General features: G+C 58.2%; 36 protein-coding genes and 1 riboswitch. Of the genes, 17 read left to right on the top strand and 19 right to left on the bottom strand.

Annotated features, from left to right (window positions below):
- The 3 genes from NG895_RS21700 to NG895_RS21710 all read left to right on the top strand — a co-directional run.
- A partial coding sequence (locus NG895_RS21700; protein WP_252854636.1) for a phage major capsid protein occupies positions 1–1,023 on the top strand: 1,023 nt, incomplete at its 5' end.
- Between the two features lie 127 nt (positions 1,024–1,150).
- Entirely contained in the window at positions 1,151–1,336 is a 186-nt protein-coding gene (locus tag NG895_RS21705; protein ID WP_252854637.1) for a hypothetical protein, read from the top strand.
- Between the two features lie 74 nt (positions 1,337–1,410).
- Complete coding sequence (locus NG895_RS21710) at positions 1,411–2,229, top strand: HNH endonuclease signature motif containing protein (RefSeq protein ID WP_252854638.1); 819 nt, start codon at positions 1,411–1,413, stop codon at positions 2,227–2,229.
- A gap of 231 nt (positions 2,230–2,460) precedes the next feature.
- On the opposite strand, the gene NG895_RS21715 is transcribed toward NG895_RS21710, so the two are convergent.
- Positions 2,461–3,612 carry an SIR2 family protein gene (locus NG895_RS21715; RefSeq protein WP_252854639.1) on the bottom strand — a complete coding sequence of 384 codons (1,152 nt, stop codon included), beginning with the start codon at positions 3,610–3,612 and terminating at the stop codon, positions 2,461–2,463.
- A gap of 292 nt (positions 3,613–3,904) precedes the next feature.
- Between NG895_RS21715 and NG895_RS21720 the strand changes: the two genes are divergently transcribed.
- Positions 3,905–5,263 carry an MFS transporter gene (locus NG895_RS21720; RefSeq protein ID WP_252854640.1) on the top strand — a complete coding sequence of 453 codons (1,359 nt, stop codon included), beginning with the start codon at positions 3,905–3,907 and terminating at the stop codon, positions 5,261–5,263.
- 55 nt (positions 5,264–5,318) lie between these two features.
- On the opposite strand, the gene NG895_RS21725 is transcribed toward NG895_RS21720, so the two are convergent.
- Both NG895_RS21725 and NG895_RS21730 read right to left on the bottom strand, forming a co-directional pair.
- Entirely contained in the window at positions 5,319–6,353 is a 1,035-nt protein-coding gene (locus NG895_RS21725; protein WP_252854641.1) for a DUF362 domain-containing protein, read from the bottom strand.
- Between the two features lie 15 nt (positions 6,354–6,368).
- A complete protein-coding gene (locus NG895_RS21730; protein ID WP_252854642.1) occupies positions 6,369–7,229 on the bottom strand; it encodes a prenyltransferase/squalene oxidase repeat-containing protein in 861 nt (286 codons plus the stop codon).
- Positions 7,230–7,582: 353 nt separating this feature from the next.
- Positions 7,583–7,670: riboswitch (cyclic di-GMP riboswitch) on the top strand.
- A gap of 222 nt (positions 7,671–7,892) precedes the next feature.
- Between NG895_RS21730 and NG895_RS21735 the strand changes: the two genes are divergently transcribed.
- The 5 genes from NG895_RS21735 (at position 7,893) to NG895_RS21755 (ending at position 13,556) form a co-directional block, all read left to right on the top strand.
- Complete coding sequence (locus NG895_RS21735; protein WP_252854643.1) at positions 7,893–8,075, top strand: Flp family type IVb pilin; 183 nt, start codon at positions 7,893–7,895, stop codon at positions 8,073–8,075.
- A gap of 285 nt (positions 8,076–8,360) precedes the next feature.
- Complete coding sequence (locus NG895_RS21740; protein WP_252854644.1) at positions 8,361–8,936, top strand: A24 family peptidase; 576 nt, start codon at positions 8,361–8,363, stop codon at positions 8,934–8,936.
- A 177-nt stretch (positions 8,937–9,113) separates the two neighbouring features.
- Positions 9,114–10,178: a Flp pilus assembly protein CpaB gene (gene cpaB, locus NG895_RS21745; protein ID WP_252854645.1), complete on the top strand. Its 1,065-nt coding sequence runs from the start codon at positions 9,114–9,116 to the stop codon at positions 10,176–10,178.
- Positions 10,179–10,339: 161 nt separating this feature from the next.
- Positions 10,340–12,136, top strand: a complete 1,797-nt coding sequence (locus NG895_RS21750; protein WP_252854646.1) for a type II and III secretion system protein family protein — start codon at positions 10,340–10,342, stop codon at positions 12,134–12,136.
- A gap of 178 nt (positions 12,137–12,314) precedes the next feature.
- Positions 12,315–13,556 carry a response regulator gene (locus NG895_RS21755; protein WP_252854647.1) on the top strand — a complete coding sequence of 414 codons (1,242 nt, stop codon included), beginning with the start codon at positions 12,315–12,317 and terminating at the stop codon, positions 13,554–13,556.
- Positions 13,557–13,673: 117 nt separating this feature from the next.
- On the opposite strand, the gene NG895_RS21760 is transcribed toward NG895_RS21755, so the two are convergent.
- Positions 13,674–14,372 (bottom strand): PEP-CTERM sorting domain-containing protein, encoded by a 699-nt coding sequence (locus NG895_RS21760; RefSeq protein ID WP_252854648.1) that lies wholly within the window; start codon positions 14,370–14,372, stop codon positions 13,674–13,676.
- A 459-nt stretch (positions 14,373–14,831) separates the two neighbouring features.
- Here NG895_RS21760 and NG895_RS21765 point away from each other — a divergent pair, with 459 nt between their 5' ends.
- From NG895_RS21765 to NG895_RS21780, 4 genes are all read left to right on the top strand, one after another.
- Positions 14,832–16,157, top strand: coding sequence for a TadA family conjugal transfer-associated ATPase (locus NG895_RS21765; protein ID WP_252854649.1), 1,326 nt, complete (start codon positions 14,832–14,834; stop codon positions 16,155–16,157).
- A gap of 43 nt (positions 16,158–16,200) precedes the next feature.
- The gene (locus tag NG895_RS21770; RefSeq protein ID WP_252854650.1) at positions 16,201–17,169 is read left to right on the top strand and encodes a type II secretion system F family protein; all 969 of its coding nucleotides are present in this window, start codon (positions 16,201–16,203) and stop codon (positions 17,167–17,169) included.
- A 78-nt stretch (positions 17,170–17,247) separates the two neighbouring features.
- Complete coding sequence (locus tag NG895_RS21775) at positions 17,248–18,216, top strand: type II secretion system F family protein (RefSeq protein WP_252854651.1); 969 nt, start codon at positions 17,248–17,250, stop codon at positions 18,214–18,216.
- Between the two features lie 206 nt (positions 18,217–18,422).
- Positions 18,423–19,850 carry an alanine/glycine:cation symporter family protein gene (locus NG895_RS21780; protein WP_252854652.1) on the top strand — a complete coding sequence of 476 codons (1,428 nt, stop codon included), beginning with the start codon at positions 18,423–18,425 and terminating at the stop codon, positions 19,848–19,850.
- On the opposite strand, the gene NG895_RS21785 is transcribed toward NG895_RS21780, so the two are convergent.
- The 5 genes from NG895_RS21785 to NG895_RS21810 all read right to left on the bottom strand — a co-directional run bounded on the left by NG895_RS21785 (position 19,844) and on the right by NG895_RS21810 (position 30,226).
- On the bottom strand, positions 19,844–22,981 hold the full coding sequence (locus NG895_RS21785; protein WP_252854653.1) for a BNR-4 repeat-containing protein: 3,138 nt from the start codon (positions 22,979–22,981) through the stop codon (positions 19,844–19,846). The two genes, NG895_RS21780 and NG895_RS21785, sit on opposite strands and share 7 nt — an antisense overlap.
- Before the next feature lie 116 nt (positions 22,982–23,097).
- The gene (locus tag NG895_RS21790) at positions 23,098–23,988 is read right to left on the bottom strand and encodes a PEP-CTERM sorting domain-containing protein (protein ID WP_252854654.1); all 891 of its coding nucleotides are present in this window, start codon (positions 23,986–23,988) and stop codon (positions 23,098–23,100) included.
- Between the two features lie 412 nt (positions 23,989–24,400).
- Positions 24,401–24,880 carry a hypothetical protein gene (locus NG895_RS21795; RefSeq protein WP_252854655.1) on the bottom strand — a complete coding sequence of 160 codons (480 nt, stop codon included), beginning with the start codon at positions 24,878–24,880 and terminating at the stop codon, positions 24,401–24,403.
- Positions 24,881–24,894: 14 nt separating this feature from the next.
- Complete coding sequence (locus NG895_RS21800) at positions 24,895–25,884, bottom strand: DUF1559 domain-containing protein (protein WP_261361697.1); 990 nt, start codon at positions 25,882–25,884, stop codon at positions 24,895–24,897.
- 199 nt (positions 25,885–26,083) lie between these two features.
- Positions 26,084–30,226 (bottom strand): beta strand repeat-containing protein, encoded by a 4,143-nt coding sequence (locus tag NG895_RS21810; protein WP_252854656.1) that lies wholly within the window; start codon positions 30,224–30,226, stop codon positions 26,084–26,086.
- 658 nt (positions 30,227–30,884) lie between these two features.
- On the opposite strand from NG895_RS21810, the gene NG895_RS21815 reads away from it, so the two are divergent.
- On the top strand, positions 30,885–32,684 hold the full coding sequence (locus tag NG895_RS21815) for an NPCBM/NEW2 domain-containing protein (RefSeq protein WP_252854657.1): 1,800 nt from the start codon (positions 30,885–30,887) through the stop codon (positions 32,682–32,684).
- Positions 32,685–32,810: 126 nt separating this feature from the next.
- Here the strand turns inward: NG895_RS21815 and NG895_RS21820 are convergent, their stop codons facing one another.
- The 5 genes from NG895_RS21820 to NG895_RS21840 are packed head-to-tail and all read right to left on the bottom strand — an operon-like array spanning position 32,811 to position 42,289.
- The gene (locus NG895_RS21820; protein ID WP_252854658.1) at positions 32,811–33,698 is read right to left on the bottom strand and encodes a transglutaminase family protein; all 888 of its coding nucleotides are present in this window, start codon (positions 33,696–33,698) and stop codon (positions 32,811–32,813) included.
- A 16-nt stretch (positions 33,699–33,714) separates the two neighbouring features.
- Positions 33,715–36,309 (bottom strand): circularly permuted type 2 ATP-grasp protein, encoded by a 2,595-nt coding sequence (locus NG895_RS21825; RefSeq protein WP_252854659.1) that lies wholly within the window; start codon positions 36,307–36,309, stop codon positions 33,715–33,717.
- Positions 36,310–36,322: 13 nt separating this feature from the next.
- On the bottom strand, positions 36,323–39,787 hold the full coding sequence (locus NG895_RS21830) for a transglutaminase family protein (protein ID WP_252854660.1): 3,465 nt from the start codon (positions 39,785–39,787) through the stop codon (positions 36,323–36,325).
- 38 nt (positions 39,788–39,825) lie between these two features.
- Positions 39,826–40,815, bottom strand: coding sequence for an alpha-E domain-containing protein (locus NG895_RS21835; protein WP_252854661.1), 990 nt, complete (start codon positions 40,813–40,815; stop codon positions 39,826–39,828).
- Positions 40,808–42,289 carry a circularly permuted type 2 ATP-grasp protein gene (locus NG895_RS21840; protein WP_252854662.1) on the bottom strand — a complete coding sequence of 494 codons (1,482 nt, stop codon included), beginning with the start codon at positions 42,287–42,289 and terminating at the stop codon, positions 40,808–40,810. Before NG895_RS21840 ends, NG895_RS21835 begins: the two co-directional genes overlap by 8 nt.
- 437 nt (positions 42,290–42,726) lie before the next feature.
- Between NG895_RS21840 and NG895_RS21845 the strand changes: the two genes are divergently transcribed.
- Positions 42,727–45,696 (top strand): DUF4332 domain-containing protein, encoded by a 2,970-nt coding sequence (locus tag NG895_RS21845; protein WP_252854663.1) that lies wholly within the window; start codon positions 42,727–42,729, stop codon positions 45,694–45,696.
- Between the two features lie 19 nt (positions 45,697–45,715).
- Here the strand turns inward: NG895_RS21845 and NG895_RS21850 are convergent, their stop codons facing one another.
- Entirely contained in the window at positions 45,716–46,273 is a 558-nt protein-coding gene (locus NG895_RS21850; RefSeq protein WP_252854664.1) for a methylated-DNA--[protein]-cysteine S-methyltransferase, read from the bottom strand.
- Between the two features lie 164 nt (positions 46,274–46,437).
- Here NG895_RS21850 and NG895_RS21855 point away from each other — a divergent pair, with 164 nt between their 5' ends.
- Complete coding sequence (locus NG895_RS21855) at positions 46,438–47,181, top strand: hypothetical protein (protein WP_252854665.1); 744 nt, start codon at positions 46,438–46,440, stop codon at positions 47,179–47,181.
- A 41-nt stretch (positions 47,182–47,222) separates the two neighbouring features.
- Here NG895_RS21855 and NG895_RS21860 read toward each other — a convergent pair whose 3' ends face one another.
- From NG895_RS21860 to NG895_RS21875, 4 genes are all read right to left on the bottom strand, one after another.
- A complete protein-coding gene (locus NG895_RS21860; protein ID WP_252854666.1) occupies positions 47,223–47,615 on the bottom strand; it encodes a response regulator transcription factor in 393 nt (130 codons plus the stop codon).
- A gap of 164 nt (positions 47,616–47,779) precedes the next feature.
- Positions 47,780–49,246 carry a POT family MFS transporter gene (locus tag NG895_RS21865; RefSeq protein ID WP_252854667.1) on the bottom strand — a complete coding sequence of 489 codons (1,467 nt, stop codon included), beginning with the start codon at positions 49,244–49,246 and terminating at the stop codon, positions 47,780–47,782.
- Positions 49,247–49,358: 112 nt separating this feature from the next.
- Complete coding sequence (locus NG895_RS21870) at positions 49,359–50,642, bottom strand: serine/threonine-protein kinase (protein ID WP_252854668.1); 1,284 nt, start codon at positions 50,640–50,642, stop codon at positions 49,359–49,361.
- Between the two features lie 168 nt (positions 50,643–50,810).
- The gene (locus NG895_RS21875; RefSeq protein ID WP_252854669.1) at positions 50,811–55,556 is read right to left on the bottom strand and encodes a S8 family serine peptidase; all 4,746 of its coding nucleotides are present in this window, start codon (positions 55,554–55,556) and stop codon (positions 50,811–50,813) included.
- A 655-nt stretch (positions 55,557–56,211) separates the two neighbouring features.
- Here NG895_RS21875 and NG895_RS21880 point away from each other — a divergent pair.
- Positions 56,212–57,663, top strand: coding sequence for a hypothetical protein (locus NG895_RS21880; protein ID WP_252854670.1), 1,452 nt, complete (start codon positions 56,212–56,214; stop codon positions 57,661–57,663).
- The last annotated feature ends 8 nt before the right edge of the window (positions 57,664–57,671 follow it).

Genomic DNA, 57,671 nt, shown 5'->3' on the forward strand with positions numbered 1-57,671 from the left:
GTGGCACTCGGCGACGGCCGCGAAATCGAGTTCATGGGTGGCGGCAACCGAGACGAGGAAACGCCGTCTATCGGTGCTGTGATTCATCACGCCATTACCGGCTCGGATCGGTTCATTGATGGCAAGATGGCTGCGGCTTTGGTGCCCGGTGGCAGCGACTCCAAAGGCTTCCTACTGTCCGAGCGGCTCGGCAATCAGGTTTATGACCTAGCCCGAGCCAAGAGTGTTGTAAGCCGTGCTGGTGCTGTTACCGTGCCTATCACCGATGGCCGGACTCTGACGCTGGCGAGCGTGGCTAGCGACCCCACGAGCTATTGGCGGCATGAAAGCGTGCCCGTCACAGCATCCGAGGTTACATTCTCGGCCAAGAACATGCAGCTGCGAACGTTGGCGGTACTAATTCCGTTGACGGTGGAGCTAGTCGAAGATGCCCCCAACATTGTGGACATCATCGAAAGCACCATCGCGGCATCGCTGGCACTGAAGATGGACCAAGCTGCACTGACCGGTACCGCTTCCAGTGGCGAGCCCGGTGGCATTCTCAACGAAACCGGCGTCAATGAGGAATCGAGCGTTGGCACCCCGGCGAACTACGTCGAAGTGTCGGCCGCCATCGAAGATATTCTCACTGCCAACTATCCCGGCGAAGATGCAACCGGTTTGGCTTGGATTGCCAACCCTCGAGACTTCGCCACCTACGATGGTTTGACCGACACGACAAACCAACCGCTGATGCCAACGCCGTGGGCATCGCAGTTGCGACGGATGAGCACCACCAGCCTGGAAGCATCGGCAGGTGCAACCAGCATGATTGTGGGCGACTTCACGCAAGCCATCATGGGCGTGAAGCCTGGCGGTATGCGGTTTGAAATTCTTCGCCAAGGTTCGGCCGTTGATTCGGAAAGCACCGAATACAACGCCGTGTCTCAAATGCTGGTGTGGGTGCGGGCTTACATCCGCATGGACACCGCATTCATCAAGCCGCAATTCTTCACGAAACTCACTGGCGTGACGGCAAGCTAACTCTAGTCGGCGTTCCTAGCGTTCGCCTTGTGCAGCCCGCCGGCAGACTTCCTCCGGTTGCCGGCGGCTGCACTATTTGAAAGTCATTCCATGCGTGACGCCCGACAAACCGAGAACTGGTTGAGCTATGGCGGGAACACCGGACCCGACGCCCGAGGAAATACGGGCAGCGTGCGAACGGATTCAAGCCACGTGGAGCAAGCACGACTGGCGAAATCGAGCGGTAACGAACGCACGGAAGTGGAAGCTCCCCAGCTATTCAACCAGCAAGCATGCCGACGGCAGCGACGGTTTGGAAGTTGAGCGGGACTAGTAAGGGTGGGCAGACGGGCACCTCGCCGGGACGCTATGATGGGCGTGTACCGGAAACCGTATTGAGGTGTTCTCATGGCTAAGAATCGAGTAGAGATTGATGAGACACTAGCAGCCGAGGTTATGTTTGCCTCTGATCACACCTGTTGTATATGCCGACGTGAAAAAAGAGTGCAAATTCACCACATCGATGAGAACCCCTCCAATAATGACTTCGACAACCTGGCTGTGACTTGCCTGCTTTGCCACAGCGACGCACACTCGAAGGGGGGGTTCGTTCGTCGTTATTCGGCAGAAGAAATACGCCTCTACAACCGCTCGTGGCGAGAGATTGCGGAGTCTAGATTGGTCTTAATGAAGGATATGCCAGTCAAAGAGTCTAAGAAACTTGAAACACTTGAATTGGCAAGAGAGGCTTTGCTGAGCATTCAACTTTCATGCATTGTCTTTCGAGGATCACTGGTAGCGACTGGTAAGGTACACGCCGTAGATGACGAAGATGGTTGGACTCGAATTATTCGTCAGCTGCCGGTTTACACCAGAAGTAACTACGAAGACTGGCAGCCCGTATTCGTCGACTCAATTGAGACCGTACTAAGAGACATTGAACAAATAGAAACGCTGTACGGCGACGTTCTGCCACTTTCAACACGTCTTTTGATAGTACGCTCGAAACGACAATTGCTTGGCGAGGTGTCCGGCTATCAGTTGATACCGAAGATGCTGGATGGAGGGCATCTAGACAGTGATAGTGCAGCCAAATTCTTTGGTTTCCGTGTGCGTGGGTGCATGGAAACAATGAAGTCGCTTGAAGCGGACTTGGCGACTACTTCTAACGAGTTGACCAAGAGCCTAGTTGATGACAGTGGACCGGATGAATCCCACAAGGCGTAGCTCGTGATAAAGTGGCTCCGATACTTTCTGCACCGCCTGTTGGCTCTTGCGTTCCCGAATCGGGATGAGCGGTTCCAGTCTGCTTGTGAAAAGCGTGACACCGATGGTCGCCTCGAAGGTGACTGGTGCCCGAATTGTGACGGGCGTGGCTGGACTCAATCGGTCGAACAACGCCAGAATCGGGAAAAGTGGAAGTGTGGGGGAGTTGCCTTGGTGACCGAAATAGAGACTCTAAGATGCGTCCATCAATTGAGCATGTATCTCGGACCAGTCCGTGGAGACAAGCGCGGCAAGGCTAAAGAATTGTGCAGCCTTCATTGAGTAGTAGCGGATTCGACGCGAGTTGAACGTCTGGTTGAACATGGCAAGTTTTGGCCTCCAATCGGACTGTGAACTTATGTCAATAATTGATACGCGTTCCAGTTGGCTATTCTTGGATAGTCCCTCATGAAGCAAACGCAACATAAAAGGATCTGTGGCTGGAAAGCTGTAGCCGACAATCCATAGCTCCCGTGCTCGTGTAAACGCATCGACTGCAGCCTGCCATTGAAAAAGGACAGCCTTGTCAGGTGACATTTTACTGAGAGCAGGTGGTACTATGAGCGGCTCGTTGAATGGGCCATTTTCTATCAGACGGGATCGTGGAACACGATGCATTGCCAATTCGAGAGTTGGCTTTCTTGTTTCTGGGTCGACCGATTCTGTACACCATGCTACTGTGTTCTTGCCATCTCGTTCCCAGTTTACTGAACCATGTAGCTTGATGACTGGGACGTATTCCTTCCTTAGCTGCAGCTCGAGTGCGTTGTCTGAGCCAGTAAATGAAACGCGTTGATTGGGGCTTGGCCGGAAACCAGGATAGGCGAATCGCTCGACATTCCCATTGCCGCCAAGCAGCCCTTGCTCTATTCCAAGGTCATAGTTAGTAGTGATGAATATTGGCTTCAATTTAGAATTTCTTACGCGATTCAAAATGACGTTTGAATTATGCATTGTCTTAGAAAGCACTTTGCCGCGTGGCGCTCGGTAGACATCCCAAATTGCCCATGCAAGTTCTTTGCAGAGATTCTGCTTCTTGGTCATTCCTTTTTTTGTTGCGGTGGCTACAGCTTTCTGCAGATCTGCTTGCGTGTATAACTCCTCTAGGTTATTCCAGTCTCGCTCAAGAGCCCAAGTAGATGCCTGGCACTCTGCATGAAACGACAATAAGCTTCCAAGGCTGTCCCACTCAAGTTTTCGACTCGGTTCATCAGCGTATTCGTCGAAATACCGCCTCCTGGCTTCGTCTAGAAACTGGACCATCACCGGCAAGCCCAAGTGGACCGACGCCCCGGCGCCGAGAAGGAACACCGCACAGTCTGATTTCTGCAAATTCTCTGCCACGTGGTCGCCCCCTGCTGTCTGCTGAATTGGGGTAGATTACCCCATAACCCCTAATAACCCCTGCTAATTCTCGACAGTTCTTGCCAACCGTCTACCCTGCGGGTAAGATTAGCTACCGTTAGCAAGTTGTGTTGCTTGTTGGCAGTGCGAGGAGTTGTGGAACGGGCTGGCAGCCAAAAGGTCAGCGGTTCGAGCCCGCTATCCTCCACTTACTGTCCCGTCGCATGCCGTTGGCTGCGACGGGGATTCTTTGACGGGCAATTCAGCGTTTGTACGCGTAGTTCGACCGGCCGTGAGCGAACCAGTTTCCCCGCCGCCGGTTGTTGATCCACCTCTCAGCCCCGCTGCGGAATCTGCCACAGCCAGTGAGATCGATTTTTGGTTGTTGGTCCGACTTTCGTCGGTAATGTTCCTGCAATTCGTACCGCCCGGACTGTGGACGGTCACGCTCAGTAGCTATATCGGTGCGAATACGGGCACCGAGGGCTCTGGAATGTTCGATTCCTCCTTCGTCGGCATTGCCGGCATCTCAGGAGCAATCGGCGCGTTGGTGTCGCCCCTGCTGTTCGGCGCGCTGGCCGATAGTTGGTTTCGTACCGAGCGAATGATCGCTTTGATGAACCTCACCTGTGCGGGGCTTTTGGCGCTGCTCTGCTCGGCCAATAGCCAGGGCTGGTTTCTAGTGGTGATGATTGCGTACTACCAGTTTTCGGTTCCCGCGATCACGCTCAACTACAGCATTGCACTCCGTCACCTGGCGGGACAGCGACAATACTTTCCTGCAATTCGCGTGAGTGGCACTGTCGGTTGGATTGTCGCCATGTGGATAGTTGGGAGTATCATTCCCTGGTGGTGGCAGCAGAGTTCTGAAAGTGTCGAAACTTCTACGTGGCCGATGAAGTTTGCCATCGTGGCCCACCTGATTGTGGCTCTATACGCATTGACGCTCCCCAAAACGCCGCCACTGGGAACGGCCACTTCCTGGCGCCGATTATTAGACGGATGTTTGCAGTTGTTGAGTGGTCATCCGCGATTGGTGCGGTTCCTGCTCGTGTCGTTCTGCGCCACTGTGCCGGCACAGTTCTACAACTTGTTTGCCAATCTCTATCTGAACAAGCTCCAGATTCCGCATGCAGCCACCAAGCTATCGGGAGGTCAGGTCGTCGAGATCTTCTGCATGTTGGCTTTGCCCATGCTGCTCTACCGATGGGGGCCCAAACGCGTTTTCGTTATCGGCATTCTGGCGTGGATTGTGCGCTACGTCAGTCTGGCTTTTGGCGACGCCTCGGGGTGGCCTATGCTACTGGTGTGGATAGGCATCCTGTTGCATGGCGTGTGTTACGTTTTTGTGTACATAACGGGCTTCATTTACGTCGATCATGCGGCTACACCCCAAACGCAGAGTGCCGCGCAGGGGCTGTTGGCGTTGGTCACAACCGGTCTGGGGCACCTAGTGGGCGCACTTGTAACGGGTTGGCTGCAAGCCCGCTACCTGACACCTCCAGGAAGTGTCGTACCGCCGTACGACTGGCAGGCGTTCTTTCTGACTGGGGCCTTCGGTAGCTTGCTGTCGCTGGGGCTGTTCTGGCTGCTGATGGGCTTCAAGCGGGAAGTGTTGCCCGGCGAGATCGAGCCGGACGAAGCCGTGTAATCCGCAGCTGAGAGTTGTAGCACCAAAGCTTCATCTCGATTCGTCTGTCGGGGCCTCAAGTAACCTGGGGTCCGAGTTCTGCGATGCGTAATCGCTGCAGGTGCGGCTTGTCGAGTATCTCAAACGGCGTAGCAAGTTCCTGCCACGATTCGCCCCGTTGTTCAATCAGTTCGTCTTGTAGTGGGCCCATTCGCCTCACGGCCAAGCGGAGATATTCCACCTTCGTTGGATCGAGTCCAATGATGCGGGCGGCCGTGGCATCGACGGAAGCCAGACTGCTGCCGACCAAAACGATGCCCAATTGCTTGGACGTGCCAAGAATCGGTCCGTCACCTTCCATGCACTCGATGCCATCGACAATTGAGATGGTCTTAGGAAGTGTGGCGTTGATGTCTGCGACCGTCTGAGGAATGCCGGCGTGGTGCAGCACGTTCTTCGGCCAGCCATACTTGATGCCGGGTAATACACCGTAGAAGTTCTTCATGCTGCAAGTGATGCCCACCCAGTGGTGTGTTTTCAATTTGGGCATCGAAACCACCAGGTCCGCCTCGACCACGCTTTGCGGCAGCCAGAACCCACGCAGCGGGCTTCGCCGACCGCGGTTAGGTCGCCACGCCACGTCTTGATAGTTGAGGTCGGCAAACTCGAGTCCGCCATCGCCCAGCGCTTCGCCGACTCCTGACTCAATGAGTGCCATTTCCGTATCGCGAACATGTCCGGGAGCCTCGCCCACGATGACGGACGCTCCCCAGCCGCGGAATACTTCGGCCGCAGCCACGATCATGGCCGGGTTGGTGGTCATTTGAGGACGATCCCGGCACGGTTCCACCAGGTTCGGTTTAAGCAGCACCCTTCGTCCAGCAAGCCACTTCGGGTCGAGACCTGTGGCCAAGAGACCATCTCGAATGGTTGCTACCAGAGGGCCATCATATCTTTGATTGCGAGCGACAAACACGCTGGATTGGGGGTGCAACCAGCGGTAAATCGCCGGACCGCCCAGGCATGCAGCCGCACCAGCGAGACTCGCGCCCAAGAGCGTACGACGATCGACGTTATTCGCTGTATTCGGATTGTGGTCGGTTCGGGCCATCTCTGGAAACCTTGCTCAGGTACTAGCTGCCAGTTGGGGGGTGCCAGCAAAAGTCGGCTCTTCACGGGATGCCAATGCCAGCAGGGCCAGTTTGTAGGGACTCTGCCGTGTGGTGGTACGTTCCAGGGCTTCGGTTAGGAGGTGCTCGGCGTTTTCGGGCCGACGATTCCACGCGGTCAACGCGATCAGCGCGAATGCCAGCGAGCTGCAGCCCGTGGGACGCTGCAGCATGCGTTCCATGAGTCCCAGGGATTTTTCGATTCTCGGATCGGCTACAGTTTCAGGAGCGAGCGACCACAGGACCACGGCACTGGGTTGCAGATGGGGGAGCAGAACCTGCCCAAGTACCTCTGTGTTTCCGTAGTTGCAGCCCCCTTCGGGTAGTAATCGATCGACCAGCAGCTTGACGGCTTCACGCATTCGAGCATGCTCCTGATAGCCGGCCGTGCGGAGTGCCATGGTGGCGAATGCGGTGGGCTCGAGCCAAGAGTGGGTTCCAGGATTCCAACTCCATCCCAACAGCGTGGTGTCGTGACCCATATTCGGATCGCGTGGCATGGTGTGGCCCTCACTGGCCAATAACCACGTGGCGGCTTGCTCGATGTGTGATTGGTACTTCTTGGCATCCACCAGGTGCCAAGCGAGGATCGCCAGACTCGTCGTCCAGTAGGGACCGTCTTGTGTGTTGCAGGCAGGTACCGAACCGTCGTGTCGCTGTTGCTGGACGAGCCACTGGGCGGCCTGATCCGCAGCATCGATGCGACCGGCCTGAACGAGGACCAGCGCGGACCAGGCAACGGGTTCTGAAGCCGGCGGTCCGGCCATCGCGTAGCCACCGGGAGTCTGTTTCTGGATGTGGTCAATCAAAGAGTGCATTATTGTTTAATACTTCCAAGTTCCGCAAAGCCCAATCAAACGTAGGTTACCTGTAAGCTTAGCAAGCCGCTTTTTGCGTCACCTTCCGCCCCGATTGCTGAGAGAAATAACCAGCGCCGTTCGCTAGTTTCAGGGCTATTTCGTTGAAGTTCGAAAAAAAAGCTCAAGCCGTTTGACTTCGAGTGAAGCTGACATAGGTTTCAAGTGTTCGACGAGCGTGCAACACACAACGCACCGCGAAGCCGAATGCGGAACTTATCGTGAAGGACTCATCAGAAACGTATTTTTACGCACAATTCGATTCACCTCGGTGGATTGTTTTTTGGCCGACTTAGAGCCTGTTGCGTCATCATTCTCGACAAAGGCAAACCAGTCGTGAGGCTGGGACGCAAAGCCACGGACCAACTTGTCTAATCGACAGTTGGCAGCCAGGCTGCCGAAGGACGATGGCGGGCCGCCGAAAGGCGACCGCTAGCATGAAGCGATTGACGACAAATGGTACGCAAACGCTAATTGTTTTTTGGCCCGTTGGTAGTACACCCAGGCTCGCCCTATTGTCCAAAGCAATAGGGGTACTACCTCGAGGTCGTCAACCGGGAGCTACACCGCTCCTGACAACTTTAGGGTGCTGGCCCGACGGTCAGCATCAACCCGGAGGATGCTATGAAGAAGTTCGCCCAGAAAGTACAACAGTTCCTCAAGTCGGAAGATGGCCCCACCGCTGTTGAGTACGCGGTGATGCTGGCTCTGATCGTGATCGTCTGCTTGACAGCGATTCGTTCGATCGGAACCAATGCCAACAGCACCTTCCAATCGGTGGCCACCGAACTAGGTTCCGCCAGCTAGTGATTGGCCCCCGGGCTTGCACCCTAAGGTGACCCATGTATCGCGCATCCCCCTCATCGGTATTCCGGTGAGGGGGATTTTTTATTGGGCGGCTCACCGCAACGTTGGGACAACCCAGAATATTTCCACTCATTTGGCCGACAACCGAAGGTAGACACCAAATTCGTGAGCTATGTTTTCGCGTGTGGCCCCCAGGCGGAGCCACGCCAAGTGCGTTATCGGTACTGAAAACGGCACTTGGCACAGCACTAGAAGCAATGACCACGAATTTCGCGAGACTCTCCCATGTTCGATTTGGCTGTATGGCAAGACGCTTTGGCAACCCACTGGCACGTCTGGTTGGTCACGGTCACGATCATCGTGATGGCCGTGATTGATGGCATTCAATTGCGAGTTCCCAACGCGCTGACCTATCCCATGATTGTGCTCGGTTGGGTTTACAGCTTTACCCTCAGTGCCTATCCGGGCTGGGAAGGTTTGGGCTACAGCTTGATGGGTACCGTGGTTGGGTTGGCAACCCTGCTGCCGGCTTACGCCATTGGCGGTATGGGAGCTGGTGATGTGAAGATGATGGCCGGGATCGGTGCATGGATGTGGGTAGAAGTAACTCTCTACTCCTTCGCCGTGGCGGCCGTGGTTGGCGGCATCCTGGCCGTGGTCATGGTGCTGATGAGTGGTGCCTGGAACAAACATTATGCTCAGTTCTGGAGTATCTGGAACGAGATCATGGTGGTGCGTGATCCCGAAAAGTTGGCGGAGATTGCAGCCGAGCGGAAGCCCCGCATGAAGCTGCTCCCCTATGGCATTCCGATCGCTATCGGCACCATCATGTACTTTGGCTGGGCCGGACTATTGGTTTAACCACAGCTAGCACCCCACATTAGACATTTTCCTGGACCGGATCGAATGATCCTGCCGAAGAAAGCGACAAGGTTCCCATGCCGCGACCGTGCGCGGATGGTGGTCGTGCCGCCACAATTGAACCTGGCTTGACGTCGCTCGCACGGCGTCTCGCCCCAAAAACCGTAAGGGGATCCGATGCGACCTAAGTCACTTCTATTACTTGCGCTTGCACTCGGCTGCGGCCTGGTTGCGTCGATTGGTATAAGCCAGGTGATGGACAAGAGCGGCGAGAAAGTGGTCTCCTATGAGACCGAGTCGATCTATGTCGCTACGGTAAATATTAACCTCAACGATCCCATTGATGAGTCGATGGTATCGTTGCAGGATTGGCCCAAAGACAAGGTTCCGCAGGGAGCCATCCAGTCGTTCGACGAGCTCGAGAATCGTCGTCCTCGTACGACGATTATCCAAGGAGAGCCCATTCTGGAAGGCAAGCTTTTGGCCGAAGGCGAGGTTTACGACCCGATTGGCCATATTCCGCCCGGAATGCGGTTGAAAACAATTTCTGTCGACGCCGAAAAAAGTGCTGCGGGCTTGTTGAGCCCCGGCGACCGAGTCGACCTGCAATTGTTTGTTGCCCGTAACCCTGCGCAAGGATTCCCTACTGCCCGAACTCGCGTGATCTTGCAGAACATTCGCATTTTCGCGGTCGACCAGACCGTTCAGCGGGCTGCTGACGGAGGCGAAGGACGAAGCATTGCGAAGACGGTTTCGTTGCTGCTGACCCCCGAGCAAGCCAACAAGGTTGCTTTGGCGGAGCAGGTTGGCGAACTGAATCTGATTCCGCGAAGTCCTGGCGACGAAACGGTGACGCAGGATATCGAGACTGACATCGGTGAACTGTTTGGCGAATCGAGTTCGCACAATTCTCGTAAACTCGAGCAGGGACCGCGGATTGGTGAGGACAATTCGGAAAGCGGGTTCTTTGGCGGCTTGTTCGCCCAAGTCAAGAAAGCAACCGAAGAGCGACCGCCATTCGTGATGACCATCCTCGAAGCCGATCAGGTCCGCGAGATGGAGTTCGATCCGTTTACCGGAAAGCCAGTTCGCGATGGCAAGGATAACCAGCCGTTGATGGGCGGGGCGCATGCGCCCACAAATCCGGCCAGCAATTCGGTTAGCAAGCCTAGGCAGGGGGAAGTTTCTCCTGCGGAGGAATTGCAGGAAGAGTTTGGGGCAGCGTTCCCCATAAATTTTTGAGTTAAGGCAAACTACCGGCGATCACTTCGATCGCCCATGTCGGTGGCAATCGCCAGGGATTCGGTGATTAGTAGCGGGCATGTGAACGGGGGTGAGTCGCCCAGTTGTAGCTGGGGGACTCGAGTCGCCTGCTGGCGGCCAGAAAATAAGGAAGTACAGGGATGTACGAACATATTCAGCCGTGTTTCGGTCGCATTGCTCTTTCATGGATTGCAGGCGTGATGGCCTGTGCGTGGGCCGTTACGGCCACGCATTTGGCGCAAGGCCAGGAGCATTCAGCGGCTTCCGCTGAATTCACCACGCCTAACATCATCCGGCATATCAGCCGCGAGAGCGAGCGGCTAGAGATGACTGCTAATGCCAGTCGCATTCTGACGCTGGACATGAAAATCCCTCGGGTTCAGGTCAATAATCCAGAGTTGGTGACGGTCACGCCGTTGTCAGCCACGCAGATTCAGGTGTCCGCCAAGAAGCCGGGCGTTACTCAGATCAATCTGTGGGATCAGAACAATTCCCTCCACTCGCTAGACGTGATCATCTATGGCGACGTAAAGGAACTGGAACACGCCCTAAGGGCGCAGTTCCCCAACTCCTCAGTGGGAGTTCGAAAATATAGCCAGAGCCTAATGCTCACTGGTTTTGTCGATAGTCCCGACCACGTAGGTCCGATCATGCGACTTGCTGAGGACTACGCTCCAAAGGTGATCAACGCCTTGGACGTTGGTGGCGTGCAGCAGGTATTGCTGAAGGTGAAGGTCTTCGAGGTCTCTCGGACGAAGTTGCGTCGACTCGGCGTTGACTGGGCTGCTTTCGGCAGTGGCGGCGACTTTGCGGTCAATAGCATTAGTGGCCTCGTGGGGACTTTCGATAGCGCAGAGCGGGCGGTTACTTCGACCGGTGAGACATTCGCCTTCGGTCTGGTTAACGGCGGGGATTCGTTCTTTGGGTTCCTCGATGCACTACAACAGAACAACCTGGCTACGATTCTTGCTGAGCCGAACATTGTCTCGGTGAGCGGTCGGCCAGCACAATTTCTCGAAGGTGGTGAAATCCCGATCCTGGTGCCGCAGAGTTTGGGCACGAGCAGTATCGAGTTCAAGCCGTTTGGTACGCAGGTCGACTTTCTGCCAATTGTACTGGGGAATGGTAACATTCGCCTGGAGGTTCGTCCTCGCGTGAGTGCCATTGACGACAGTATTGGCATCGTCCTGCAGAACCAAGCCATTCCTGGCTTCCGCGTCCGCCAGGCCGACACGGCCGTTGAGATGCGTGCTGGACAAACCTTTGCCCTCGCGGGATTGATCCAACGTAAGAAAGAAGCCGTACACCGCGGCCTGCCATTTGTGTCGGATATCCCCGTGCTTGGGGTTCCATTCCGCAAAGTGGAAGAGGAAGTCAACGAGATCGAATTGCTGATTCTCGTCACGCCAGAATTCGTCGACGCGATGGACCCGCACGAAGTGCCGCCATGTGGACCTGGTATGGGATCTATGTCGCCGGACAATTGCACCCTGTATTGGGGCGGCCACTTGGAAGTGCCCAATGCCTATGGACCTTGTGCACAGGGATGTCAGGGGGGATGCAACACTGGCGCGGATTGTAACGATGGAACTTTTGGCCAGCCAGGCAGCTACTCCGGTTCGATGTTGCCAGGCGAGCAGATCATGACTCCCGAGCCAATGCCTTACGGCGGGGAAAGCACTCCGACTCCAGCCGACGCTCCCATGCACGGCGAACTGCGGATGCCGGATACTGGCGCTCTAATCCCTGCAGGCGGCGATCGGCTCAGAAAGGCCGCTCTGCCTGGCGAGATTCCGGGCGGTTACAACACGCCTCGTACGGCGAACTACCGCCGTGCGGCAGGCCCGTCGACACCACCTGCCGTTCCATCCCCCACCTCTTCCGATTCTGCCGGAAGTGGCGGATTGATAGGTCCTGTGGGATATGACGTGGAGTAGTAGCGGGTTGCTGTCGGTCCCAATGGAGTGACATGATAAATGGTCTTGAATTTGCCATTGGGAAGTACATTACGGCGCATGTGAGCTACGCTTCTGACGACGGAACGAATCCGTCCGTGTTCACTACGCCATAGATTCGCCGCACATCGTCGGGCCAACAAACAATAGTCAGCTTCCCATGAGTAACGTCCTACGTATCGCGATCGTCGATCCTGACGACACCTCACGCGGTGCACTGAAATCGACGCTGCTTGGTTTGGACACCGTTTGGCTGGAGGCGGAGTGTTCCCGCTACGCCTTCTTCTCGGACGTTGCAACACAGACTAATCCGGACGTTGGGCTCGTGAATCTCGACGGCGATCCCGAAGCTGGCGTCCAGCTGGTTGAATCGCTGACGCAGACGCACCCTGAGATGGCCGTGCTGGTCTCTAGCAGTTCTACCGACGGAAGCCTGATTCTGCGAACCATGCGGGCAGGAGCGAAGGAGTTCCTTACTCACCCCGTGAGGCCAGAGGAACTGGCCGCAGCGTTACATCGCATCGCTCGCGGCAAATTTGGATCCAGCATTAGTGGTGGTAGCGGAGGATGCAAGGTTATCGCCGTTGCCGGCGCCACCGGTGGTGTCGGCTCCACGAGCCTGGCGGTAAACTTGGGATGTGCTCTGGCAAGCAATCCGGAGAACAGCGTCGTACTGGTGGATTTAGATCTGGCGGTTGGCGATGCTGATGTCTTTCTCGATACGATTCCGGAGTACACATTAAGCGACGTAGCACAGAATGTGTCGCGTCTCGACTTTACCCTGCTCAAACGATCGCTCACCAAGCATAGTTCGGGCCTGTACCTGCTTCCCCGCCCGGTCGCCCTGGAGGATGGACGCCATATTTCGACCGACGACATGCAGCGCATGTTCGGATTGTTGAAGGCCACCTTCACGCACCTGATCATCGACACTTCGAAGTCGTTTACCAGGCTCGATATGTTTGCCATGGAGATGGCGACCGATATCTTGATGGTGACTCAGCTCGATCTGCCGTGTCTGCGAAATGTGGTGCGGTTGATGATGGCCTTTGGCGAAACCGAAGGTCTCAAGGAAAAGCTGCGGGTGGTGGTAAATCGGGTTGGGCATGGAGCCGGTCAGATCAGCATTCGCAAGGCACAGGACACCTTGGGACATGAGGTCTACTGGCAGTTGCCGAACGACTATCGTGTGATGGTCGAGGTTCGCAACAATGGGGTGCCGCTCATTGAGCAGGCTCCCAAGGCGATGATCACTCAGTCTATAGCTCAGCTGGCTGCAGCTCTGAGCGGCGATGACGCCTTGGCTTCGGAGCAAGAGATGCCTTCCAAGAAGACGAGTTGGCTAGGGCTTTGGCCAGGCGGTAAGTCGAGTAAATCGGGAGATGTAGCCACCGCCGACTGACCCCAAACGGACTTCATCATACATATAAAAAGCGGGGGCAAACCGATTGGTTTGCCCCCGCTTTACGCTTGTATGAATGTGCTCAGCTGGTTGATCCGCAGCCTCGATCAAATTGATTTAGCTTCGCTTCAAACCACGAGTGATGGCCAAGCCAGCCACGCTGCACATTCCGATTAGCAGCAGCGAGGAAGGCTCGGGAACGCGCTCCGAGGAAATTACGCCGGTGCCGTTGCCAACATAGCTGGTAAGGTAAGTACCGTCATTGGTGGGCGTGGCAGTCTGTTGCACGTTGAACGTGAGCGACACAGGTTCGCCGATCTGCACACCAAACGGCAGGTCTTGTGAGGAAATGGCGCCTACAGTTCCGACAAACATGAAGCGGATGTCGAAGAAGCTGCTATTCACTCGAGAGTAAACGACATTCACGCTCTCCAGGTCCAAAGCCAGGGCAGACGATCCATCCACCAGCAACTCGAACGATCCGCCGGCGGGCGCGGTGACAGCCGTGGTGCCATTGGGACCAGGCAGTTCGATCGAAGGAATGTCTGTGACTTCGAGGTCGTAGGCCAAGCTCGGCGCGGGGTCAACCAAGACACCCAGCGTGTTGGAGTCTTCGACCACGGTTAAGCTGCTCAAAGCATCGGTGGGAGTACCTGAGTCCGTGAGACTTCCCGAGCCAGCGCCATCGGGAGTCGGATCAGAATAAGTAAGACTCGTGCCGGCCATGCTGATTTCAATCATGCCAGCGCGAACTGTCGCAGGTAGAACGATGACTGCGACGACCGCAACAAGGGCGGTCAGGTATTGACGGGTCATTAGACTCCCAGCCTTTCGAAAGCCGTTCCAAGGTGTGTTACTACGTTTTTGAGGCCCTGAAGGGGGACCTCGGCCAGAAGCCGCAGGTGCGCGACCCCGCCTCTTGAGTTCTAGTGTAGTGAGGCGTTGGGAGAGTCGCAACGATTTTTTGCGTTAAGATTCGGAGGTTTAATCGACGCGGGCCAAGTAGAGTGATCCCCTCTTAGGAGGGGTGTTTCTTTCAGCGGAGGATAAGTTGGGAATGCTCGGAAACCCGAGAAAATGGGCCTACTTCTTACGATCGGCACGAATAACCCACCCTCTCTACTAAGCACCAGGGGTCTGTTATCCCCAATCTCAACCGCTCCACCTGCACGGTGCTGCTTTTGAGCTACGCTTAGACAGAAAGCCTCCCAGTGGGTGCTGGGATCCCCATTTCAGCTCGTACTTTGCCAATCTACCTCTATTGACCAAATTCCTATGAGCGCTTCAGCAGGTGGCTCGTCCATGCTGTCCCAACAGGACCGTGAGGCCGAGTTTGAGAACATCAAGCGACGTATCCACACCAAGCTGGTCGACAAGCTCGACCTATCTCGGGTCGGCGAACTCGAGGGCGACGTGTTGCGTCGAGAAATTCGCTTGGTGGTCGAGCACCTCTGCGACACCGAAGACACCTTTCTGAATCGCAACGAACGCGACCGACTGGTCGAAGAGGTTCTGGACGAGACATTCGGTCTGGGGCCGATGGAGCTTTTGCTCAAAGACCCGACGATCAGCGAAATCATGGTCAATGGGCCGAAGAATGTCTATGTCGAAAAGAGCGGGAAGCTGGTCAAGACGTCGACTGTCTTCCGCGACAACAAACACTTGTTGCAAATTATTGACCGTATTGTCTCACGAGTTGGACGGCGTGTGGATGAAGTCTGCCCCATGGTCGACGCTCGTCTGCCGGACGGTTCGCGTGTGAACGCGATCATCCCGCCGCTTGCTTTGGACGGGGCAAGCGTGACAATTCGTCGATTTGGTTCCAACCCCCTGAAGCTCGAGGACTTGCTGAACTACAAAAGCCTGACGCCTGAAATGGTAATGTTGCTCGAAGGAGCGATGAAGGCAAAACTGAATATTCTGATTTCCGGTGGTACTGGTTCGGGTAAGACGACGCTACTGAACACGCTTTCGAGCTTCATTTCGAATGACGATCGAATTGTCACCATCGAGGATGCGGCGGAGCTTCAACTGCAGCAAGATCATGTCGTGCGGTTGGAAACGCGTCCTCCAAACATCGAAGGAAAGGGTCGAATCAGCGCGACCGACCTGGTGAAGAACTCGCTGCGTATGCGTCCCGACCGGATCATCATTGGTGAGTGCCGTGGTGGTGAGACGCTTGACATGCTGCAAGCGATGAACACGGGCCATGATGGTTCGCTGACTACGTGCCACGCCAATACGCCTCGCGATGCCATTGCCCGTCTGGAAACGATGATCATGATGGCGGGCTTTGAGATGCCGATGAAGGCCATGCGATCGCAGATCGCCAGCGCCGTGAATCTGATCGTGCAGAGCAACCGCTTGCAAGGTGGCCCTCGTAAGGTGACGCACATCACCGAAATTATCGGTATGGAACAAGATACAATCGTGATGCAGGACATCTTCAAATTCGTCAAGGACGGAGTTGACGAGAACGGCCGCTGCATCGGGCATTTTGTCTCGACTGGAATACGTCCGACGTTCATGGACCGTCTGGAGTCCGCCGGAGTGCGACTGCCTGCAAGCACCTTCCGCGAACGCGTGATGTTGCGAGACTGAGTCGAGCCATTCAATCCTAGAAACCCCCAACCCAGAAGCTCCCATGTCAGTCTGGATAGTATACATTTGCGTCTTTGCCGGTGTCGCGGCATTGGTGGCGGGTATTGCAGCAGTGTATCGCGGCGACCGCGAGGATGAGGTTGCCCAGCGACTCAGTGCACTGACCGTTGGCTCGAAGGATGACGACAGCAAGAAGGCTTCTATCACCAGCGAGATACTGAACGCCTCGCGCGAAGGCACACAGAGTGCCTTCGAGCAGATGATCAGCAACTACCTGAACCTCAATCTGCTATTTGAACAGGCAGATGTGAACATGACGGTTGGCAAATTTCTTGCCATCGTTGCCGGTGCCGGTGCGGTTGGTATCGCATTGCCCACGGCCGCCGGGATGCCCATGAAGTTTGCGCCAATCGTGGCGGTGGTACTTTGCTTCATGCCCTTCATGTGGCTGATCATGAAACGTAAACGGCGACTGAACAAGTTTGCTGCGCAGCTTCCCGAGGCACTGGAGCTAATCTCGCGTGCTCTCCGAGCCGGTCACAGTCTGGCGGCGGGGTTCAATCTGGTTGGCCAGGAAATGTCGGCTCCCATTGCGGTTGAGTTTAATCGAGCCTTTGAAGAGCAGAACCTGGGCATGCCGTTGGAAGAAGCACTCGGCAACCTGACAGAACGAATTCCCAACTTGGACCTGAAGTTCTTCGCCACCGCCGTGGTATTGCAGCGTCAAACGGGTGGTGATCTAGCCGAGATCCTGGACAAGATCGGTAGCCTGATTCGCGAACGGTTCAAGATTTGGGGGCAAGTCCAAGCTCTCACTGGCGAAGGGCGGTTGAGCGGTATCGTGCTTTTGGCACTTCCGCCCGCGCTATTCGTCGCAGTGTATCGCATGAATCCCGATTACCTGATGCTGTTGTTCACCGACGACCTGGGCAAGAAGATGCTTGTCGGCGGTTTGGTGATGCAGCTATTGGGTGCCATCGTGATTCGTAAGATTGTGAACATCCGTGTGTAAGGATCGAGATTCCAGGGGTGTGGGACGAGTGATCCCCGAAAGCCCCAGTCCTCCGTCCGCTAGCCCCTCGACTCAACTATGATCGCCTTCATCAGTAGCACACTTTTGACTCAGCTTGCCATTTTCGGGTGTGTGGCCGCCGGTGTGTGGGCTGCCATGGAATTCCTCGGAGCTGGTGGACGTTCACGGGCCGAAGAACGGTTGGACGAGTTCAAGGACTCCCGCGGAAACATCCGTCAAGGCAATGCTCAGAAGTCCGATCCAATTTCGAAGCTTATTGCCAAGGCTTCGCCGAAGTTGTCGGCGCCGTTGCAGCCGAAGACAAAGGAAGAGGCCGGCAAGCTCAAACAGAAATTGCAGCACGCGGGTTATCGCGGCGAAAATGCCGCTACCATCTTCCTGGGCGCTAAGTTCTTGTGCCTCCTGTTCGGTTTCTTCGTCAGCGGCGGCACGATGCTCTACCTGAAGGGAATCAGTGCCCAGTCGTTGATGTACACAGTGGGCGTGTCGGGAATCATGTTCTATCTCCCCGATGCAGTGACCTGGATCCGGAAAAAGGGCCGTCAGGACTGTATCTTTTTTGGTTTGCCTGATGCCTTGGACCTGATGGTCGTGTGCGTTGAGGCTGGTTTGGGTCTCGATCAGGCCATGCGTAAAGTGGCCGAGGAAATGCAGAAGAGCTACGCGGTGCTGAGCGAAGAGTTCCGCCTGTCGAATCTTCAACTGCAGATGGGTGCCGCTCGGAACGACGTGCTGCACGAATTGGGGCAACGCACCGGTGTCGACGATCTGAAGGCTCTGGCAGCCATTTTGATTCAGGCCGACAAGTTCGGCTCGAGCGTGGCGCAGGCTCTGCGTGTGCAAAGCGATTCCATGCGAACTCGCCGACGTCAGATGGCCGAGGAGAAGGCCGCCAAAACAGCGGTGAAGCTGATTTTCCCGCTGGTGATCTTCATTTTCCCGGCCATTTTCGTGGTCCTGGTTGGCCCTGCGGCCATCACGATGATCAACGAAATGTTCCCAGCGATGCAGGCGGGCAGTCAATAAATCGACTTTCGCAGTTGGTCCGGGTTTGCTAGGGCCATGTCACGCAACGGTTGATCCATCGGTCATCCGTCATGCGGCCTGCCAACGTGTCGCCTCTTCACGGCGGGGTATTCTACCCACTATATTCATCACTACCCGCGCAGGACTCTACCTGCGCGGAGTAGCAATCGCTGTGACCATCCCGGGCGAAGAGAGTTGGACTGCGAATGGAACGACTAGCAGAACTCCACACCAAGCTAGTAGAGATTACCGACACGATTGTTAGCCTCGCTTGGGGACCGCCGCTGGTCGTGCTGCTAGTGGGTGGAGGACTCTTCCTCACAATCTACTCCCGTGGGATTCCATTTCTCCGCATCCGTCACGCGGTCGATGTTCTCCGCGGCAAATTCGACGACCCGGACGACCCAGGCGAAATCACTCATTTGCAGGCGCTGGCCACAGCGCTGGCGTCGACTGTTGGGGTGGGCAACATTGGTGGCGTGGCCATCGCCATTTCCCAGGGAGGTGCGGGGGCGGTGTTTTGGATGTGGGTAGCGGCCTTTGTCGGCATGGCAACCAAGTTTTTCACCTGTACCCTGGCTTGTATGTATCGAAAGGTCGACGAGTCCAGCATTCCGCAGGGTGGCCCGATGTACTTCATCGAGGTCGGGCTCGGACCCAAGTTCAAGCCACTCGCTATTATGTTCTCCGTCTGTGGACTGGTCGGCTGCTTAGCAATGCTGCAGGCCAACCAATTGACGGTGGTCTTGGAGCCGATCTGGTCAGCTATCGGAGTTGGCGGGCCTGAGCAACCGCTCGACGGCAAGCAAGTTCCCGGCCAGCAAATTCCCATAGCAAGCTACTTCTCAGCGGTGCTCATTGCGGCGGTGGTTGCAGTTGTGGTGTTTGGCGGTCTTAGACGGTTAGTCAAGTTTAGCGAGAAGCTGGTTCCCACCATGTGTGGCATCTATGTGCTAGGAGCGTTGGCGGTGCTGGCGATGCGATTCGATAGACTGCCAGGCGTCTTACTTTCCATCGTGCAGGAGGCGCTCTCTCCGGAAGCTATTTGGGGCGGGGCTGCCGGCTCGGTGATCATCATCGGAGTCAAACGTGCAGCGTTTTCCAATGAGGCTGGCGTTGGCACGGCCGCCATGGCCCACGGAGCAGCCAAGACCGACGAGCCGGTTCGTGAAGGTTTGGTGGCGATGCTGGGGCCGTTGATCGACACCCTGATCGTCTGCTCTATGACCGCATTGGTCATCCTGGCCAGCGATTTGGATGTGGGGCAACGCAACAACTTGGAGGGCGTAGCTCTCACTTCGGCGGCGTTCGAGTCGGTACTCGGAGCAACAGGTGCGTGGTTGGTGACCATTGCTGTGATCTTGTTCTCCGTTACCACGATGTTTGGCTATTCCTACTATGGACGCAAATGCATGACTTACCTGGTCGGCCATCATCGAGGGCACCTGTACAACTACATCTACATTGCGTCCCTAGCCGTCGGAGCCATTGTTTCGGTGACCATCGTGGTGAACGTTATCGACGCGGCCTACGCCATGATGGCCATTCCCACCATGACCGGCGCACTGCTGCTCTCGCCGCGGGTCATGAAAGCCGCACGTGATTACTTTGCAAGATTCGACGCTGGTCAGTAGCGTTTCAGCAGCGCGAGGAGCGTCATTCCCAGCAGCTGAAGCGTCGCCGGTTCGGGGACCGGTGTTACCTTGTGGGAAGCACTCGCTCCTGGTGACATGGCTCCAAAATTGGTCTTCCAGAGCAGGTAGTCAGCTACGTCAACGATGTTGTCACCAGTTCCATTGCCCGATAGAGTAACGAGGTCTTCGGTCGCTCCCAGTCGGTTTCGCCAGACCGTGAAGTCGGTCAGATCGACGAAGCCATCTCCATTGAAATCGCCCTCCAGGCGTTGTCTTACAGCGAGCGATCCATCGACGCTCAGATTGGACACATCCCACCGAAGCCCCGCGCTCAATGGCGGCAACTCAAAGGCATCGAATGCGCCCTCGACCGAATTGAAAGCGAGTAGGTCGTAGACGTCCCCCGATTGCGGGGCGGGAGCGCCCGCCGACAGTTCGACTTGAAGGGTTCCCGCCAGGCTCGCGTTTCCGGTCACCAGCAAGCGGTCGTGCACTTCGGCGCCAGCCACATCCAGAGAGAGGATGGCGTTCGAGGTCTGAGTATAATTGCCATCAATCGTCATCGTGGCTTGGCCCGTGTACTCAGAACCACTGCTGATACTCAGCCCATCGTACCAGGTGCGGTCGTCGCCATCGTTGGTGCCGGTGTCGTCGACAAATACATGGATTTGTCCTTCGGCATCGGCCACCAGCTCACCCAGCGGGGCACCCCACATCAACCGATTGCCTTCGGCCGTCAGCGGGGGGGACTCGTAGTTGAGCGTTGCCGGGGCAATGCCGTCGGTGGCTCCAGCGACATTGTCGAGTGGCGAGCCGAACAACGTGAGGTCGCCCGATTCGGCTCCCGCCAGGATTCGCCAGGTCGAACCGGTTGGATCCCAATAGTTAACATACACGGTGTAGCTTCTGCCCGGTTCCAGTCCGGAGAGGGTGGTCCGGAGCTCAGGTGCGGTGTTGGGATCGCCGCTATCGCCCTGAAAGATGTCGCCACCATTGGCGTACCCCGTTCTCCTCAGCCAATTGGGATTGCCAGGAGGGTTGAAAGTCGTGCCATCGCTCAGCGTGGTATTTCCCATTACTCCAGTGGAGGCGTCGACGTAGCGGAATTGCTGTTCGACGACGATACCTTCGCTTCCGACCTGAATAGTGGAACCTGAGCTGGCTGTGAGGTCGCCAACCACTTGCCCGCTGCCTTGGATATTCGAGTTGCTTGCCGTCAGATTGCCAAGTAGCTGCCCTTCAAGGCGTATCGTCTGACCGTTTGCGGCATATTGGCCGTTTGAAGCATCGCTGACATCGAGAACACCATCGGCAGCGATGGCGATTTGCGAAGTGCCAGCAAGTTGGGCATCGCCGGAGAGGGCGAGGGTTCCGCGAATGACGGACGTTGTTCCCGTGTAGGGATTTGCTCCATTGGCAAGCACAACTCTGCCACCGCCGAGCACACGAAGATTCCCAGGGCCCGCAATGCCAGCTCCAGTGAGAGTGTATTCCTCGACGGTGTTGTTAAAGGCCACTCCCATCGGGGCCACCGGTCCAGCAAGGTGGACGGCGTAGGTGCTCGCCGAGTCGTCAAAGGCAACCTCGTCGCCATCGTGATAGAGGTCGCTGGTGCCGCCGCTGTCCCAGTTCGAGGAGACGCCCACGTCCCAGGTGTTGGGACTTGTGCCGCCACCTTGCCATAACAGCGATTTGGGGTCGCTGGCTGCGAAGGTGAGCCCGACGACTTCGGTGTCCCAGTTGGTGTAGGAATTGTAATTGCCTCGCAACCAGGTGATCGCCGTGTTCTGACCATTCCATTCCGGCACTACGGGGCGAATATTGTCTATCGTGGAGTTCTCGGTGATGGGGCTCCATGTCCAAGACGCGCCGAAGTCGGTGGTGACACCTTTATAGAGTTCGTATTTACTCGTAGCAGAGTCGTCGCGCGGATCGATGTCTGACGACATGTACACCACGTTGGGATTGTTCGGGTCGATCGACGCTAGTCCGGTGTAGTCGTCTTCCGCCGCATATAAATAAGCCCCCGCCTGTGCCATCTCGTTGACATGCCAGTGTTGGCCGTCGTAGCGTGCGTAAAGGAAACGGTGGTCTTGATTGCTGTCGTTGACGCGCGCAGTGAGGACTCCCACCGGGTTGCCGGTATTGTCGATCTCCAGATTGATGGTCCAGGCACGGTTCATGGTCAAACCACCCAGTTGCGAACTATTTTCGAAGACTGGCGTCAGGGCAGAGGGCTGGACGCCGTTGGAGTCGAAAAGGTTGTCGTCGATAGTGGTGCCATCGGTGTTGTAGAGCACGCCGTCCTGGATGTAGCCGTGGTAAACACTGTTCTGGAAATTGCGTGGATGACGATCGGTTGCGATGAAGTGAATCTTCTTGCCATCCGAGGCGTATCGTACGTAAGGGCGATCGCCACCGCCTCCCTCGGTCAGTAGTTTGCCTGCGTTGGCCCAAGTAGTGCCATCGTCGTCTGATACTTGAACATTGGGATCGTAGTTAGCCGTCCGCGTGAAGTTGTAAGTGCGGCCAGCTCCACCGTTGTCGGCTGGCAGGTAGTAGATGTTGTTGTAGGTGGTTCCTGCACCATTGTTGAGCGTTTGCTCCGGGCCCCAGCTTGTCGGATCATGAGGATTCGTAGAAATTCGCCACCGGGTGAATGCATCGGAACCGTGCTCGGCGTACATGGCTAGATATCGGCCATCGGGGCGTAAGTAGAGCCCTGCCGAGTCGTGATCGTCCTGTTGCAGTTGATTGTGTAGCTCGTACTCACCTTGCGCGCCGGTTGTCAAGTTTCGCCACAGCAAGTCGATGTCGCCATTCTCAGGGAATGCACCTGCCGAAACCGAGCTGACCAGCAGTAGTGGGTTGTCCGGGTTGCTATTGTCGACAATAGCCCTCTCATCTTCGAACCAACTCCACGCCCCGTTGGGTGCGCTACCCGTATTGGTGAGCGTGAACAGATCACCAGCAACATCGTCGACGGCCAAGGCGGGAGAAGCCCACAACAGTGTGGCGGTCCAAGCCCAAATGAGCCAGCCAGGTCGGAGTCGCAACAAATTGGAGTGTCCAATGAAGTCGCGATTGATCGAGTCGAACGGTGAGTTGTCGCTTCGTATCATGATGCTCATCAGTCCGCCTGAAGCTGCGCGATGGAAGTAGCTCAATCGAGGAGCCGATTGACCAAGAAAAGGAACGCCTGCAGCATGCCGACGGGCATGCTGCAGGCAGAGCAGCCATACTTTGCTTAACGAAGTTTCCGATAACCGAGCATAGTCAAAGCGCCGCAGAGCATCATGATCGACGATGGCTCGGGAACGACGCTTAGTGAGCCGGTGGCCGTTTCAAAGGCGTAAGTGGCGCCGTTGGCCGATGAGGTCCAAATGCCCGGGCCGGCTTCGGTGAAACCAGCGATGCTGAAGGTCGACCCATAGGCGGCGCTGCTGGCAGTCACCAAACCCCAGTTGTCTCCCAGGTTGGTGCTGGCCCCACTCAAATCGATTACAAAGTCGCCGTCCAGGGCCGTTTGAGGACCGCCCCCGGAGATTGAGTTATTGACGCCGCTGGCGCCAACCACAAAATTCATGACCGCGTCATCCGCCAGAGCGAAGCGTCCCTCGTTGACGATGCTTCCCGTGAAGGTGTTACCCGAGGATGCGAGAGTGACGGTCCGGCCATCACCGTCGCTACCTGGATTGGTAATCGTGGCGGATCCACTGATGGGCGAGAGAATATTGATTGGCCCCTGCTTGGCGTAAATGATGCTGTCGGAGACGACGTCGATTGTGCCACCCAGATTGAAGATATCTTCTACGCCACTGATGTGATTGATCGAGCCACCGTTGAGGATTAGATTGTCGACGGTAATCGTGCCGGTGTTCCCAGTCCCTTTATACGACAGGCCAGCGATGTTCAGGTCGCCGCCAGATCCGACAGCAGTGATTTCCAGGCTGTCGCCCGCAAAGGTGTAACTACTGCCATCGGCAGGTGTCCGCACGCGATCCTCGTCATCGACAATGTAATCGTTGCCGGCCGACGGGGCCGACGCGTCGCTCCAAATGCCAGCAGAATTGAACGAAGATGCGCCGAAGCCATCCCTGCCGGTTGTAGTGACTGTTGCCGCCTCAGACTTCACCATAGTCAGGCTCGTCGCGACAAGGGTGACGCAGCAAAAAGAGTAGAACCACGCGTTACATCTCATCAGTAGCTACCTCTCGGAAAATGGCCCCCAGGGCCAAGCAAGCAATTAGTGGGCACTCCTCAGTCGACGCGACTTCGCAGTGTCTTCCACCGGGAAAAGTGTCAAGGCTGCCAATCTTGCGGGCACTCGGTCGATATCGCATTGGTGCAAGTTTGGATCTTCATGTAATTCGGTTTCGTGCCCAGTATTACTCGTTGGGGCAAGGGGCGGACTAGCGCGGAAATATCGAAAAAGGAAGAAAAAAAGATGACGCCATGGGATCGCCGCATGCTTGCCTGTGCTCTGGCAGCGGTTCACCAATGGACGATCCCTGCAAAGTGGTCCACCCTGGATGATCGGCAAGACGGAATCATCTGTGGAGGTTCGGGTGCGACGATAGTTCCAGTGTTACCTCATTCAACTCGCCGGCTTTGACGTCGATGGTGAGCCCCGAGTTAGCAGTCGATAAGTATCGCTGTGGTACGAGTGGCTTCGCGGCCGCCTCTGGATTGCCAGGGTCGGAGGACGAATAGGCCTTGACGGCTACGTGGTGCAATCCGGGCTGCGCTCCTTCACCAAGCTTGCCCGACGAAAGTGTGAATCGCCCTTGGGTGTCTATCGCGCCGCGGGCCCCGCGCCCGTCGTCGGTCGATGTTACCACTGTTCCGCTAGTTAGCGCTTGCCCATCGAGTGTTACCTGGCCTTTTACTGTTGCCAGTGAGGGAGAATCCTTGCTGCAACCGGTAACTGCAACTGCAGTCATGGCCAGCAGGTAGCATAGAGCACTGTGGGCAGTCAGCTGCGTCATGGCGTACCACTCCACTTCTTCTACTTCGACTGGGTTACTCAATAGTGCGAAGACGTCTACCGCCGTCCTCCGCCGCCACCACCTTCGTTGGCCGTAGCAGAAGCCGGATTCTGCGTGTCGTCATTGCCGCGTGTTGCCAGGGCCTTCAGTACATTCAGCTCCATGTCATCGGATTCGAAATGCACGGAGGCATCTGCCAGCAGCAGGTGAGCACCCGATGTGTGGTTGCTGCCGATGCTGCCATCGTTATTGCCGTACCCGCTGCTACCATTGGAGTCGCCCGGTTCTTCACGGAAAGCGACGTGCATGGGCTTGAAGACGTTCTCGGCGTTGTAGATGAAGCCTCCCGAAATACCTACAATCCAGGTCCGCGAGGGGCCGACGCTTTCTCCATCGATACCACCTGACCACGATTGTTCGGCAACCATCATCGTATTTGACGTACCATCGGTGATCCGCTTGAACTTGACACCTTTGTCGAGCACAAAACAGCCGTTAGTTGCGATACCACCTGTAACGTCGGAACAGTTCTCGATCGTGTATCCCGAGTCAGGCCAAGAGGTGGTTTCCTGCAGTGGGCAGATTTCCGACTTGGCCCCCATCACCGCGAAGTAATGGGCCCGCAGCGGCGACTGGTCGATGAATGATGTGCTGTTGCCAACTCCGCCGGTGAAGGCGCTCAGTTCCCGTCCGGTCGAGGGACACTGAAAGGCGGGCACAGGTGTAGATTCGGCAAGGTCGTTGGCCACGTCGTACCAGTAGGCGGTATCGTCAATGAGGTTATGGAGATTGGCCTGTTCCATGAAAGGTAGTATTTGACCCAGATAGCTCATCTCGGTGTCATGCGCCGCTACGGTTGGCAGATGTCCGAACGTGTCGTGGAAGTTGTGGCAGGCGATCCCAATTTGTCGCAACTGATTGCCGCATTGGATGCGCCGAGCGGCTTCTCGAGCGGACTGTACTGCTGGAAGCAGCAAGGCAACGAGGATCCCAATGATCGCGATGACGACCAACAGTTCGACCAGGGTAAAGGCTTTGCGTCTCATCTATTTATCTTCCATGCGAGGTAATGGCCGCCGATTGTCGAGGGCGGCGTTGGACTGGTTCAGGCACCTCTCAACCTGGCGTCCTAGGCGTGCGAGAATTCCTGCCGGAAATCGTACGGCTTATATGCCGGCTCCAGACAGCGAAACCGGAGTTTCGCCGCCAGGAACCGGGCTGCCCAGCACTTCTATATTCTTCAGGTCAACGATCTGTGGTGAAACGCTCTTGGCCCCGGCGGCGGAGAGCCAAAGCTCCGCAGCCGACGATGCCCGCCAGCAGCACCACGGAACTTGGTTCGGGGACGTTGCCAGAGGCGATTCCGCTGACCGCGCCGGACATGGCGCCAAAGTTCGATTTCCACAACGAGTAGTCGCCAGCATCGACGATGCCGGAGTTGTTACCGGTGCCTGAGGCCAGCGCCGCTTCGTCACCACCAAGGTTGTTACGCCACACGGTGTAGTCGGCCAGGTCGACCATGCCGTCGCCGTTGAAGTCGCCCTGCAGTCCCGCCGCGAAAGTCAAAACCAAATCGGTCAGGGCTTCGTTGTACGAGGCAGTGAATCCTTCTGGCAGTCCTGCACCAAAGTCGAGGCTGACCAGCGGCGTCGTGATTCCACTTGCTGCCGACAGCAGAGTGTACTGCGTGCCATTGGCGGGTGAGTCGCCGAAGTAGCTCACATCAATCGTTCCATCCAGCAGGGCGGTGCCCGTAATGTCGAGAGAGTCGGAACCGGCCGCCCCCAGATCGAGCTCCAAAGTACTGCCGGAGTTCAGGCTCAAGTCGCCGTTGATGGTGAGAGTTTCCCCTCCGCCAAATACATTCGTCTGACCGCTGTTGTAGCTCAACCCATCGTAGAAAGTGCGGTCGTCTCCATCTTCGGTTCCCGCGTCGTCCACGTACACAACCAGATTACCACTGGCATCGGTCGTAAACTCTCCCAGCGGTGCACTGAACAGCGTGCGATTGCCGGAGGCCGTGCTGAGTTCGGTGGTGTGGGGAAGCGACGTGGTGAGCACCGAATCCGTGGCCCCAGCGACGGCGTCATTGGGGTTGCCGTAGAGCGTCAAGTTGCCCGACGTGTCTCCAGCCTGGATTCTCCAACTCGATCCGTCGGCATCCCAGAAGTTTGCATACACGGTATAAGTGGTGTTTGCTGACAAACCTGAGATGGTCGTGCGAATCTCTGGCGCCGTGGTGGGATCAGCAGCATCGGCTTCGTAAATCGTATCCGAGTTGCCTCCGATACCGGTGCGAACTTCCCAAATGTCGGCTGCCGGAACTAAAGCACCTCCACCCGACAGAGTCGTGTTGCTGTTGTGGTCGGCGTCGACGTACGTGAACTCTGGCAGAGCCGAGAGTGGCGTTGAACCGACGGCGAGAGTGCCGTTGACGATGATGGAACCAGTGGAGGCCGTATCAATTTCCAGTGCTGCTCCACTGGCTACCGTGGTGGTGCCTACGTAGTTGGTGCCAGCGTTCTGAAACTTGACCGTACCGGCGTTCACGTTCACGGGGCCGTAGCCGGTGATGCCGCCAGAGCCGGTGAAAGTGTAGGTGCTAGCCGAGCTAAAAGTGGTGCTCCCCGGGGTAACATTCGAATCGACAACGACATTCTTCGCACCACTGCTGCCAAAGGTGACCGTGTCGAGATCGCGGAACTGATTGCTGCTCGACCAGTTGGTGCTGGTGGCGACGTCCCACGTGCTGTTCCCGGTGGAGCCGGCCCAAGTCAAGTTCGACTGGGTGCCATTGACCTGCAAGCGAACCTGGCTGCTGGTCGAATTGACCTGCAAGGTTTGTCGAGGATTGAGTGTTTCACCCAGGTTGTTCACTACTTCTGCATTGAAGGCCGCGACGTCGGCGGCGGTGCCAGTGCCGTGGTTGATCAGCGTGTAATTGGCGCCGCTGCCTTGCAGCGTGCCGCCCACAGGCGTGACCTGTACTGTGATTGCTGGAGCGTCCGTCGTTGTGAAGTTGCCATCAATCTGAACTCGATCTCCTACGGCCGTAGTGCTGCCGAGAGCGACGTTCAATGCCCCGCCACCGAAGCCGCCGGTGAGAGTAGCATTGCCCGTGACCGTGAGCGTGCCATTGGGAGAGAGAGTATTGTCATCGTAGATGTCCAGTCGCTGCACTTGGACCGTTCCGCCACCGGCGAGTTCATCGCCTTCGCCCAGGTCGTAGTCGGCAAAGGAACTCACGTTGAGAGTGGCGCCTGCTTGCACGGTGGTAACATTGCTAAACAGCTCGTTATCGCTGGCCGCGTTAGCCGTGAGCACCAGGGTGCCTTCTTCCACGGTGGTGTTGCCGAACCAGTAGTCGTCGTCCACGTTGGTGCCAACGGTCAGAGTACCGCTGCCACGCTTGAAGACGTGGACGTTGGCCTCTCCACCGGCGCCGCCTGTGGGGTTGCCATCGGCGTCGGCCACACCATCGGTCAGCCGACCGGTGAGGTTGAAGTTGCCGTCGCCGGAGAAAACGAAATTGCGGACGCCCGTGTCGGGCGCGGAGATGACACCTCCCAGCGAGAGTGTGCCGGAAGTTGATTCAAAGTTGTATTGCGTACCCCCGATGGTGCCGAGGACGTTGCCGTTCCAGGTGTTGTTGCCGGCACTGGTGACGCTCACCGCGTCAAAGGCGGCGCCTTCCCGGGCGCTGACTTCCAGTACCTCGCTGGCGACGGTGATGTTGCCAGAAAGAGCCAGGGTGCCAGTGTTGGCGTTGCCGGAAGTAATCGTCCGGCTTGCGGCCGTGCCGCCGGTGCCAAGAGCCGCGGCGTTGTTGATGGTCAGCGTACCACCGTTGACGGTCGTCAGGCCGCCGTAAGTGTTCGAGCCCGAGACAACCACGGTGGAGCCGGAGTTCACGGCCAGCTGCCCGTCGCCACTGATGACGCCGGTGAAGGCGACCTCGGCCCCATCGTTCACCTCGACGACGCTGGTGCCGTCGATGGAAACATTGCCGCTGACCGATCCGGAGGTGTAGCCAGTTCCATGGGTGTCGCCGAAGAACCCGTTGTCGGTTCCCCAGAAACGCAAAGCGGCTGCATTCTGTAGCGTGATGTTCGAACCGGTTGGAATCGCACCGGCATCCACCACGGAAGTATTCGTGTCGTCGATGGAAAGGCCGCCGGTGAACGTATTGGCCGCATCGAGCACGAGTTCGCCACTGCCAGAAAGATTGAGTCCCGACGCGCCTGCCACGCCGGCCCGCAGCCAGTGTCGACCAGTGGTGTTAATCTCGGCCGCGCCGGTCATGGTGATGGTCTGGTTGGAATCGGCGGTGAGGAAGTAGTCGCCATCTCCATCGTTAGCGAAGAAGATGGTGTTCGACGTAACGCTAGCATCGAGCGTCACGACTCTGTCTTGGGTGATTACGTCGCCGAAGAGTATGTCGTCTCCAGGAGCCGGTGCCTCGCCGCCGACCCAATTGGTGCCGACCGAGAAACTGCCGTCCGCATCCACCGCCCATTGCGTGAAGTCGACGCCGCCGACCGATAAAACACCGGTCGATGTATTGAAGGTGTAGGTGCCGTTGGTCCAGAAAGGACCTGTCTTGTCGAAATCGGCAACGCTGAACGTGGCGCCGTAGGTCTGCGTGGCCGCGTCGGTAATCTGCCAGCTATCGCTGGCGCCAGTGCTGGCGCCAGAGAGGTCGAAGTTGAAGACGCCATCAAACACGGTGGCTGCACCGCTGCCCGTGACCGAGTTGTTCACTCCGCTCGACCCGACAACGAAATTCAGCGCGGCCCCATCTGCCAGTGTGAAACGTCCATTGTTGACGATACTGCCGGTGAAGGTGTTATCTGCCGACAGGAAGCTGAGCACCGAACCGGTACCGTCGGAGCCCGGGTTCGTAATGGTGCCAGTACCGCTAATGTCGGATAGTACGTTGATCGGCCCCTGCTTGGCGTAGATAACCGAGTCGGAAACCACGCTGATCGAGCCATCCAGATTAAAGATATCGCCCGATCCATTGAGGTGATTCACCGATCCGCCATTCAAAATCAGGTTGTCAACCGTGATGGTGCCTGCGTCGCCGGTACCTTTGTAGCTGAAACCGAAGAGATTTCCGTCGGTCAAGGCCACGTTGTTGTTGATCGTTAACGAGTCTCCTTCAAAGGTGTAGCTCTCACCATCGGCCGGGGTGCGTAGGCGGAAATCGCCAGTGAAGTAGTCATTGCCCGTCGAGGGGGCTGATGCATTGCTCCAAGCACCTGCGGAGTTGAAGGACGAAGTGCCGAACCCATCGCTGGCCGTTAGGGTTATATCCGCCCCTAGGGACGACGCTGCCGTACCCGCCAGTAGTATCCAACTGCCAAGAATCAAACGCAACTTACACATAGTGAATCCACCTCCAATGGAGCAAAAGTATTTTGCTAAGAGCTTGCCCTGTTCCTCTAAGCGACCTGCAATCTGCGACTCGGTCTGGCCCGCGTACTGTGATGTTAACCGATGATGTAGGAAGACTTTTTCCATGACTCCCGAAGTTCGACTGTGGCGACCGACGTTGCCAGAAATTGTCCGATCCACCAGTACCACAGTCGTATGCCTGATGGCGTCACCTGGGCCAATGCCGACGACGCACAAACACTCCGCGGCAGCCCGATCGTGGGGGCCTGTTGGGAGATTATTCGAGTTTCAATGAGATACTGTTCCTGCAAACCTGAGTTCCGCCTAATGAGGTTTGTTGGGGCGAAATGGCCCAGATAAGTGAATGCCAGTCCGCTACTGTTATCTCTGCTGAGGTCAGCGGATTTTTGCGAGGAAAACCGCCATTTTTCCGCGGCTGTTGAGGGCGCGTGCCCTAAGCTGTTTCCTCGTAAGTACTTGCGTCTCTTTCGGCTAGCCGTTGGGTCCCTCGTAAGTTGCAGGTATCGATGGTGGAATCGGGCGAGGGCGTTACACGCCAAGCCGGGGCGATCGGCTTGCTTGCTCGTGTGTCGCCGAATATCACTTAAACGATGCGCTAGTTGCAACTCTTCTAGACGGTGAAAAGACCATGAAGCGAATACGACTGTTACCGGCACTGGCCGTAATTGCGCTGCTCGTCGGCTTGGGGGGCGGAGCCTCGGCCGTTCCTCCTGCCAAGCCCTATCACCAGTGGGCCGAGACGCCGCCCTTGGGTTGGAACAGTTGGGACATCTTCGGTACGACGGTTACCGAGCAGCAAGTCAGGCAACAGGCTGACGCCATGGCCGCGAAGCTGTTGCCTGCTGGATACGACATCCTGACCGTCGACATTCAGTGGTACGAGCCCGACTCGCAGGCGCATGTCTATAAGCCGGGTGCGCGTCTGCAGATGGACGAGTACGGACGCCTGCTGCCAGCGGTCAAGAAGTTCCCTTCGGCCGGCGAAGGCCGGGGCTTCAAGCCGCTGGCCGACTATGTTCACTCCCAGGGGTTGCGATTCGGCATCCACATTATGCGGGGCATTCCACGGCAGGCGGTCGAGCAAAACACGTCTGTGCTGGGTACGGATTTGCGTGCTCGCGACATTGCCCTTACTGGATCTACGTGTCCATGGAATCCCGACATGTACGGTGTTGATGCCACCACGCCGGCGGGCCAGGCCTACTACGATTCGATTATTCAACTCTATGCTTCATGGGGTGTCGACTACATCAAGTGCGACGACATCTCTCGCCCTTACGACGACGTGCAGAAGGCCGAGATCGAGGCCCTCCGCAAGGCGATCGACAACAGCGGGCGGGCGATTGTCCTGAGCCTTTCGCCGGGTGCGACGCCCTTGAGCGCCGGGCCGCATGTGTCGCAGCACGCCAATCTGTGGCGGATCACCGACGACTTCTGGGATCGCTGGGGCTTGCTGCACGCCATGTTCGAACGCCTGCATGCGTGGGAGCCGTATCGCCGGGCAGGCGCGTGGCCCGACGCTGACATGTTGCCGATCGGCGTCATCCAGTTCGGTCGCAAAACCGGCTTTAGCCCGGACGAACAGCGCACGCTGATGAGCCTGTGGGCGATTGGTCGCTCGCCGTTGATTTTCGGTGGCGACATGACCAAGCTCGACGACTTTACGCTGCACATGCTGACGAATCCGGAGATGCTGGAGGTCAACCAACACAGTACCAACAATCGCCAGGTATCGCGCAAGGACAACCTGATAGTTTGGACTGCCGATGTGCCGGACAGCCCAGACAAGTATGTGGCCTTGTTCAATGCGCAGAGCATGGGGCAGAACCTCGACTTTACTTCGGCCAACTACACCAGCCCCGTGATTGCCGGCGAAGGGAAGTCGCAGGAAATGGACATCTCGGTAAAGGACGGAAAACAATTGGTGCTATTCGTAACCGATGGCGACGATGGCTTTTCGCACGACCATGCCGTGTGGGTAGACCCCAAGCTGCATGGGCCAGCGGGAGAGTTGAGCCTCACTAAGCTCGAATGGCAGCACGCCACAGCTGGGTGGGGCGGTGTGCATGTCAATCGGACCTGCGAGGATCGACCGCTGGTGGTGGATGGAAAACCAGTAGCAGGAATCGGCACCCACGCCAACTCGACCATCATCTACGAATTGCCGGAGGGGTACGACACCTTCACGGCCAAAGGCGTCTTGTCCAGTACAGGCTCCGTTCAGTTTGGGGTGCTCGTTAGCAAAGGCGATCAGGCCGTGCGTGAAGTGAGCGAAGTAGGTGTTGACTTTGCCGCCATCGGTATACCAGGCAAAGCCGCCGTGCGAGATCTATGGTCGCACCAGGATCTTGGCGAGTTCAGCGATTCCTTCAGTCGCGAAATTCCTCTGCACGGCGCCGGTCTCTATCGCCTGAAGCCACTGCCCTGATGGTGGTGCGGAACGGTCAAGTAGATGATCGCGCTCGCCAATTTCACAAAGCGAGTGCCCAAATTCATTAGTGGCGGGCGAAGAAAAGCAGAAAATCTCGAAGCCACCAACATCGACTAGCCCGCTTTACCGCAACTGCCCAAGCGGTGCCACATCGACTGATACGTTCAGCGTGTTGTCGCCGCCGCCGACGAAGACACCTTGGATGGGACAGACATCGGCGTAGTCGCGCCCCAGGGCAATAGTGACATGATCGGTGCCGGGGATTACGTTGTTGGTCGGATCGAATTCTATCCAGCCGGCCGCACCGCAGTAGACCGACAGCCAGGCGTGCGAGGCATCGGCACCGACCAGTCGTGGCTTGCCCGGTGGCGGGAGCGTCCGCAAATAGCCGCTCACGTACCGCGCGGCCAGCCCCAGCGAGCGGAGGCAGGCGATCTGCAGGTGGGCGAAATCCTGGCACACTCCGGCACGATGAGCGAACACCTCCGACACCTGCGATTTCACATGCGTCGCACCAGGTGTGTACTTGAAGTCTTCATACACGCGCCGCGTCAGGTCGTTGACCGCCTCGCCAATCGGCCGCTTGGGCGTCAGCGACACTCGAGCGTACTCAGCCAGCTCGTCACTTGCTCTCGCGTAGTCCGAATCATAGGCAAACAGGCAGTTGTTCACGTCCGTCTGCGGAGGTCGGGCTCGCAGTGCAGCGGCTATTGCTTCCCAAGACGGGGTCGCTTCCAACTCGAGGGCGAAATCGACGGGTTTCACGTCCACTTCGCTGGTCGCCGTGACGGTCAATCCGCGGTGCGTGTCGACCAGAGAGAAGTACTCGACCGTATTGCCAAAGTAGTCGAGGTGCGTATCGACCAGCACCGGCTCGGGGTGAACGATCAGGCTGTACGAAGTGCAACTCTGACGGCGGCTGTTCCGCGGGCGCAGATGCACCTTGTTCTGACAAACCGGTACCGGTTCGGAGTAGGCGTACTTGGTGGTGTGGCTGATCCTGTATTTCATGACCACCAATCGTTGGTTAAGACACCCGCTTCTCGGCCGTGCTCGACATCCGACGTGCTGGCCCCGCATGAACCAGATATCGAAGCGATAACTCGCGCGATAGATTCTGCAAATCCTGATCGAGCGTTTCGAGCAATTCGGCAAGTCGCTGCTGCTCGCCAACGCTGTACGCTTCGCATGTTCCCATGACGTCGACCATGCGAACGGCGTGAACCATCGAAAGGATCAGCCGCTCGTGGGGCAGGTAACCGGCTGGGTAGTCCTCACCCGGTAGTTGTTTGCTGACCTTCTCCACGGTAAGGAGCTGGTAGGCGATACTGCGGGGATTCGATTCGTCGGTAAGCAACAAGTCGACCACGGCCGACAATTGCAGATTCGCTCGATACCGTGAGCGATAGGTCATCACGCTGTCGGCGATCTCGAGCAAAGCGTCTAACACCTCGCTGGAGGGTGGCGGCGAGTCGATCAGGCAGCTCTGCAGCAGTCCCACGGTCTGTAAAGCCCGTTCCAGGCGTCGACCTAGTTCGAGGAACCGGAATACGTGCGAACGAGTCATGCTCTCCAGGCACATGCCCTCGATGGCAGCTAGCTGAACCACCAGACGGTTGAGCATGCTTAGCAGATCGGTCAGGTCGAGCGGTCCGTCTTTGGGCACGCAGAAGGTCTGGTCGATGCGAACCAGGACCCGCCAGGAGTCGGTGGAAAGACGGTCTCGGACCAACGATGCGGTGCGGAACATGTTGTTTAGCACCGAACGGATGGAACCGACCTGCTCGCGATCAAACACCAAGTCGGGCAGGGCCTCCTCGAGCTGCGGCATGTGATGGCGAATATCTTCCAAGGCAAAATCGGGCTCGATTTGCCCCTGCGACGCCAAAGCTCGCAGCAAACCGGTCGGTACGGCGGTCGGCCCGACGGCCATCTCGCTGGTCAGCCGCAGCACAAATGTGCGGAGTTGCCGGGCCGAGGCGTCGGCTCGCTCGATCTGTCGTCCCAGCCAAAAGATGTTGTCCGCCACGCGGCTGGGAAGTTCGGTCGCCGTGCGACGAATCTCGATCGCTTCTTCCTTGGTGGAGAGTAGCGTAACGTGGTCCACAGGTTGCGAACTGAGCACCCAGGCGTCCTTGCTTCCCTTCGAGGCCGGAATCGCCAGCGGAGGGGGAGAGCTGGCATCGCTGGTGCGGGCCAGACCTCCGGGCAGCACGCTGTACGAGTCGCCCGTCGCCACGGCAAACGAACGCAGCACCATATGGGCCGTGCCCGCGGTACCCTGATCCCAGGTGGGCACCGTGGAAAGCTTCAAACGCTCCTGCGCGACAAAGCGGGTTGGATGCGAACGAATCCGATCGGCCAATTCGCTCGGTAGTACGGAGTTGAGCTGTTTGTCGGCGTCGTAGCCGGTACCGCGGGATCGGTAGGCCTGCGAGACCACCAACTGTTGCGGATTGCTCAGCACTCGATCGAGCGATGGAGCTTCGCCACACCACCAGGTGGCCACCCCCGGCAGGATTGGGTCCTGGTTCAAGAAGAATCGGCACAACCGTGGCAGGAAAGCCATGAACGCAGGCGATTCGACCAGTCCGCTGCCAAGCGGGTTGATGACGGAGACTTCGCCGTCCCGCGACGAGTTCAGGAGTCCTGCCACGCCTAGGGTTGACTCGTCACTGAACTCCAGCGGATCGCATGCCTCGCTGTTGGGCCGGCGGACCAGCACATGGATGGGCAGCAACCCGTCGAGCGTCTTCAGCCACACGCGGTTCTCGCGAATGGCCAGGTCGTCGCCCTCTACCAGGGTGTAACCGAGGTAGCGGGCGAGGTAGGCATCTTCGAAGTAATTCTCGTGTTTGGGACCACGGGTGTAGATGGCAATTCGCGGATTCTCTTCACCGTGTGGCGACAGCTCCCGCACTTTTTCCTTGAACTGGATGAAGAATGGAGCCAGCCTTTGCACGTTCATACTGCGAAACACGTCGGGCAGCATCCGCGAGATGACCACCCGGTTCTCCAAAGCAAACCCAATGCCCGAGGGGGCTTCGGTGCGGTCGGCCAAAACCCACCAGCGACCGTCGGGCGAACGTCCCAGGTCCGCTGCGTAGAACGGAAGATACGATCCGCCGGGCGGTGTCTGGCTGTGAAACGGCAATCGGAACCCCGGATGCCCAAACAGCAATTCGGCAGGCAGCACACCGTCCTTGATCAGACGTTGCGGTCCCAGCAAGTCGCCGAGTGTCAACTGCAGCACCTCGGCCCGCTGTGCGATGCCTGCGGAAACGTGTTTCCATTCCGCCTCGTCGATCAACATCGGCAGGGCGTCGAGGTCCCACGGCCGGGCATTGTCCTCCGGATCGCCGTACGCGCTGTACGAAACACCGTTTTCATAGATCAGATGTTGCGAATGCTCCCACCGGCGGGTGAACTCGCTGGCGCCCATGGTGTTAAGCAGTTGGGAGAACTTGTCCCAACCGGGGCGCCGCCGGCCATCGGGGGAGGTCAACTCGTCAAATCGCCCCGCTTCTGCCTGGTAGCCGGCAAACAGATTGTCCGTGCCCGTCGGTGGCGCTACCGACGGGCCGGTCGGAGGTCCCACCGTGGACTGCTGTTGGCTTTGCATTGCTGCTCACTGATCAGTGCTGGCCGCGCCGGAGATCGAGTGTCAGCGGAAACTCGCGGCTAGGTATCTCTGGAGCAATTGTACCACCCACCGGCGTGTGGCCAAAGCCGAAGAACCGGGTGGCCCTTCGGCTCTCCGCTTCGAGGGCGTTGACTGGGAAGGTGGAAGGGTTTAATCCGCCTGGATGGCCGGTGTGGTACTGACAACCGCCAATCGAGCGACCCAACCACTCGTCGAACAGGTCGAACACCAGCGGGCCGTGGACGGGAATCGTCGGGTGCAAGCAATTGGGGGGCTGCCAGGCGCGGAAGCGGATGCCCGCCACAAACTCACCTTCCACACCCGTAGGATGCAGCGGCACGCGGCGACTGTTACAACTCAAGATGTAACGAGGATCGGTCAGACCCTGCACCAGCACTTGCATTCGCTCGAGAGACGAATCGACGTAGCGAGCGGTGTAGCCACCGCCGGGTTCTTCGCCCAGTACGTACCACGGTTCCATTGCCCGGCGGAGTTCCACTTTCACGCCACGTTGCGTGAAGTTGCCAATGAACGGGTAACGGAACTCGTGATGGGCAGCAAACCACTCAGACTCTATTGGAAATCCTGCTTTCTGGGTCTCTTCGATCACGTCCTCGAAGTCCTGCCAGATAAAGTGAGGCAGCATCCAGCGATCGTGAATCGTGGTATTCCAGCTAACCAGTTCCTCTTCGTACGGCTTTTCCCAGAATCGGGCTACCAGGGCACGAATAAGCAACTGTTGAGTGAGGCTCATCCGGGCATGCGGAGGCATCTCGAACGCACGGAACTCCACCAGGCCCAAACGGCCGGAAGTCGAGTCGGGCGAGAACAGTTTGTCGATGCAGAACTCGGAGCGGTGCGTGTTGCCGGTGCCATCGACCAAAAGGTGGCGGAAAATGCGGTCCACCAACCAAGGCTGTACCGTTTGTCCCGACTTAATTTGTTCGAAGGCAATGTTCAGTTCATAGATCGAGTCGCTGCGGGTTTCGTCCACCCGTGGCGCCTGGCTCGTCGGACCGATGAACTTGCCCGAGAACATGTACGAGAGCGAAGGGTGGTTCAACCAGTAGCCAACAAAGCTCTTGAGCAAATCGGGACGACGCAGCCAGGGGCTGTCCGCCGGGGTCGATCCTCCCAGTACGACGTGGTTGCCGCCCCCGGTACCGGTGTGTGAACCGTCGAGGTCGAATTTCTCGGTGCCCAGGCGAGTTTGCCGAGCGTCTTCGTACACACCGGTCGTGATATCAACCAACTCGCTCCAGTCGTGTGCGGGATGCACGTTAACTTCGATAACACCCGGATCGGGAGTGACCTTGATGTGTTGGATGCGCGGATCGTGCGGGGGCAAGTAGCCTTCGACCACCACCGGCAGGTCGAGCGACTGAGCGGTATCTTCCACAGCCGTAATTAGGTCGAGGAACACCTCGACCCGATCGATTGGCGGCATGAAGATGTGCAGTTTTCCTTCGCGGGGCTCGATGCACATGGCGGTGCGGACAACGTCGGCCGGATCGTCGTATTGGGTGTCGACCGCAAACAGCGGAGCGTCACCGGCGTCGGGAGATGAGGAGTCGCCGCTCTCGTGCCAACCATTTTGACCAGGACCACCGCGATCGCCACTGTGGCCGCCGGGCGTGCCCTCACCACCCACGCCGGCGTATTGCTGCACGGGGGTGGCGCGACGCGCAATGCGGGCTCGTTCGCGAATCACCGAAGTGCCGCTGCTGAACCAGTCTTCGCGGTTGCGAAATTGCTTATGACTGGGCAGGTCGGCGAGTGCGACCATCGGGTCTTGTTCGAAGAAATCGATCGGATATTCGGGCGCGCTTTCGTATAGCAATGACTGCAGCGGCAGCCGGAAACCCATCGGCGAGTCGCCGGGAATCAGCAGCAGCTCGTCGCTGCGGACAACCCAGTGGCCGCTCTGCCAGCAGGGCGTTGGTTCCCACCAGCGATACTGCAGGGGCAGGACCATCCCAACCGGGCTGGTGATTCCCTGTTCAAACACTCGTGCCACGCGCTCGCGTTCTTCGATGTCTTCGAGCTTCGAATCGTGCACGTCGACGTTCGGCGGTAATCGCCGTTCGCGCCAGGTGTAGTACATGGCGTCCTCGAACCCGTGGATCGCGTGCTCGGGATTGACCTGCAGTCGTTCGGCCAGGGCGCGGGCGAACTTTTGGGCGTGCTCGACGGTGTGGCCGTAATCGGTGTTTACGTCGGCCAACAGCGCCTGATTCTGCCAGATCGGTTGGCCGTCCTTGCGCCAGTAGCAATGCATGGCCCAGCGTGGCAGCGACTCGCCTGGGTACCACTTTCCTTGTCCAAAGTGCAGCAAGCCAAACGGGGCAAAGCGGTCACGCAGTTTGAGCAGCAGGCTGCTAGCCAGGCGTTTTTTGTTGGGACCAACGGCAGCGGTTTGCCATTCCTCGCCGTCCATGTCGTCGATCGATACAAAGGTAGGCTCGCCCCCCATCGTCAGTCGAACGTCGTCCTCGTGCAGATGGCGATCAATCTCGTGCCCGAGCGCCTCGATCTTAGCCCATTGTTCTTCAGTGTAGGGCTTGGTGACGCGGGGGTCTTCGTGGATTCGCTCCACCGACATTTCGAAGTCGAATGTCACCTTGCATTCGTCAAGCGCGCCGGTGATGGGGGCGGCCGAAATGGGGTGTGGCGTACAGGCCAGCGGAATGTGGCCTTCGCCCGTCAGCAGACCAGAGGTCGGATCGAGCCCCACCCAACCGGCGCCCGGCAAGTAGACCTCGGTCCAGGCATGCAGGTCGGTAAAGTCGGCCTGCGGACCTTCGGGACCTTCGAGTGGCTTTTGGTCGGCCACCAGTTGGATCAGATACCCGGACACAAACCGGGACGCGAAACCGAGGTGCCGTAACGCCTGGGTCAGCAGCCACGCCGAATCGCGGCACGAACCGCTACCTAGTTCGAGCGTTTGCTCGGGCGTCTGGACGCCTGGCTCCATGCGGACCAGGTAGGCGATGTCGTTCTGCAGGCGTTGGTTCAGGTCGACCAGGAAGTCGATTGTCTTCCGCGGTGTGCGGTCGATCGAAGCCAGCAGGGCGTAAAAATTTGGGCCCGCAGGACCCGTGGCGAAGTACGGCTTGAGGTCGTCCAGCACGTCGGCCGAGTACTTGAACGGGTATTCTTCGGCGTCGGGTTCCAGGAAGAAATCGAACGGATTAATGGACGACAGGTTGGCCACCAGGTCGACTTCGACCGAAAGGTTCTCTACCGAGTTGGGGAATACGCAGCGGGCCAGGTAGTTGCCAAACGGGTCCTGTTGCCAGTTGAAGAAGTGGTCGTCCGGTTCTACCTTCAGCGAGTAACTCTCGATAGGAGTGCGGCTGTGTACGGCAGGCCGCAGACGGATTACCTGCGGACCAAGCGAGATACGCCGGTCGTAGTGGTAAACGGTTTTGTGATGTAGGGCGACTCGGATACTCATGGTGAGATTTGCTCAAGAAGAAGCGGACGATCCGTCGCCTAGGAACTGGATTGTGTTTGCGATTGAGACGCCTCGGTAGTATTTGTCGGCAATCGAAAGAAATCGTTGTGGATCGCTATTCCCAATTCGTTCAAATGTAATTGGAACTGGTCGATATATTCGTGCATTCCCTGCCGAATGATATCTTCGATACTGGTGTAGTCGAGCTCCATCCGCTGACGCCCCATCAGTTGCTCGCAGCGGCACTTGAAGGTGCCTTGGGCGGAGCCGGTGATGTGGCACAGGGAGTCCTGGGCACGCACGATGCAGAAATGGACCGCTCGGGGAAAATCGCGATCCAACACCAGGAATCGGGCAACGTTGTTGGGGGTGATGGGCCCATGCACGCGGCGGTACATGGTCAGGGCGCTGGCCGAGCGTAGCAGGGCGGACCAGCGGACCACGTCGAGGCTGGAGCCGACGTCCTTGGCCGAGGGCAGCAGGAGATAGTACTGCACGTCCACAATTCGCGAGGTCTTGTCGGCCCGTTCCATTAACCGCCCCATCCGCGCGAAGTGCCAGGCCTCGCCGTGCGACATCGTGGCGTAGGTCTGTCCCAGGATGGTGTGGCTGGCCTGCTTCACGGCGTCGCAGAACTCGTTGGGCTCGGTCAGCGGTTGTCCCTGGCGAGCCGCTGCGGTGACCATCAGGTAAAAGGTGTTGATCTGCTGCCACATCGGCACCGTGATGGTTTCGCGCACACTGCGGGCGTTTTCGCGAGCATTGGCTACGCACGACAGGATCGAATTCGGATTGCGCTTGTCGTATGCCAGGAATTGCAGCACTGTTTCCCGCGTGGGTTCGCCGTAGAGTTCCTGGAACAGGGACTCGTCGCCTGTCGTGTAGACCAGCGGCGCCCATTGGTGTCCCAGGGTGGATCCCTCGCCAAGCGTTAAGTTGTAGTTGACGTCGATAAAACGAGCGACGTTTTCCGCCCGCTCGATGTACCTCGCCAACCAATAAACCGCTTCCGCCACCCGACTAAGCATTGCTGGACCCATTCTCCACATGCGCGTTGTGATTGCCGACGGAGTGAGGCCCGTCCGATCTCAAAACCCAAGTATCCTTGCTGCCGCCGCCCTGCGACGAGTTGACCACCATCGAACCACGGCGCAGGGCCACCCGGGTCAGCCCGCCTGGCATGACATAGATGTCCTTGCCACAGAGCACGAATGGTCGGAGGTCGACATGGCGGGGTTCCAGTTTGTCTTCCACCAGCGTCGGCACGGTAGAAAGTTGCAGCATCGGCTGGGCAATGTAGTTGCGCGGATTCGCCTTGATCAACTCGACGTACTCGTCTCGCTCGGCTTGCGATGCCTGGGGGCCCATCAGGATGCCGTACCCACCCGATTCGTTCGTGGGTTTGACCACCAACTCGTCGAGGTGGTGGATCACGTAGTCCCGCTGAGATTCGTCCGAACAGATGTAGGTCGGCACATTCGACAGAATGGCATCCTCGCCCAGGTAGTACTTGATGATTTGCGGCACGTACGCATAAACAGCCTTGTCGTCGGCCACACCGGTACCGGGAGCGTTGGCCAGCGTCACGTTACCACGGCGATAAGCGTCGATCAGTCCCGCCACGCCCAGGCACGAATCCTCACGGAAGCACTTGGGATCGAGAAAGTCGTCGTCGATGCGGCGATAGATCACATCGACGCGCTGCACGCCCTTGGTGGTCCGCATGTAGACGTAACCATTGTCCACAATCAGGTCGCTGCCTTGCACCAGTTCGACGCCCATCTGTTGAGCGAGGAACGTGTGCTCGAAGTAGGCCGAGTTGTAGATGCCCGGCGTCAGCACCACGGCCGTCGGGTCGGAAACATGCGGCGGGGCACACTCCAGCATGGTTTGCAGCAGTTGCTCGGGGTACTCTTCCACCGGAACCACCGACATACCCTCGAACACCTTGGCAAAGGCTCGCTTCATTACCTCGCGGTTCTCCAGCACATAGGAGACTCCCGACGGGCAACGAAGATTGTCCTCCAGCACGTAAATGGTGCCGTCCGCGTGGCGAATCAGGTCGACACCGCTGATGTGGCACCACACGCCCTGCGGTGGTTTGAAACCGGCCATCTGTTCGCGGTAAGTCTTCGCCGATTGCAGCAATTCCCTCGGTACGATGCCATCGCGAAGGATGTGCTGTTCGTTGTAGATATCGGACACGAACAGGTTGAGCGCGTGGATTCGCTGCTTTAGGCCTTGTTCCACCCGTTGCCATTCGTCCGAATCGATGATGCGAGGCAACAGGTCAAAGGGCCAGACCTTCTCGGTGCCGTCCTCGTGCCCATAGACGTTGAAGGTGATTCCCATGTTGTGCAGATTTAACTCAGCCGCCTGTTGGCGATTGCGAAGTTCTGCGTCCGGAATTTCCTGCAACCTCGTGACGAAAGGTTCACAGGCCGTTCGGGGCGCACCCTCTGCGGAGAACATCTCGTCGTAGCCGACAGATTCATAGATCATGCTGGTTTCCGCTGGTGGCCGATTCCCTGTTTCTTGCCCGCCGCTCTGCCTAACAAGCGCGCACAAGAAGTCCACATTTCGAGCAGCGTTGCTCGCAGCATCCGAAAATTAGTCCCGCCGATAGCATCGACTGCATTTTCACGGTCGGTCCTTTTATACAAGCAAGTAACATACCACGATCGTCAAGCGGAGGCCAATCTTGCGGTCTCGCGAGCCTGGCCATGTGGCGTTGGTCGGGGAACTGGCAGGTAAGCTGGCTGTTTTTAACCCAATCAGTGGATGATGGTGGCAATCGACGTTGCCCATTCCTGCGAATTTGGGTAGCTTTCGACTTGCCGTCCCCGGTCTCGGTTGGGCGGCGAAGACCTACCCCACCGGCGGCGACCCCGACGCCTCACTGCCGCCTATCCCGCATGGAAGCAAGGGAAAACCTGGCGATGAAACTTCAGCACCTCGCCCTGGGAGCCATAAATGGCGCCACGGCTCAAGCTACGCTCAACCTCTCCGAAGGACTCAATGCCGTATCGGTACTCGACTCGGTCACTGGTGAGCAGTTGTTCGATCTGGTCGGACATTTGGTGTACGGTGCCCGTATCGTCCGCGGCATCGACCCAGGCTCGGCTCGAACCGGTTACGTTGACATTGCCAGCTCGTTGGGACGCTTCCGCCTGGAGCGGCACGCCGAACAAGTCGACCGAGGCAGCTTCGTTGAACCTCGCTTGTCAGTGGCCGCGCTGGACGGCCATGCAGCTCGCGCCGAAACAACCCGCGAGCTACTCGCTGGCATCTCGCCCGAGGTGGCGGCTCGATTGTTCGTCATGCGCAGTTCCAGCGATGCGCAGCTCAATTGGTTGCTGTCGGAAGAACTGGCGGCCGAACTGCATGAGCTCGAGAATCGATCGCCCTATGAGAAGTCTTCGGCGGCGCCCTACCAGGTTGGCGACGACCTGTTCGCCGAACGGGACGCCCTGACGCACCAGATCGAAATGCTGCTATCCGATAAACGCCGGAGCAGCGAGGCCATGGAATCGGCGCTTCACGAACTTGATCGCGACTCGCGCGAGGCTGAGAATCAACTGGCCGAACAACGCCGGGAACTGGATCGAGTGCTGGCTGAGTTGGCCGAGTTGGAAACACAGTTTCGCTACCGTGAACTGAGCGACTTCGTCGAGCGGGAAACCGACGAAGCCCATCATGCCGAACAACAGCCGGCGTTGCTCGAACTGGACGAACAAATCTCCAAGTGGCGACGAACACTGGCCGAACTGGAAGCCCGCGACGCTGCGGTTCGGCATCGCCTGTCGCAACTGCATCCCGACGACTCGTCGCCACTGTTGCCACTGGCCGACCAGCGGGCCTGCGTGAGTATTGCGCAGCGGTTGGTGGCCGATCTCGACAGCGAAGTGGCTCGCTACGCCCGTCCCACCGACTCGCAGGCGTGCCTGTGCCAGCACACCCACGCCCGGCTGCATCCGTTGGTCGACACGCTGGGGCAGCAGGTGGCCAAGCTCTCGCACCTGGTCGAGCAATATGAAGCGGCCGTGGAAGTGGAGCAACTGAAGAGCGAAGCCGAGCACCTGGCGAGATCGCAAACCGCCCTCCGCGGTACGATCGATCAACTGTTGGACCGTCGGCAATCGCGGCTGCGGACTTCGCGAGTTCGACGCACCGACAGCGAGGCGTCCCAATTGCCTGAAGATATGCAAGGACTGCTGGCTGGGCTGGAGCGACGTCGTGGCGAACTCAACGGCAAGGTTGTCGAAGCAGAGCGGCACCTTGCCGATCTGGCGACGCGACGCGATCGGGTACGTCGCGATCGGGCCGAACTGCTGAATGATTCGTCGCTCACTCAATTGCGCGAACGACTCGAATCCGTCAATCGCCGACTCGAAGGAGGCAACGAGCACTCGGCAAGAAGCGTTCGCAGCGTCGCGCCGTGGCGAGCCTCGGACATCTTGGCCAAGTTGAGCGATGGTCGCCTTCGGGAGATTCGCCTCAGCGAGCACGGCCGAAGCACCACCGTGGTCAATCGTCAGGGCAATGTCGTTCGCCAATGCGATCTTAACGACGTCGACCGCCGTCTGGTGTGCATTAGCCTGCAATTGGCGGCCGTCGCTGGCACCGCCGAGTGGGGACTCGAACTGCCGCTGGTGGTAGCCGATCCGTTTGCGGAGCTGCCCGCCGCCGAAGCCTCGATTCTGACGCTGGTGCTTCACGACTGGGCACGTTCCGGCCACCAAGTGTTCTTGGTCACGGCTTCGCGGATGGTTATCGATCGGCTGCGGTCACTGGGACAGCCAATCCTGGGACTGGAAACAGCGACGCAACGCCCCGAAGTGGTGCAGCCGGTTCAACGGGACGAGCCCAAGTTAACGCTTCACGACGCCGATATGTTCGCCCTGGATTTGCAGGATTCCATCGGACGTTTCCGGGTTCTAGGCGACGACACGTCCGCGCTGTTCGCCGAAATCGGCATCGATACGTTAGCCGACTTGCTGGCCGCGGATGCCGAACAAGTATCGCACTCGCTCGATCGCACCGGCATCTCGGCCGAAGTGGTCGACCTGTGGCAGACTCACGTAGCGATGATGGTGTACGTTCCCAACCTATCGTTGGGCGAAGTGCAACTGCTGACCGGTGGCGGCATCCAGAACCTTGCCCAGCTTGCCGAGGCGGATGCCGACGAGCTGTACGCGGCGATTGATCAGTATCTCGAAACGCCCCGCGGAGTGCGGCACCGTGGGCTGCGGCCGTATCTGAGCCTCGATGCGGTGCAGACTTGGATTTCCGACGCCCAGCGGTATCGTCATCGCTGGGAGGGAACGCCGTTCGCCCTGCGAACGACTCGTCGCGCGGCCGCAAATGGATCTTCCTCCCACCGTACCCGCCTGAACGGTCGTAATGGTCCGTCGCGCCGCAACGGTCGTAGCCCCGCGAATGGCAAGCCACATAAGAAACGTACTCGCCCGCTCAAGTTCCGCCTGTCGCGAACAAGTCCCGTGGTCGACGCTCCGAGCGTTGGACCTAAGACGGCCAAGCGACTAGGGAAGCTTGGTATCCGCACCGTGGCCGATCTGTTGGAGGCCGACCCCGCGGCGACTGCCGAGGCTCTGGAGGTCAGGCACATCACGGCCGAGAAGATTGTGGCCTGGCAGCACCAGGCACAGCTAATGTGTCGCGTGCCGGAGTTGCTGGTTCGCGATGCCCTGGTCTTAGTCGGCTGTGGTTTCACCACCCCCGAAGGCATCGCTTCGGCCGACGCGGCCGATTTGTACGAGTTTGCCAAAACCTACACGGCCACGCCCGAAGGAACACGTGCCCTGCGTGGCGGTGATCCGCCCGATCTGGAGCGGGCGAACAAGTGGATCTACTGGGCCGAACATCGGCGCGCTTTGGAGGCGGCCTAGGCTCCGCACTGAGCGAGGCTCACAGCGCGCCTTCCATCTCCAACAGTCGCCGCTTGGTGTTTAGTCCGCCTGGGGCCGAGAAGCCGCCCAGGTGGCCGCTGGTGCCAACGACGCGGTGGCAGGGCACCACCAGCGGATATCGATTGTTGGCCATCACGTTGCCCACGGCTCGCGCCGCGGCAGGCCGACCTGCCAGGCGGGCAAGTTCCGTGTAAGTAACGACCCGGCCCCAAGGAAGTTTGCGGCACTCGCCGATCACTCGTGTGGCAAACGGGGTGAGATGGCTGGTGGAGACCGGAACGCTGTCGAACGTCTGTGGCTCGCCGTCGGCCAGACGCTGCAGCCTGTCGCAGAGGTCGTTTACCCAGCGGGGGCAATCGGAAAGCTGCCGCGCGGGTTCCAGCTCAAAGGGTTTCAAGGCCTTGGCCAGCGAAGCGAACTGTGGGTGTCCGAACAAAATACGACCGAGCTTTTGGTCATTGTATGCCACGGCCATCCAGCCAAGATTCGACTCGAAACACACGCTTTCCGACTTTGCAGGCGGGCTGGCCGCGGATTTGGCTAGAGTAGCGGGCATGGGGCGCTCCTTCTTGGGGGTGGAAACCGATGCTTTGACAGTCGCTCGCCTCGCATTCTATACTCGGATGAGCGACCCGTCAGCCACCCGCTTGTGGGCAGACGTTCAGGCCTGGCAACGATTGCCGCACCACGCTGTGCGCCGAGCAACAAGGAGTTTTCGCCATGTTTTCCTACCCTTCTCTGGCCGATGATCACTACTCGACGCTAACGCTGAGCACGGAAATGGAGTTGGCCGGCACTCGTGATTCGGTGCTGTTTTACGTCGAGCAGATGCAGAAGAAGTATCCCGATATGCGGAATTTCTATGCTCGGAACAAACGAGATTTTGTGCTGGAAGGCGACAAGGACAATGGACAGTATCGTTGGAGTGCCGTCGAACCGCGTCGTGTGAGTTCGGGATGTGTGAACTTCGAATCCTATGCCGATGCGATCGATCAGCACCATTCAGCGCTTGAGTTGGCACCTCACGCCTTGTCCGTCAGCCCGCTGGATTGCGAAGCCATCGATCTGTTGGCCGGATTCGACTTCACATACCGGGGCAATCATAACGAATTGGTGAACGAGGCCCTGGGGTTGTGTCCCGCTTTCGAACGCCTGGCCGCCATGCCGGGGACGTCGTTTATCAACAACGAACCTAACATCACGATTGCCATGGACGACGATTGCCGCGTGCAGTGTCGAGTGAGCATCGAGACACGCACCTCGCCGTATCACGTCCGGACGGGAGAATTCCAGGAGGACCAGCTAAGCGTCTATGTCACGGCACGCCGCTATGGCAGCCTCGATCCTGGCAAGACCTTTGGTGATGCGTTGGACGAACTCGACCGAATCTGTCGTGAGATCATCGAGGACCACGTGGCACCCAGCGTGCTGGAACCGCTGGCACGCACCATTGCGATGGGGTGAGGCCCGATTGCCGCCCAGAGCAGTCGGCCCAGATCAGTCCGCTAAGACAGCAGTCGATCGACGCTGGCCATCAGGCGGTCCATCGGGAACGGCTTGCGGATGTAGTCGTCCACGCCCAGCATCTCGGCATAGGCCTTGTGGCGGCTGCCCTCGTTGGCCGTGATCATGATGATGCGCGGCGGATTTTCGCGGGTGCGGCGGAGCTTCTCGAGCACCAGGAAGCCGCTGCGCTTCGGCATCATCATGTCCAGGATCACCAAGTCCGGGTTTTCCCGCTCGGTAATCGCCAGTCCCTGGTTGCCATCGCGGGCGACGAGCACCGATAGGCCCTTCGCCTCAAGGGCGAGCCGGAGCGACTCGATGATTTCCGCATCGTCATCTACCAGAAGCACTTGCTTGGACTTTTTGGCTGTGGAACTCGACTCTTTGGCCATGACAATTCAAACCATTACAGCAGCAGTGGATAGCTAGGCGTACCGCCTGATTGGCGTGCCCGGTGGGTAGCCCCTATGTATAGCGGGTGGCGGGCGGTTTGGGAACGGCCCGCGGACCGCTCGACTGGGGGGATTGCGGAATCCCAGGGACATTCCCCGCCCACCTACTGGACGGCCGTATCGTCGGCCGTGTCGTCGCCCTGGATGTAAGTCGAGCCACGGTAGAATTGCGACCAAATGACGTACACCACGGCGGTTACCAGCATGATGCCAGTGAAGAACCAATAATAGGTGGCACCGGGCAGTTTCGAGCTGCCGTCCGAGTTTTGGATTACCAAGTTGACCACGGCCGTAAACAGATTGCCGACGAAGACCGATAGCAGGCAGAACGCCATGATCAACGACTTCATCCGCTTAGGGGCTTGCGTATAGAAAAATTCGAGCATGGTGATGGAGACCATAATTTCGGCACAGGTTAAGACCAAGTAGGCAAGCACCTGCCACATGATATGGGGCGCCTGTCCCTCGTCGATTTGCGACTGAATCCACGCTGAGATTGAAAAGGCCAGTACTGTCACAAACATGCCGATCCCGATCTTCCGAAGCGGTGTGACCTCGAACACCTTGCCCATCCTTGGATAAACCAGGTATGAGAAGATGGGAATCAGCAACATGACGAACAAGGGATTCACCGCTTGAAGCTGAGAGGGCAGCAGCGTGAAGTCGATTGTCAAAAATCCGAGGTTAATCGGACCGAAATGTCGATTCATCTCATCGGCTTGGATCACCCAGGCGGATGCGGTCTGATCAAAGAGCGACCAGAACATGGCGACCAGCAGCAGTAGGGGCGTCAGGTTGAGCATGGCGCGAATGCCATCTTGACCGAACGTTTCGGAGAAAAAGCGGTTGCCACCGGGGGGCACGTGGACGAAACGATTTCGTCCCAGCCAGAACACAAACGTCGCCAAGGCCATCAGAATACCTGGTACGCCAAACGCCCAGCCGGGGCCGTACCTGACGAGTAGGATCGGCGTGAGCATCGTCGACACCATCGAACCGAAATTAATTGAGAAGTAGAACCAACTATAAACGCGGGACAAAAGGTGTTGATTGCGGGCGCCGAACTGGTCGCCGACGTGGGCCGACACGCACGGTTTGATGCCACCACCGCCGAGCGCGATCAGAAGCAAACCCAAGAAGAGGATATAGCGCGGCGCCACGCTTTCTTGAGGAAATTCCATCATGGCGAGTACACCATGACCGGCACAGTACACAATCGACAGATAGAGGATCGTACGGTACTTCCCCCAGAGCCAGTCGGAGATGATGGCTCCCAGGAAAGGCGTGAAGTAAACCGCCGCGCTAAATAGGTGAACACTCGCCTTGGCTTCTTCGGCGGTCATATAGTCTGCCTCGCCCGTAGCGCTCAGCAGATATTTGGTCATGAACACCGTCAGGATCGCCTTCATCCCGTAAAAGCTAAACCGTTCGGCAGCCTCATTCCCGATGATGTACGGGATGCCGGGGGGCATTGTGGCGATATCGAAAGGAACGGTCTGTTCGTCACCACCCTTTAGTTTTACTGCAGTGTCGGGGCGAGCTTCCGGGCTGGTATACGGAGAATCAGACATCGGGCGCGAATTGGTGTGGACAGGGCGGGCGAAGAATGGCGGGAGCCCACAGTGTAACCCATCGACCGCTCGTTGCCACAGGGCAGTCGGCGTCCACAACCCCCGCGTGCGGCTAAAGGGCGTTGCCGCCGCGGTCTTCCAGAGGGGTGCTGGTAGCCGTTTCCGGGGCGACCAGCGGTGTTTGCTCGAAGTCCGTTGGAGGTTGCTCGGGCTGCCAGAATAAGGCCATGGCCCCCACGCCCATCACCAACAACACCACCGGCGCGATCCAGGGGAGATGTTGCTCGACGAACGACGACCGCTTCGGTGTTGCGGGTATCAGTGTTGTCGCCAGGCCTGGCCGTACCACGCCGAGTTCGTCCGATACGCCCAATAGCGCCGTCATTAGATCGGCTGGAGTCTGGAACCGCTGCTCCGGAAGTTTGGCCAACATCCGGCTTACCACGGTCGCGAGCGATTCGGGCACCTCGGGTCGCAGGTTGGCCAGTACCGGAGGCTGATCCCCCTGATGGCTCAGCAACTTCTGCAGCGGGGTGCCCCCCGGGAAGGGCGGCCGGCCCGTCAGCATGTAGAACATCGTGCAACCCAGCGAGTAGATGTCGCTGCGGGCGTCGGCATTGCGCGGGTTGCGGGCCTGCTCGGGGGCGATGTAGTCGAAAGTACCGATGGTCATGCCGGTGGCCGTAAGGTCGCCTTCGCCTTCCGCCTCGGTTCGATGTTCCACTTCGTGCAGCCGCGCAAGCCCCATGTCGACCAATTTTGCCTGTCCATCCCCCGTGATCAGGATGTTCGATGGCTTGATGTCGCGGTGCACGACGTTGCGTTGCCAGGCATGGGTGAGGGCGTCGGTAATTTGGATGGAGTAGTTCAGCGTCTCGGCAATGCTCAATGGACCAACCTGTGCCACCAGGTCGCGAACGTTGATCCCCTCGATGTACTCGAAGATAATGTACTGCAGGCCGCGATCTTCCCCCACGTAGTACACCCGCGCGATGCAGGGGTGATCGAGGCGTGCCGCGGAGCGGGCCTCCATGCGAAACCGCTTGGCCGTTTCTTCGTCGCCCGCTTGATGGGTCGACAGAACCTTTACCGCCACATCTCGCTGCAATACGGTGTCGCGTCCCCGCAGCACGGCGCCCATGCCGCCGCCGCCGACGAATTCCTCCAGCACGACATCATCAATCTGATGCCCAACCAGCGCTCGCCCCAGGTCACGCGGCTGCAGCCCGGCGTAGGCACTGCGCATGTCGAGCGGCGGAGTGGCCGAGATGGTGGTGCGGTCTTCCTCCACCGTCTCCTCTCCGCCGTCAGCACTCCGCTGCGCAGCCGACCCCTCCTGTTCGCTCCTGCCGACGAACGTCGAGCCTGGTCTCGGGGTGGGGGTGTCGCTGGACATTCGGTGCGCGGTTTCGGGGAAAAATAACGGGACAGGTCGTGGGTGTCACTCCATTCTACACCACGCTCTGGAGGCCCATAACTACGGGCGATTACAAAAAAACGCGGACTCGAATCGCCGTAGACGATCCGAGCCCGCGTCAGGGTGGTAATTCCGGGGGGGAGCCGCTTACAGCCAGTCGCCGAAATCTTCCTCTAGGGCAACGGCGAAGGCTTCTTCGCCCGCATCGTCTCCGGAAGTGGCAAAGTCAGCGGTGAAGCCGTTGTCTTCGTCCTCCATCTCCAGGTCGAATGCCAAGTCGAGGGCACTGCTACCAGTGGCGTCGTTGGTCTCAGCATACGGGGTGGAGTCGTCCGCTTCGTCCGTCGAAGTACTAAACGAGGTGAGTCCGTCCGGTCCGGTGGTAATCGGTCCTGGTGGGAGGGCCGCCGCGAGTTCGGCCGGCTGCTCCTCTCTGCTGGAGGTGCTTGCCGCAATCGGAGACATGACGACCTGCACGGGTGCAACAGCTCCCAGGTTGTTTCGCCAGACGGTGAAGTCGGCGAGGTCGACGGAGCCACTGCCGTTGGCGTCCGCGCGGAGGTCGGTGGTGGAACCGAAGGTCGACTTCCAAAGCTGATAGTCCGTCTTGTCCACCACGCCACTGCCGTCGAAGTCGCCGGCGATGGGCTCGATGAAGGCGGTCGAGGGGTTGGCCGCGATTACGTAGTCTTCCACCTCACCCACCAGGGCCGACCCGCTAGGCTTGTTGAACTGGGCAAAACCGCCTTCGCCGTAGCGGAAGCGGGCAGCCAAGGCGTCCGACGCGACTTCACTGGGCACCGTGAAGGTCAGTTCGTTCAAGCCAGCGTCGAGGCGAAGTTGCTTCGAAACCATGCCGGAGTCGGTGCTGAAGGTCAGGTGTTCGCCAGCGTCGTTGAAGTCCCCATCGTTGTTAAAGTCGATCCAGCCTTGCAGGAACAACACATTAGTGCTTGCCGTGACGTTCAGGCTGACCGTCGAACCAGCGACGATCGGAGACAGAAATTCCACGCCATCATCGTCGGTGTCGAGATCACCATTCGTAGCGGGTTGTCCATCCGAGTCGACGGAGACCCCGGCTCCCAGATAGTAGTCGGCAACGTACCCGTGACTAGCGCCGCCCGCCGCCGCAGTGGTCCCGTAAGAATCTGGCAGATCGCCGTAGTCGCGTTCGGGGAGGTCTTCCAGGTCAGCGTTGTAGAAGCCAAAGTCGAGGTAGCCGCCGCCCTTGGCCTGACCTTCTGCCAACGTCACGTTGGGGTGGTAGCCCAGCACGGGGAAGGTATGGTTATCCGACGAGTATCCGGGAGGTGCCACGACCAGGATGTCGTAAGTTCCGGCGGCGAGATGCTCAAACAAATAGCTGCCATTGGCCCCGGTGACGACTGATAGGTCGCCGTCCGAGATCTCGCCATTCTCGTCCAAGTCGAGGAACACGGTGGCGCCAGCCAAACCTGCTTCCGAGGCATTTCGGACGCCATTTTGATTGACGTCGTTGAATACGTAGCCGGAGAGCGTGGCATTGCCAGCGTTTTGCTCCGGTGAGACGCCAAAGTTCAGGTTGGTGACCGTTTCGCCGGGGGTCACGTACCTGCGGTAGTAGGCCACCGCAGACGATGCATCGCTGTTGTACAGTACGTTGGCGAATTCGGGTTCGCTGACATCAGAATTGGTCGGCGTCCAACCCTCGACCGCATCGAGCATTACCGTGTAGTACTCAGCCCCCACGAAGCGATCGACCAAGAATAGCTGTTGGCCGAAGAATCCATCTTCCAGGTTGTCGTCCGTCGACATCGTGACGATGTAGGACCCGTCGGGACCAGTGATAGTCATCGGCTCCCTGGGGGTGTCGATGCCATTGTCGAAGACGTTATTGGCGTTCAAATCGTTGAAGTCGAACTTGCCGTTTTCGTTCAAATCGATGAACACCCGGAACTGCTCCACCGTCGACTCCGACGAGTCCTGGGCCGCATTCAGGTTAAAGTCTGCAAAGACATTCCCCTCAAACGTTACCTCTTGAGGTTCCAGCAAGAAGTGGGCGTCGATGTGGTTGCTGATCACCGGATCCTCGGTCTCGGGATCGCCATCGTCTTGAACGCCGACTGTGTATTGATATACATCGGTGCCCAGGTTGTTGTAACCTTCGGGCAATTCGAAACGAACGTCGTAGGTGGTGCCAGGCTGGTTGTAAGCCAGGTCGAAGTAAAAGTTGCCGTTAGCACCCGTGAGCATGTAGGGCTCGTTGGCGTCGCGCGTTTCGTTTTTGTTGAGGTCGACGTACACGGTCACCCCACGGATCCGAGGCTCGGGCAGCGACTCCAACGACGAAATCACGGGTGTTTCCGAGATCATGGCATCGAAGTTCTGCGAATCGACGGGATCGAGAATGGTGGCCGTGATGCCGGTGAAGTTGTATTCACCGTCCTGGTTGGTATCGAGTCCAATGGAGCCTTGAATCCGGCCACCAAGCTGTTGGCCGTTGAAGTCTTGCACCACGGGGGTCGGGGAGCCATAGAAACTGACATCAATGTTGTTGATTACCGCTTCACTGTCCGACCAGTTCTCAAACGCGATTTGCCAAACGCCCGCTACGATCTCTCCATTGGCACCGAGAATCGCATTGGGTTCGATCCGCTCTCCGGTTAGGGGATCGATTCGCCCAACCCCCTCGGAACGCTCACCCCAGTGACGCACTGTGGTAAAAGTATGTTGGATTTGTCCCGTGTCGGTTAGTGGTCCGATGCTACCATCCTGAATCCAGTTGGTTAGTTCCGATTGAGTTCCGTCCGGCGAAATGAGCGTCATCCGCAATTTGTCGCTGGCCTCCGCGGGGATCGTGATGTCGAGCGCAACCTCGATATCCTCAATCGAGAGGTTGGCGGGAATCGTGATATCAATGTTGCTACCACGGGTGTTACGTGGCAGCGGATCGGGCAATTCATCGGGTGGAGTCAACCAGAGGTCAAAGTAGTCGGCGAACCCCGCGCGGCCACCTGGCGCGCCCGGGATGACAGCGTCCGATTCCGTTGTTTCGGCGGCGGGAATGAGAATGGGCCCCGACAAACCGCCGCCAATCACCCGGATGTTCTGTTCGGTGGGTTGGTAGCTCGAAGTCGACTGAGTTCCGACGCCATGCCAATTGCTGGCCAACTGTACCGCGTATTCGACATCAATCGCACCGTGACCGTAACCGGTGGAACTCGTCGAGTCGTGAACGAAGAACCCTGCGGAGTTGGTGGAATTTACATACTGGGCGAACACATCGGTGACGAGTTCCCCCGTTTCGGGGTCGATCATCGTTGGAAGTGCAGTGACGCCTGGCCCCATCAGTTGCGTGAGTCCCACCGGGACGCCACCGACTTGCGCCGGATCGAAGAACAGGGGACGAAGGTCGGTCTGCCAGCCGCTGGATGTTTCATCGATCTTACGAGCGGATAGTGCGAGAATGTTCTTGACGTCCCGCAGGGAGAGTTCGATGCCATTCTCGCGAGCCGCGCTAAGAACCAAGCCCATAGCGCCAGCACCGATGGGCGAAGCGGCCGACGTGCCATTGAATCCATTGGTATAGTAGGGATTGTCCAATTCGCCAGTGGTGTGGCCGTCGTTATAGCCAGCGTCGCCTTCGACGCCCGTTTGTCCACCATAGACGTCCGTCGTGGTGACACCTTTGCCTGGAGGATTGGTGCCAGTCGGCGCGGCGACCCACACGCTGGCCCCGCCTTCTGCGTAGCCAACAGTGCCACCATCTGAGCTGAATCCTGTGACGCCAATGGTATATCGGCTGCTGGCAAAGCTATCGTGATCGGTTCGGTCAAGCCCTCCCGCCGAGTTGCCAGTGGCGTTCACCAAGAGGGAACCATAGCCCCCGCGCCCCAAGAATACGGCGTCAATCATTGATTGTGTTTCGACGGGCGACAGAGTCGTAATCGCCCGGCCATTGCTGCGCCCGAAACTATTATTGTAGATGTCGATTTCCTGATTCATATGAGTCAGAGCATTGTAGAAATCCAACTCATAATCATCTGCGGACTGCGCGCCGTAACCGATCAGGCGAATGCCCGCCAAGGTGGCGTCGTATGCCACGCCGGTGACACCTTCGCCGTTATCACCATCCGCCACCGCGAGCCCTGCGACAGCCGTGCCATGATGGTCGTCGTGATCAACGGCAGGGGCCGGATTGGGATCGTCGTCGACGTAGTCGAAGCTAAGGGAGGGATCGTAGTTGCCAATCAAGTCAGGATGGGCGTACATCAACGAGTCGTCGACAATGGCGATGGTGACGCCCTCGCCGGTGGTGTATTCCCATGCCCCTTCAGCGCGGATGTCCGCGCCCCAAGTCCCAAAGTCGTTTACCTCGTTGGGCAGGCTGATTTCCTGTCCGGTGTTATTCAGGTGCCATTGTCCGGCATACATGGGATCGTTCGGTACCGCGAAAGTCTCCCATCCACCCCCGATCTGTGGGTAAAAATGAACGATACCAGGATTGTCTTGCAGGTTGGCAATGATCTCACTGCTGCTGAGTGTACCGGCGGCTGCAAAGAACGTGTTCGAGAGCGGGGTAAATTGCGAAGTGGCAAACATCCCCGTCTCAGCACGGAAGTTGTTCGAGTTGATGCTGCCATTCGTCTGGACAACCCAACTCGTTGCTTGCTCGAGTTGACTGGCCGTGTATAGCGACAGATCGGAACTTCGTTGCCACGCGTCTTCGACGAGCTTGGCGTGCATGGCCTGCACCGAGACGTTTGCCGTGTCGATGGTATAGGCGGCAAGCACTTGTCGTGGCTCCAGTGGTTCCACCCCATTAAGGCGTCGCTGGCGATTAAGGTTGGTCTGGTTTCGTCGCTTGCCACCGAAGTGGTTCCGCCATGAACGCTTATTACGTCGCTTGCTCATCGTGTGAGTTCTCTCTAAAGTGCTTGCCGGCCGGTGTTGGCCTGCCAATTTCTGTTCCTGGTCGCTCAGCTCCTGATTTGCTGCCTGTGCGCAGTTCTAGGAGCGTTTCCCTGCCGACCGCCGTTGGCCTTGAAGGGCGAGAGGTGGGGTTCGGGGAGAGTTCCGTGCGGTTTTTCCGCTTAATCTGATACTAACAACGGGTAAAAATAGTGTCAAACTTCGGGTTGTAAATGATTTAACACCTATAGACGCCTTGCGACCGCTACAAATTCCACCATCAGTGTGATTTTTCTTGGGCACGTTTGCCCGCCGAGGCTCAAAAACTGGAAACTCCTTAGTTTTTCCACTCCGCCGGCTCCAAGACAGCCCTTCGGGAGTGGAAGAAGCCGGGGGGCTGGCACTTTCGGTGGGCCTGGCAATAGAGCCCCGGCTGGACGAGCGGGCGGGAGAATTTTGGAAAACCTTGACGGTTTTGCCGAGAAGTCTGCTTTTCCGGCTTCCTCCGGTCCGATAGTTCTTGCAGCCCTCGCTCACGGACACGAGTAGTCCATGGGCATGAGGGGCAGGGGCACGCGGGGGGCGAGCCCGGCATATGAATCAAACGCTTGGCCACTCATTCATCCGCACGGGCCAAGTTTCGAGGGGGGAAAACTTGATGATTTCGGCACCTATTCACGGACGTCGTATAGCCGCCTGGGCGGTCGCGGTCACACTGCTTGTGCCCGCCTTGGCCCAAGCCCAAGTGCGTCAGGCCTTGTATCAGCCGGGTGGTCAGCAGGGACAACCTGCCAGAAGGGCGAATCATTGGACATCGGGTGGCTCCGAATGGACCAACGCCTACGGAGAACCTGTAGTCATACCCGCCAGTTACTGCGGCGATGGCTGCACGCCCGGCGGAATGATGGGCTACAACGGGATGGGAGGTTGCTGCACGGGCGGCGCCGGTCCCTATCCTCACGGAGCACCCAACGGTGTGCAGATGCAGCAGCCAGCCGGCGGTTGGCCGGGGCAATTCTCGCCGTACGCACAGGAGTGTGAAGACCCCTGCGATGGGCGTCGCGGACTGCTGGGAAAATGCTGCTTCCTCGGACTCTTTGATGCCGGATTGATGCGGCCCATCGATCAATGTGGACCACACTATTTCGACTTCTCGGCCGAAGCCTTGTATTGGAAGCGCAACAAACCAGCCGATCCCGAGGTGATTTTCGCCACCATTGGCGTGACAGATGTCTCGGCTGGTGTTGATCCCGCTCTGGCACTGACGACCAACGACGTCGAAGGCGACTGGGAGCCAGGCTTGCGTCTGACCGGTCGCTACGACCTGGGCGCGCTGTCCTTCCTCGAGGTGTCCTACGCCGGCCTGTTCGAATGGGGCGCCGTCTCGACATTGGACGGGGCAGGCGACATCTTCACCGGCTACAGTAACTTCGGCCTTGGTGTCGACACCACTGGCGACGGAGTTCCCAACATTGGCGTGGATGGTGCCGGTCTGAGTTCGACCGAGTTGGCCAACTCCGCTCGCTTGGAACTGCTGAGCGAATTGCACAACAGTGAAATCAGCTACCGCCGCTACTGGGTTGGATTTAATCCGCGGGTAAGCGGTACCGTGATGGCCGGTGTTCGCTACACCCGGCTGAGCGAAGACTTGAATTTCTCCACGCTCGGCCCCGCCGGCAGCTCGTGGACGGCGGTACGGACCGAAAACGACCTGGTTGGCTTCCAAGCCGGCGGCGACATGTGGGTTACCGTTCGCCAAGGCTGCCGCATCGGCGGCTACGGCAAGGCGGGTATCTACAACAACCGTTGTGAGGTGGCCACTAGCGTTACCGGAAGTGCACTGCCAGGTGGCACGGCTTTGGAGAATGTCAAAGCAGACCACGTGTCGTTTATCGGCGAAGGTGGTGTGAGCATTGTGGCCGACATCCTGCCAAGCTGGTCGCTGCGTGCCGGTTACGATGTGCTGTTCATCAACACTGCCGCACTGGCAGCGAATAACTTCGACTTCTATCCCACGGTATTCCTGGGCGAAACTCGCAATCCGACGCTGTACGAAGAGAGCTCGGCGTTGTATCACGGTGCCAATCTGGGCCTGGAATTCGTGTGGTAAGTGACATA

Origin of the sequence: Aeoliella straminimaris (assembly GCF_024054565.1) — a bacterium.
GTDB classification, from domain to species: domain Bacteria; phylum Planctomycetota; class Planctomycetia; order Pirellulales; family Lacipirellulaceae; genus Aeoliella; species Aeoliella straminimaris.

Coding starts and splice junctions, on each gene's coding strand:
- NG895_RS21705 (WP_252854637.1), top strand. CDS start 1,151: ATGGCGGGAACACCGGACCCGACGCCCGAGGAAATACGGGCAGCGTGC.
- NG895_RS21710 (WP_252854638.1), top strand. CDS start 1,411: ATGGCTAAGAATCGAGTAGAGATTGATGAGACACTAGCAGCCGAGGTT.
- NG895_RS21725 (WP_252854641.1), bottom strand. CDS start 6,353: ATGGCCCGAACCGACCACAATCCGAATACAGCGAATAACGTCGATCGT.
- NG895_RS21730 (WP_252854642.1), bottom strand. CDS start 7,229: ATGCACTCTTTGATTGACCACATCCAGAAACAGACTCCCGGTGGCTAC.
- NG895_RS21735 (WP_252854643.1), top strand. CDS start 7,893: ATGAAGAAGTTCGCCCAGAAAGTACAACAGTTCCTCAAGTCGGAAGAT.
- NG895_RS21740 (WP_252854644.1), top strand. CDS start 8,361: ATGTTCGATTTGGCTGTATGGCAAGACGCTTTGGCAACCCACTGGCAC.
- cpaB (WP_252854645.1), top strand. CDS start 9,114: ATGCGACCTAAGTCACTTCTATTACTTGCGCTTGCACTCGGCTGCGGC.
- NG895_RS21750 (WP_252854646.1), top strand. CDS start 10,340: ATGTACGAACATATTCAGCCGTGTTTCGGTCGCATTGCTCTTTCATGG.
- NG895_RS21755 (WP_252854647.1), top strand. CDS start 12,315: ATGAGTAACGTCCTACGTATCGCGATCGTCGATCCTGACGACACCTCA.
- NG895_RS21760 (WP_252854648.1), bottom strand. CDS start 14,372: ATGACCCGTCAATACCTGACCGCCCTTGTTGCGGTCGTCGCAGTCATC.
- NG895_RS21765 (WP_252854649.1), top strand. CDS start 14,832: ATGAGCGCTTCAGCAGGTGGCTCGTCCATGCTGTCCCAACAGGACCGT.
- NG895_RS21770 (WP_252854650.1), top strand. CDS start 16,201: ATGTCAGTCTGGATAGTATACATTTGCGTCTTTGCCGGTGTCGCGGCA.
- NG895_RS21775 (WP_252854651.1), top strand. CDS start 17,248: ATGATCGCCTTCATCAGTAGCACACTTTTGACTCAGCTTGCCATTTTC.
- NG895_RS21780 (WP_252854652.1), top strand. CDS start 18,423: ATGGAACGACTAGCAGAACTCCACACCAAGCTAGTAGAGATTACCGAC.
- NG895_RS21785 (WP_252854653.1), bottom strand. CDS start 22,981: ATGAGCATCATGATACGAAGCGACAACTCACCGTTCGACTCGATCAAT.
- NG895_RS21790 (WP_252854654.1), bottom strand. CDS start 23,988: ATGGTGAAGTCTGAGGCGGCAACAGTCACTACAACCGGCAGGGATGGC.
- NG895_RS21800 (WP_261361697.1), bottom strand. CDS start 25,884: ATGAGACGCAAAGCCTTTACCCTGGTCGAACTGTTGGTCGTCATCGCG.
- NG895_RS21810 (WP_252854656.1), bottom strand. CDS start 30,226: ATGTGTAAGTTGCGTTTGATTCTTGGCAGTTGGATACTACTGGCGGGT.
- NG895_RS21815 (WP_252854657.1), top strand. CDS start 30,885: ATGAAGCGAATACGACTGTTACCGGCACTGGCCGTAATTGCGCTGCTC.
- NG895_RS21820 (WP_252854658.1), bottom strand. CDS start 33,698: ATGAAATACAGGATCAGCCACACCACCAAGTACGCCTACTCCGAACCG.
- NG895_RS21825 (WP_252854659.1), bottom strand. CDS start 36,309: ATGCAAAGCCAACAGCAGTCCACGGTGGGACCTCCGACCGGCCCGTCG.
- NG895_RS21830 (WP_252854660.1), bottom strand. CDS start 39,787: ATGAGTATCCGAGTCGCCCTACATCACAAAACCGTTTACCACTACGAC.
- NG895_RS21835 (WP_252854661.1), bottom strand. CDS start 40,815: ATGCTTAGTCGGGTGGCGGAAGCGGTTTATTGGTTGGCGAGGTACATC.
- NG895_RS21840 (WP_252854662.1), bottom strand. CDS start 42,289: ATGATCTATGAATCTGTCGGCTACGACGAGATGTTCTCCGCAGAGGGT.
- NG895_RS21845 (WP_252854663.1), top strand. CDS start 42,727: ATGAAACTTCAGCACCTCGCCCTGGGAGCCATAAATGGCGCCACGGCT.
- NG895_RS21850 (WP_252854664.1), bottom strand. CDS start 46,273: ATGCCCGCTACTCTAGCCAAATCCGCGGCCAGCCCGCCTGCAAAGTCG.
- NG895_RS21855 (WP_252854665.1), top strand. CDS start 46,438: ATGTTTTCCTACCCTTCTCTGGCCGATGATCACTACTCGACGCTAACG.
- NG895_RS21860 (WP_252854666.1), bottom strand. CDS start 47,615: ATGGCCAAAGAGTCGAGTTCCACAGCCAAAAAGTCCAAGCAAGTGCTT.
- NG895_RS21865 (WP_252854667.1), bottom strand. CDS start 49,246: ATGTCTGATTCTCCGTATACCAGCCCGGAAGCTCGCCCCGACACTGCA.
- NG895_RS21870 (WP_252854668.1), bottom strand. CDS start 50,642: ATGTCCAGCGACACCCCCACCCCGAGACCAGGCTCGACGTTCGTCGGC.
- NG895_RS21875 (WP_252854669.1), bottom strand. CDS start 55,556: ATGAGCAAGCGACGTAATAAGCGTTCATGGCGGAACCACTTCGGTGGC.
- NG895_RS21880 (WP_252854670.1), top strand. CDS start 56,212: ATGATTTCGGCACCTATTCACGGACGTCGTATAGCCGCCTGGGCGGTC.